At 74.8% G+C, this 55,104-nt stretch carries 56 protein-coding genes and 1 pseudogene (2 of these 57 only partly in view); 29 read left to right on the forward strand and 28 right to left on the reverse strand.

Features of this window, described 5'->3' with window-relative positions:
- On the reverse strand, window positions 1-187 hold the 5' portion of the coding sequence (locus tag ACWDVG_RS15575; protein ID WP_451699688.1) for an MSMEG_6728 family protein. Its footprint begins 281 nt before the window's first position; 187 of the gene's 468 nt are visible here — the first part of the coding sequence; the start codon lies at window positions 185-187; the stop codon falls past the left edge of the window.
- Between the two features lie 106 nt (window positions 188-293).
- On the opposite strand from ACWDVG_RS15575, the gene ACWDVG_RS15580 reads away from it, so the two are divergent.
- The gene (locus tag ACWDVG_RS15580; protein WP_451699689.1) at window positions 294-494 is read left to right on the forward strand and encodes a CsbD family protein; all 201 of its coding nucleotides are present in this window, start codon (window positions 294-296) and stop codon (window positions 492-494) included.
- A gap of 117 nt (window positions 495-611) precedes the next feature.
- On the opposite strand, the gene exaC is transcribed toward ACWDVG_RS15580, so the two are convergent.
- Entirely contained in the window at window positions 612-2,135 is a 1,524-nt protein-coding gene (exaC, locus tag ACWDVG_RS15585) for an acetaldehyde dehydrogenase ExaC (RefSeq protein WP_451699691.1), read from the reverse strand.
- A gap of 42 nt (window positions 2,136-2,177) precedes the next feature.
- Window positions 2,178-3,446: a GAF domain-containing protein gene (locus ACWDVG_RS15590; protein WP_451699692.1), complete on the reverse strand. Its 1,269-nt coding sequence runs from the start codon at window positions 3,444-3,446 to the stop codon at window positions 2,178-2,180.
- Window positions 3,447-3,899: 453 nt separating this feature from the next.
- Between ACWDVG_RS15590 and ACWDVG_RS15595 the strand changes: the two genes are divergently transcribed.
- Window positions 3,900-4,613, forward strand: coding sequence for a hypothetical protein (locus ACWDVG_RS15595; protein ID WP_451699693.1), 714 nt, complete (start codon window positions 3,900-3,902; stop codon window positions 4,611-4,613).
- Here the strand turns inward: ACWDVG_RS15595 and ACWDVG_RS15600 are convergent.
- Together ACWDVG_RS15600 and ACWDVG_RS15605 are read right to left on the reverse strand one after the other, a co-directional pair.
- Window positions 4,594-6,057, reverse strand: a complete 1,464-nt coding sequence (locus ACWDVG_RS15600; RefSeq protein WP_451699694.1) for an SWIM zinc finger family protein — start codon at window positions 6,055-6,057, stop codon at window positions 4,594-4,596. The genes ACWDVG_RS15595 and ACWDVG_RS15600 overlap by 20 nt on opposite strands.
- Entirely contained in the window at window positions 6,054-9,167 is a 3,114-nt protein-coding gene (locus tag ACWDVG_RS15605) for an SNF2-related protein (protein ID WP_451699695.1), read from the reverse strand. Before ACWDVG_RS15605 ends, ACWDVG_RS15600 begins: the two co-directional genes overlap by 4 nt.
- Window positions 9,168-9,472: 305 nt before the next feature.
- Here ACWDVG_RS15605 and ACWDVG_RS15610 point away from each other — a divergent pair, with 305 nt between their 5' ends.
- Window positions 9,473-10,609, forward strand: coding sequence for an acyl-CoA desaturase (locus tag ACWDVG_RS15610; RefSeq protein ID WP_451699696.1), 1,137 nt, complete (start codon window positions 9,473-9,475; stop codon window positions 10,607-10,609).
- Between the two features lie 104 nt (window positions 10,610-10,713).
- Window positions 10,714-11,262, forward strand: coding sequence for an MOSC domain-containing protein (locus ACWDVG_RS15615; protein ID WP_451699697.1), 549 nt, complete (start codon window positions 10,714-10,716; stop codon window positions 11,260-11,262).
- Between the two features lie 22 nt (window positions 11,263-11,284).
- On the opposite strand, the gene ACWDVG_RS15620 is transcribed toward ACWDVG_RS15615, so the two are convergent.
- From ACWDVG_RS15620 to ACWDVG_RS15630, 3 genes are all read right to left on the reverse strand, one after another.
- Entirely contained in the window at window positions 11,285-12,175 is an 891-nt protein-coding gene (locus ACWDVG_RS15620) for a hypothetical protein (protein WP_451699747.1), read from the reverse strand.
- A 336-nt stretch (window positions 12,176-12,511) separates the two neighbouring features.
- Window positions 12,512-12,853 (reverse strand): hypothetical protein, encoded by a 342-nt coding sequence (locus ACWDVG_RS15625; RefSeq protein WP_451699698.1) that lies wholly within the window; start codon window positions 12,851-12,853, stop codon window positions 12,512-12,514.
- An 82-nt stretch (window positions 12,854-12,935) separates the two neighbouring features.
- Complete coding sequence (locus ACWDVG_RS15630) at window positions 12,936-13,568, reverse strand: class I SAM-dependent methyltransferase (RefSeq protein ID WP_451699699.1); 633 nt, start codon at window positions 13,566-13,568, stop codon at window positions 12,936-12,938.
- A 161-nt stretch (window positions 13,569-13,729) separates the two neighbouring features.
- Between ACWDVG_RS15630 and ACWDVG_RS15635 the strand changes: the two genes are divergently transcribed.
- From ACWDVG_RS15635 to ACWDVG_RS15690, 12 genes are all read left to right on the forward strand, one after another.
- A complete protein-coding gene (locus ACWDVG_RS15635) occupies window positions 13,730-14,593 on the forward strand; it encodes an MHYT domain-containing protein (RefSeq protein ID WP_451699700.1) in 864 nt (287 codons plus the stop codon).
- Window positions 14,594-14,659: 66 nt separating this feature from the next.
- Window positions 14,660-17,830: a nitrate- and nitrite sensing domain-containing protein gene (locus ACWDVG_RS15640; RefSeq protein WP_451699701.1), complete on the forward strand. Its 3,171-nt coding sequence runs from the start codon at window positions 14,660-14,662 to the stop codon at window positions 17,828-17,830.
- The gene (locus tag ACWDVG_RS15645) at window positions 17,827-18,261 is read left to right on the forward strand and encodes a roadblock/LC7 domain-containing protein (protein ID WP_451699702.1); all 435 of its coding nucleotides are present in this window, start codon (window positions 17,827-17,829) and stop codon (window positions 18,259-18,261) included. Before ACWDVG_RS15640 ends, ACWDVG_RS15645 begins: the two co-directional genes overlap by 4 nt.
- Before the next feature lie 20 nt (window positions 18,262-18,281).
- The gene (locus ACWDVG_RS15650) at window positions 18,282-18,698 is read left to right on the forward strand and encodes a DUF742 domain-containing protein (protein WP_451699703.1); all 417 of its coding nucleotides are present in this window, start codon (window positions 18,282-18,284) and stop codon (window positions 18,696-18,698) included.
- On the forward strand, window positions 18,679-19,296 hold the full coding sequence (locus tag ACWDVG_RS15655) for a GTP-binding protein (protein ID WP_451699704.1): 618 nt from the start codon (window positions 18,679-18,681) through the stop codon (window positions 19,294-19,296). Before ACWDVG_RS15650 ends, ACWDVG_RS15655 begins: the two co-directional genes overlap by 20 nt.
- A 236-nt stretch (window positions 19,297-19,532) precedes the next feature.
- The gene (locus tag ACWDVG_RS15660) at window positions 19,533-19,949 is read left to right on the forward strand and encodes a roadblock/LC7 domain-containing protein (RefSeq protein ID WP_451699705.1); all 417 of its coding nucleotides are present in this window, start codon (window positions 19,533-19,535) and stop codon (window positions 19,947-19,949) included.
- A gap of 179 nt (window positions 19,950-20,128) precedes the next feature.
- Window positions 20,129-21,388, forward strand: coding sequence for a DUF6397 family protein (locus ACWDVG_RS15665; RefSeq protein WP_451699706.1), 1,260 nt, complete (start codon window positions 20,129-20,131; stop codon window positions 21,386-21,388).
- 127 nt (window positions 21,389-21,515) lie between these two features.
- Complete coding sequence (locus ACWDVG_RS15670; protein WP_451699707.1) at window positions 21,516-23,063, forward strand: ATP-dependent DNA ligase; 1,548 nt, start codon at window positions 21,516-21,518, stop codon at window positions 23,061-23,063.
- Window positions 23,064-23,225: 162 nt separating this feature from the next.
- Window positions 23,226-23,600 (forward strand): hypothetical protein, encoded by a 375-nt coding sequence (locus tag ACWDVG_RS15675; protein WP_451699708.1) that lies wholly within the window; start codon window positions 23,226-23,228, stop codon window positions 23,598-23,600.
- A gap of 281 nt (window positions 23,601-23,881) precedes the next feature.
- On the forward strand, window positions 23,882-24,688 hold the full coding sequence (locus tag ACWDVG_RS15680) for a polysaccharide deacetylase family protein (RefSeq protein ID WP_451699709.1): 807 nt from the start codon (window positions 23,882-23,884) through the stop codon (window positions 24,686-24,688).
- A 433-nt stretch (window positions 24,689-25,121) separates the two neighbouring features.
- Complete coding sequence (locus ACWDVG_RS15685; RefSeq protein WP_451699710.1) at window positions 25,122-25,826, forward strand: hypothetical protein; 705 nt, start codon at window positions 25,122-25,124, stop codon at window positions 25,824-25,826.
- A complete protein-coding gene (locus ACWDVG_RS15690) occupies window positions 25,823-26,194 on the forward strand; it encodes a peptidase inhibitor family I36 protein (RefSeq protein ID WP_451699711.1) in 372 nt (123 codons plus the stop codon). The genes ACWDVG_RS15685 and ACWDVG_RS15690 overlap by 4 nt, the downstream gene beginning before the upstream one ends.
- Before the next feature lie 76 nt (window positions 26,195-26,270).
- Here ACWDVG_RS15690 and ACWDVG_RS15695 read toward each other — a convergent pair whose 3' ends face one another.
- From ACWDVG_RS15695 to ACWDVG_RS15720, 6 genes and pseudogenes are all read right to left on the reverse strand, one after another.
- Window positions 26,271-27,035, reverse strand: coding sequence for a rod shape-determining protein (locus ACWDVG_RS15695; protein ID WP_451699712.1), 765 nt, complete (start codon window positions 27,033-27,035; stop codon window positions 26,271-26,273).
- Window positions 27,036-27,160: 125 nt separating this feature from the next.
- On the reverse strand, window positions 27,161-28,345 hold the full coding sequence (locus ACWDVG_RS15700) for a globin domain-containing protein (RefSeq protein WP_451699713.1): 1,185 nt from the start codon (window positions 28,343-28,345) through the stop codon (window positions 27,161-27,163).
- Window positions 28,346-28,416: 71 nt separating this feature from the next.
- Window positions 28,417-28,860 (reverse strand): RrF2 family transcriptional regulator, encoded by a 444-nt coding sequence (locus tag ACWDVG_RS15705; RefSeq protein ID WP_451699714.1) that lies wholly within the window; start codon window positions 28,858-28,860, stop codon window positions 28,417-28,419.
- 111 nt (window positions 28,861-28,971) lie between these two features.
- A complete protein-coding gene (locus tag ACWDVG_RS15710) occupies window positions 28,972-29,397 on the reverse strand; it encodes an SHOCT domain-containing protein (RefSeq protein WP_451699715.1) in 426 nt (141 codons plus the stop codon).
- Between the two features lie 114 nt (window positions 29,398-29,511).
- Complete coding sequence (locus ACWDVG_RS15715) at window positions 29,512-29,961, reverse strand: peroxiredoxin (protein WP_451699716.1); 450 nt, start codon at window positions 29,959-29,961, stop codon at window positions 29,512-29,514.
- A 181-nt stretch (window positions 29,962-30,142) separates the two neighbouring features.
- Window positions 30,143-30,703: pseudogene (locus ACWDVG_RS15720) on the reverse strand (PadR family transcriptional regulator); the annotation flags it as partial.
- 214 nt (window positions 30,704-30,917) lie between these two features.
- Between ACWDVG_RS15720 and ACWDVG_RS15725 the strand changes: the two are divergent.
- The 3 genes from ACWDVG_RS15725 (at window position 30,918) to ACWDVG_RS15735 (ending at window position 33,331) form a co-directional block, all read left to right on the forward strand.
- A complete protein-coding gene (locus ACWDVG_RS15725) occupies window positions 30,918-31,403 on the forward strand; it encodes an SRPBCC family protein (protein WP_451699717.1) in 486 nt (161 codons plus the stop codon).
- Between the two features lie 134 nt (window positions 31,404-31,537).
- Window positions 31,538-32,863, forward strand: coding sequence for an Ig-like domain-containing protein (locus ACWDVG_RS15730; protein ID WP_451699718.1), 1,326 nt, complete (start codon window positions 31,538-31,540; stop codon window positions 32,861-32,863).
- 132 nt (window positions 32,864-32,995) lie between these two features.
- Window positions 32,996-33,331, forward strand: coding sequence for a CU044_2847 family protein (locus ACWDVG_RS15735; RefSeq protein ID WP_451699719.1), 336 nt, complete (start codon window positions 32,996-32,998; stop codon window positions 33,329-33,331).
- Between the two features lie 62 nt (window positions 33,332-33,393).
- Here the strand turns inward: ACWDVG_RS15735 and ACWDVG_RS15740 are convergent, their stop codons facing one another.
- From ACWDVG_RS15740 to ACWDVG_RS15755, 4 genes are all read right to left on the reverse strand, one after another.
- Entirely contained in the window at window positions 33,394-33,711 is a 318-nt protein-coding gene (locus ACWDVG_RS15740) for a cupin (protein ID WP_451699748.1), read from the reverse strand.
- 423 nt (window positions 33,712-34,134) lie between these two features.
- Window positions 34,135-35,805, reverse strand: coding sequence for an acyl-CoA dehydrogenase family protein (locus ACWDVG_RS15745; RefSeq protein WP_451699720.1), 1,671 nt, complete (start codon window positions 35,803-35,805; stop codon window positions 34,135-34,137).
- Complete coding sequence (locus tag ACWDVG_RS15750; RefSeq protein ID WP_451699721.1) at window positions 35,789-36,406, reverse strand: TetR/AcrR family transcriptional regulator; 618 nt, start codon at window positions 36,404-36,406, stop codon at window positions 35,789-35,791. The genes ACWDVG_RS15745 and ACWDVG_RS15750 overlap by 17 nt, the downstream gene beginning before the upstream one ends.
- Window positions 36,407-36,536: 130 nt before the next feature.
- Window positions 36,537-37,121 (reverse strand): TMEM165/GDT1 family protein, encoded by a 585-nt coding sequence (locus ACWDVG_RS15755; RefSeq protein WP_451699722.1) that lies wholly within the window; start codon window positions 37,119-37,121, stop codon window positions 36,537-36,539.
- Window positions 37,122-37,449: 328 nt separating this feature from the next.
- Here ACWDVG_RS15755 and ACWDVG_RS15760 point away from each other — a divergent pair, with 328 nt between their 5' ends.
- Window positions 37,450-38,607, forward strand: a complete 1,158-nt coding sequence (locus ACWDVG_RS15760) for a PP2C family protein-serine/threonine phosphatase (protein ID WP_451699723.1) — start codon at window positions 37,450-37,452, stop codon at window positions 38,605-38,607.
- A 377-nt stretch (window positions 38,608-38,984) separates the two neighbouring features.
- Window positions 38,985-40,181: an alpha/beta hydrolase family protein gene (locus ACWDVG_RS15765; RefSeq protein WP_451699724.1), complete on the forward strand. Its 1,197-nt coding sequence runs from the start codon at window positions 38,985-38,987 to the stop codon at window positions 40,179-40,181.
- A gap of 48 nt (window positions 40,182-40,229) precedes the next feature.
- Here ACWDVG_RS15765 and ACWDVG_RS15770 read toward each other — a convergent pair whose 3' ends face one another.
- From ACWDVG_RS15770 to ACWDVG_RS15785, 4 genes are all read right to left on the reverse strand, one after another.
- Window positions 40,230-40,814, reverse strand: coding sequence for a nucleosidase (locus ACWDVG_RS15770; protein WP_451699725.1), 585 nt, complete (start codon window positions 40,812-40,814; stop codon window positions 40,230-40,232).
- Window positions 40,815-40,824: 10 nt separating this feature from the next.
- Window positions 40,825-41,073: a DNA-binding protein gene (locus tag ACWDVG_RS15775; RefSeq protein WP_451699727.1), complete on the reverse strand. Its 249-nt coding sequence runs from the start codon at window positions 41,071-41,073 to the stop codon at window positions 40,825-40,827.
- Window positions 41,074-41,487: 414 nt separating this feature from the next.
- Window positions 41,488-42,840: a VWA domain-containing protein gene (locus ACWDVG_RS15780; protein WP_451699749.1), complete on the reverse strand. Its 1,353-nt coding sequence runs from the start codon at window positions 42,838-42,840 to the stop codon at window positions 41,488-41,490.
- 122 nt (window positions 42,841-42,962) lie between these two features.
- Entirely contained in the window at window positions 42,963-43,904 is a 942-nt protein-coding gene (locus ACWDVG_RS15785; protein ID WP_451699728.1) for an AAA family ATPase, read from the reverse strand.
- Between the two features lie 224 nt (window positions 43,905-44,128).
- Between ACWDVG_RS15785 and ACWDVG_RS15790 the strand changes: the two genes are divergently transcribed.
- The 3 genes from ACWDVG_RS15790 (at window position 44,129) to ACWDVG_RS15800 (ending at window position 46,609) form a co-directional block, all read left to right on the forward strand.
- Window positions 44,129-45,292: a PP2C family protein-serine/threonine phosphatase gene (locus ACWDVG_RS15790; protein WP_451699729.1), complete on the forward strand. Its 1,164-nt coding sequence runs from the start codon at window positions 44,129-44,131 to the stop codon at window positions 45,290-45,292.
- 235 nt (window positions 45,293-45,527) lie between these two features.
- Complete coding sequence (locus ACWDVG_RS15795; RefSeq protein WP_451699731.1) at window positions 45,528-45,878, forward strand: luciferase domain-containing protein; 351 nt, start codon at window positions 45,528-45,530, stop codon at window positions 45,876-45,878.
- Between the two features lie 254 nt (window positions 45,879-46,132).
- Window positions 46,133-46,609, forward strand: a complete 477-nt coding sequence (locus tag ACWDVG_RS15800; RefSeq protein WP_451699732.1) for a hypothetical protein — start codon at window positions 46,133-46,135, stop codon at window positions 46,607-46,609.
- Between the two features lie 29 nt (window positions 46,610-46,638).
- Here the strand turns inward: ACWDVG_RS15800 and ACWDVG_RS15805 are convergent, their stop codons facing one another.
- Entirely contained in the window at window positions 46,639-47,142 is a 504-nt protein-coding gene (locus ACWDVG_RS15805; protein ID WP_451699734.1) for a PaaI family thioesterase, read from the reverse strand.
- Window positions 47,143-47,282: 140 nt separating this feature from the next.
- Here ACWDVG_RS15805 and ACWDVG_RS15810 point away from each other — a divergent pair, with 140 nt between their 5' ends.
- Window positions 47,283-48,143 (forward strand): YhjD/YihY/BrkB family envelope integrity protein, encoded by an 861-nt coding sequence (locus ACWDVG_RS15810; protein ID WP_451699735.1) that lies wholly within the window; start codon window positions 47,283-47,285, stop codon window positions 48,141-48,143.
- An 80-nt stretch (window positions 48,144-48,223) separates the two neighbouring features.
- Here ACWDVG_RS15810 and ACWDVG_RS15815 read toward each other — a convergent pair whose 3' ends face one another.
- Window positions 48,224-48,388 (reverse strand): hypothetical protein, encoded by a 165-nt coding sequence (locus tag ACWDVG_RS15815; RefSeq protein ID WP_451699736.1) that lies wholly within the window; start codon window positions 48,386-48,388, stop codon window positions 48,224-48,226.
- 94 nt (window positions 48,389-48,482) lie between these two features.
- On the opposite strand from ACWDVG_RS15815, the gene ACWDVG_RS15820 reads away from it, so the two are divergent.
- Window positions 48,483-48,986 (forward strand): NUDIX domain-containing protein, encoded by a 504-nt coding sequence (locus tag ACWDVG_RS15820; RefSeq protein WP_451699737.1) that lies wholly within the window; start codon window positions 48,483-48,485, stop codon window positions 48,984-48,986.
- A gap of 62 nt (window positions 48,987-49,048) precedes the next feature.
- Here ACWDVG_RS15820 and ACWDVG_RS15825 read toward each other — a convergent pair whose 3' ends face one another.
- Complete coding sequence (locus ACWDVG_RS15825) at window positions 49,049-49,585, reverse strand: AMIN-like domain-containing (lipo)protein (protein ID WP_451699738.1); 537 nt, start codon at window positions 49,583-49,585, stop codon at window positions 49,049-49,051.
- Window positions 49,586-49,768: 183 nt separating this feature from the next.
- On the opposite strand from ACWDVG_RS15825, the gene ACWDVG_RS15830 reads away from it, so the two are divergent.
- Together ACWDVG_RS15830 and ACWDVG_RS15835 are read left to right on the forward strand one after the other, a co-directional pair.
- The gene (locus ACWDVG_RS15830) at window positions 49,769-49,984 is read left to right on the forward strand and encodes a hypothetical protein (protein ID WP_451699739.1); all 216 of its coding nucleotides are present in this window, start codon (window positions 49,769-49,771) and stop codon (window positions 49,982-49,984) included.
- A 191-nt stretch (window positions 49,985-50,175) separates the two neighbouring features.
- Complete coding sequence (locus ACWDVG_RS15835; RefSeq protein ID WP_451699740.1) at window positions 50,176-50,673, forward strand: peptidylprolyl isomerase; 498 nt, start codon at window positions 50,176-50,178, stop codon at window positions 50,671-50,673.
- 95 nt (window positions 50,674-50,768) lie between these two features.
- Here ACWDVG_RS15835 and ACWDVG_RS15840 read toward each other — a convergent pair whose 3' ends face one another.
- From ACWDVG_RS15840 to ACWDVG_RS15850, 3 genes are all read right to left on the reverse strand, one after another.
- A complete protein-coding gene (locus tag ACWDVG_RS15840; protein ID WP_451699741.1) occupies window positions 50,769-51,605 on the reverse strand; it encodes an NAD(P)H-binding protein in 837 nt (278 codons plus the stop codon).
- Window positions 51,606-51,779: 174 nt separating this feature from the next.
- The gene (locus ACWDVG_RS15845; RefSeq protein ID WP_451699742.1) at window positions 51,780-52,034 is read right to left on the reverse strand and encodes a type B 50S ribosomal protein L31; all 255 of its coding nucleotides are present in this window, start codon (window positions 52,032-52,034) and stop codon (window positions 51,780-51,782) included.
- A 167-nt stretch (window positions 52,035-52,201) separates the two neighbouring features.
- A complete protein-coding gene (locus ACWDVG_RS15850; RefSeq protein WP_451699743.1) occupies window positions 52,202-54,895 on the reverse strand; it encodes a SpoIIE family protein phosphatase in 2,694 nt (897 codons plus the stop codon).
- A gap of 200 nt (window positions 54,896-55,095) precedes the next feature.
- Between ACWDVG_RS15850 and ACWDVG_RS15855 the strand changes: the two genes are divergently transcribed.
- A protein-coding gene (locus tag ACWDVG_RS15855; RefSeq protein WP_451699744.1) for an alpha/beta fold hydrolase crosses the window boundary here: on the forward strand, window positions 55,096-55,104 show its 5' end (the start). 756 nt of this gene lie beyond the right edge of the window; the window shows 9 of its 765 coding nt (coding positions 1-9); it begins with the start codon at window positions 55,096-55,098; its stop codon lies beyond the right edge, outside the window.

Below are 55,104 nucleotides of genomic sequence, written 5' to 3' on the forward strand. Positions count from 1 at the left end.
CGTACCGCACCAGCGCCTCCTCGTACCCGGCCCACATCCGCACCGCGGGGTGCCGCCGCCATCCGTAGTCCTCCACGGTCAGCCCCCGGAACACCTGGAGCGCCTCGACGCGCTGCTTCCCCAGCCGCTTCGGGTCCAGCACGGCGGCGGAGGCGGAAGAACTCTCGTACGGAAGAAAGGTCTGCATGCACACCTGCTCCCCACCCCGGCCCCGCCCCCTCGACTCGGTGAGCGGGAACCACACATCTGCCCTAATTTATGGGTGAATGTCCCTCTCGGAAAGGAGTCGTCCCATGGCGGACAAGGCCAAGGGCAAGATGGAGCAGGCCAAGGGCAAGGCCAAGGAGGCCGTCGGCAAGGCGACCGGCAACGAGCGGATGCGGGCCGAGGGCAAGACCGACCAGGCCAAGGGCAAGACGCGGGAGGCCGCGGGCAAGGCCGAGGAGCGGGCCAAGGGCGTCAAGGACTCCCTCCGAGGCCGCCAGAACCCCTGAAGGTCCCCTATCGGCGGCTGACGGGGCCCGCACGATCCGCAGGATGCGGGAGACGAGGACGGGAGCCTTCTCCGGCCCTCGTCCCCGTGCCCCAGATCCACCCAGATCCACCTGGATCTAGAAGAAGCCGAGCTTCCTGGGCGAGTAGCTCTGCAGGATGTTCTTCGTCTGCTGGTAGTGGTCCAGCATCATCCGGTGCGTCTCCCGGCCGATGCCCGACTGCTTGTAGCCGCCGAAGGCCGCGTGCGCCGGGTAGGCGTGGTAGCAGTTCGTCCAGACGCGTCCCGCCTGGATCGCGCGGCCCGCGCGGTAGGCCGTGTTCGTGTCACGGGTCCAGACGCCCGCGCCCAGGCCGTACAGGGTGTCGTTGGCCGTGGTGATCGCGTCGTCGAAGTCGGTGAACGACGTGACGGCGACGACCGGGCCGAAGATCTCCTCCTGGAAGATCCGCATGCGGTTGTCGCCCTCGAAGATCGTGGGCTGCACGTAGTAGCCGCCCGCCAGGTCGCCGCCGTGCTCGACACGCTGACCGCCCGTCAGGACCTTCGCGCCCTCCTGCCGGCCGATCTCCAGGTAGGAGAGGATCTTGGCGAGCTGGTCGGCGGAGGCCTGGGCGCCGATCATGGTCGCCGTGTCCAGGGGGTGGCCGGGGGCGATGAGTTCCGTGCGGGCGATCGCCGCCTCCAGGAACTCGTGGTAGCGGCCGCGTTGCACCAGGGCCCGCGACGGGCAGGTGCACACCTCGCCCTGGTTGAGGGCGAACATCGTGAAGCCTTCGAGGGCCTTGTCGCGGAAGTCGTCGTCCGCCGCCCACACGTCGTCGAAGAAGATGTTCGGCGACTTGCCGCCCAGCTCCAGGGTGACCGGCTTCAGGTGCTCCGTGGCGTACCCCATGATCAGGCGGCCCGTCGACGTCTCACCGGTGAAGGCGATCTTCGCCACCCTGGGGGAGGAGGCCAGCGGCTTCCCGGCTTCCTCGCCGAAGCCGTTGACGACGTTCAGGACGCCCGCGGGCAGCAGGTCCGCCACCAGGCCGAGCCAGAAGTGCACGGACGCCGGGGTCTGTTCGGCGGGCTTGAGGACGACGGCGTTGCCGGCCGCCAGCGCCGGGGCCAGCTTCCAGACCGCCATCAGGATCGGGAAGTTCCACGGGATGATCTGCGCGACCACGCCCAGCGGCTCGTGGAAGTGGTACGCGACGGTGTCGTCGTCGAGCTGGCTCAGCGAACCCTCCTGGGCCCGCAGCGCCCCCGCGAAGTAGCGGAAGTGGTCGACGGCGAGCGGAATGTCGGCTGCCAGCGTCTCCCGGACGGGCTTGCCGTTGTCCCAGGTCTCGGCGACCGCGAGCGCCTCCAGGTTCGCCTCCATCCGGTCGGCGATCCGCAGCAGGACGGCCGCCCGCTCGGCCGGGGACGTCCGCCCCCACGCCGGAGCCGCCGCGTGCGCGGCGTCGAGCGCCCGCTCCACGTCCTCGGCCGTGCCGCGCGCGATCTCGGTGAACGGCCTGCCGTCGACCGGGCTCGGGTTCTCGAAGTACCGGCCACGGGCCGGAGGCACGTACGCGCCCCCGATCCAGTGGTCGTAGCGGGGCTCGTACGACATGAGCGCGCCCTCGGTACCGGGTGCGGCGTAACGGGTCATGGCAGGCCTCCCTCGGACGCGCCGGCCGTCCCTGGCCGGCGCTCACCGCCGAGTCTGGGGTCCCGGACGTTGCAAGCCCGTTGCACCGGAGGAGAGTTCGGCCTCCAGCGCCGTCAGCCGCGCCCGGATTGGTGCGAGTTGGGGACCCGGCACCGCCGCGCACAAGGCCCGCCAGACCTCCACGTCGTCCTCGCCCCACGCGCTGTACGCCCAGTCCGCGAGCAGCCGCGGATCGCCCCGCTCGACGAGCGCGGCGCGCAGCCGGTCCGCGAGCCGCTCCCGCAGCCGTACGACGCCGGGCGCGGCCGACCCCGGAAGGAGCGGGCCCGGGTAGTCACCGGCGGCGGCCGCCACCGCGCCCGAGGCGAGCCGCCGGTCCACCGCCGCGAAGTCCGCCTCGACCGCACCCGCGAGGCGGTACGGCCGCGACCGCAGCAGGTCGCCGCCGAGCAGCGCCCGCAGCCGGGACAGCTCCGCGCGCAGCGTCACCGGGGTGACCGACTCGTCCTCGTACAGCAGCGTCAGGAGTTCCTCGCCACCGATGCCCTCGGGGCGGTGCGCGAGCAGCACCACGATCTCGCTGTGCCGGCGGCTCAGCCGCAGTCTCCGCCCTCCGGCCGACAGCACCGCCTCGTCCCGGCCGAGCGCCGAGAGCCGGATCGCGGCCCGCTCCGGGCGCGGGCCGACGAGGGCGAGGTGGGCCTCGGCGGCGCGGGCCACGGCCTGGACGAAACCGAGGCTGTGCGGGTGCGCGAGCCGGTCGCCGCCCGTGATGTCGACGGCGCCGAGGAGCCGCCCGCTGAGCGGATCGTGGACCGGGGCGGCCGCGCAGGTCCACGACCGCACCGGCCGCCGGAAGTGCTCGGACGCGACGACCTGGACGGGACGGTCGAGGGCGAGGGCGGTGCCGGGCGCGTTCGTGCCGACGGCCGCCTCGGACCAGCGGGCCCCCGCCACGAAGTTCATCCCCCGCGCCTTGCGCAGCGTGTCGCGGTGCCCGTCGACCCACAGGATCCGGCCGCCCGCGTCGCACACCGCGACCAGGTGCTCGCCGTCCCGGGCGTCCGCCGCCATCAGTTCCCGGATCACCGGCATGGCCGCCGCCAGGGGGTGCCCGTCGCGGTACGGGACGAGTTCCGTCTCGTCCAGTTCCACCGGCGCGGCGCCGTCCCTGCTCACCCTCGCCCGCGCCGAGCGCCGCCACGACTCCGCGACCACCGGCCGAACGGGGCCCCGTGGGGCGACGAGCGCCGCACGCCGGTCCCCGCCGTCCTCCGGTTGGCGTCGTTCCGCCGCGCCCGTACCGCTCAACTCGGCCTCCCCGTCGAGGTCGTACCGCGTCCGTCGCGCTCATCGTCGTACGCGCCCGAGCCGCCCACAAGCGCCCGGAACCCCCGGCGTTCCCGCCCTGGCCGCAAGCCGGCCTTCGTCCAGGGCGAAGACCGCCGTGCGCCTCGCGCGGACGGTGGACGCGGCCGAGCGCCGGCTGGGACCGGCGTAAGGGGTCGGTGCGGATCGGTGAGGGACGGTCGGCGATTGTCACGATTCAGTGAGAAGGTGCCATCAACGACCCCGGATCGCTCGCCACATGGCCGAGAACAGTCCAGGGTGGACCTTGTGCCGCATCCGCCGATCGATCCCCCGCAGTCCGCCCATCGGCCCGGCGTGTCGGTCCCATCCGATTCACCCCGTTCGGTCCCCCCGGCCTCGTCCCACCCGTCCGGCGATGGCGCCCGCTGGACGCGCCGCGTGGGAGTTCCCCTCGTGCCCCTGCTCGTGGCGACGGTCGTCGTGACGGTGTTCACGACGGTCGGGGGCACGGCAGACGACCCCGCGGGCGCGTCGGGCGCCGTGGGCGACACCTACCGGAGCGGAGCGCCGGAGGCCGACGCGCGGACGGACGACGGCGCCTCGGGAGACGCGGCGGAGGGGGCGTCCGACGGCGCACCGGACGGCGTCCCGCACGAACGCCACGCCGATCCCCACGAGCAGAGCACCTCGCCGCTCGCTTCTCCGACGCCGCGGGCCCCGGGCGACGCCGCCGCCACGCCGTCGCGGCCGACCGCCTCCCGTACGCCCGCGTCCCCCGCGCCCACGACGTCGGCCACCGGCGGGTCCGGCTCCGGACCCGCCGTCTCGTACGACGTGCTGCGCGTCGGCGACTGCTTCGACATGGACCGCGACGCGCCCGGCACCGTCGTGCGCCGCCCCTGCGACGCGCCGCACGACGCCGAGGTCGTCGCCCGGCCCCGGCTGCCCGGCCCGTACGCCGACGACCCGGCCGTACGCGAGGCGGCGACGCAGCTGTGCCGACTGCCGCTCCGGCTCAAGGCGGAGCGCCAGCCTGCGGGGACCCGCTGGACGACCTTCGTCCAGTACCCCTACCGCACCAGCTACCTGCTCGGCTCCGACACGGCGGCCTGCAGCCTCGCCGCCCCGTCCGGCGACGGAACCGGACTCACCCGGCCCCTCCTGTAGCCTCCGCGCCGGTGTCGGCGGCTGCGGCGGTTTCGCCGGCTTCGGCGGCGGCGAGCGCGGCCGCGGGATCGCGGTCCGCGGGGCCGGCCGGAGCCCACCGTGCCCCCGCCCTGCGGTACGGCCACCACCTCCCGTCGGCGCCGAGCCGCAGCTGCGCGTCCGCGCCCACCACCGTCCAGCGGGCGCCGCCCGACCGCCGCAGCGCGGGCCGGTCCCCCTCCTCCCAGGCCTCCGCGAGCCGCGCCGCAGCGCGGGTCAGCGCCTCGGCGTCCGGCGTCCACTCCTCCTCCAGTACGGCGAGGGCGGCGGCGCCCCCGTACCGCCACGCGCGCGTGGACAGGTCCAGCTCCGCACGCGTCCGCCCCGACCCCGTGGCCAGCCGCGCCGCGATCCAGGGCGCGGGCTTCCCCGCGGCGAGCCGTACCGCGTCCTGGCGGGCCGTCAGCGGAGCGGGCGCTTCGGAACCACGGCCCACACCGGCCTCCGTACCGCCCGGATCCCCGCCTCCGGTGCCGGCGCCTCCCGCTCCGCCCTCGGCGCGGTCCTTCGCGGTGCCGCCCCGCGGCCCCAGAAGCGCGACGAGCAGGTGGTGCGCCCGGGTCGCCGCGTCCGCCGCGAGGAACTCCAGCGCCGCCGGATCGACCCCGGGCTCCGGCCCTGTCTCCGTGTCCAGGGACGGCGGCTCGCCCGGCGCCGAGGCGGCCACGGGCGGCGCGGCCAGCGGCGGCAGGATGTCCCGCGCCGCGAACGCCTCCGCCGCGGAGACGCCGGGCATCCCGCCCGCCCCGGGCGCCGGACCCCCGGAGCCGTCGGTGCCGCCGGAGCCGTCGGGGCCGGAGGCCGCGCCCCGCTCCTCGGCGGCCCGGTGCGCGCTGCGCTCCTGGAGCTGGTCCAGCACCGCGCGCTCGGCCCGCCCCCGCATCAGGAGCAGCACGAACGGGTCCTCGTCGAGGAGCCGCGCCACCTGGTAGCAGAGGGCCGAGGTGTGCGGGCAGTGGTCCCACGCCTCGCAGCCGCACTCCGGATCGAGGTCCCCGATGCCGGGCAGCAGGTCGAGGCCGGCCGCCGCCGCGTCCTCCACGAGGTGCGGCGGCATCTCCCGGTCGAGCAGCGCCGCGATGTGTCCCGCGCTGTCGGCGGCGAGGTCCAGGAGCCGCTCCCACTCCTCGTCCGACAGCTCCCGCACCAGGACGTCGCTGCGGTGTGCCGTCCCGTCGCGGTCCTTGACCACGGCCGTGATCCGGCCGGGCCGCACCGATACCGCGCCCACCGCTCCCGCACGGGCGTGTCGCCGCCCGGCCTTGAGCTGCTGGCCGTCGAGCGCCGTGTCCTCCAGCGCCTTCAGCCAGGCCCGGCCCCACCAGGTGCGGGCGAACGCCGCGCCCCGAGCGGGAGGCAGCGCCGCGAACGTCCGCTCGTCGCCCTCGTTCCCGTACGCGCTCATCGTCCGTCCCCTCGCAGTCGCACCAGCTCGGCCAGTTCGGCATCGGTCAGTTCGGTCAGCTCCGGGGGCGTGTCGCCGCCCGTGCCGAGGACGGAGTCGGCGAGCGCGCGCTTCCGGTCGAGCATGGTCGCGATCCGGTCCTCGATCGTGCCCTCGGCGATCAGCCGGTGCACCTGCACCGGCCTGTTCTGACCGATCCGGTAGGCGCGGTCCGTGGCCTGCGCCTCGACGGCCGGGTTCCACCAGCGGTCGTAGTGCACGACGTGCTCGGCGCGGGTGAGGTTCAGACCCGTGCCCGCGGCCTTCAGGGAGAGCAGGAAGACCGGCACGTCACCGCTCTGGAAGCGGGCCACCATCGCCTCCCGCTCGGCGACCGGCGTGCCGCCGTGCAGGAACTGCGTCCGCACCCCGCGGGCGGCGAGGTGGCTCTCCAGGAGCCGCGCCATCGCCACGTACTGGGTGAAGACCAGCGTGCTCGCGCCCTCGGCGAGGATCGTGTCGAGGAGTTCGTCGAGCAGCTCCAGCTTGCCCGAGCGCCCCTCGATCCTCGGCCGGTCCTCCTTCAGGTACTGGGCGGGGTGGTTGCAGATCTGCTTGAGCCCGGTGAGCAGCTTCACCACCAGGCCGCGGCGCTCCATGCCCTCCGCCTCGGCGATCGCCACCAGGTTCTCCCGCACCACCGCCTCGTAGAGGCCCGCCTGTTCGGGTGTCAGGGAGACGGTCCGGTCGGTCTCCGTCTTCGGCGGAAGCTCGGGCGCGATGCCCGGGTCGGACTTGCGCCGCCGCAGCAGGAAGGGGCGGACCAGCGCACCGAGCCGCTCGGCCGCGGCGGGGTCCGCGCCGCCCTCGACGACGGACGCGTAACGGGTGCGGAACGCCCCGAGGCTCCCGAGGAGCCCCGGCGTCGTCCAGTCCAGGATCGCCCACAGCTCGGAGAGGTTGTTCTCCACGGGCGTGCCGGACAGGGCGACACGCGCGCGTGCCCCGATCGTGCGGAGCTGCCGGGCCGTCGCCGAGTACGGGTTCTTGACGTGCTGCGCCTCGTCCGCGACGACGAGGCCCCAGCCCTGCTCCGCGAGCCGCTCGGCGTCGAGCCGCATGGTGCCGTACGTGGTGAGGACGAAGCCGCCGTCGACGAGGTCGTCCAGGTCGCGCGCGGCGCCGTGGAAGCGCCGGACCGGCGTGCCGGGCGCGAACTTCTCGATCTCCCGCTGCCAGTTGCCCATCAGGGAGGTCGGGCAGACCACGAGCGTCGGACCGGCCGCGGCGGGATCGGTCTGCCGGTGCAGATGGAGGGCGATGACCGTGATCGTCTTGCCGAGGCCCATGTCGTCGGCGAGGCAGCCGCCGAGTCCGAGCGAGGTCATGCGGTGCAGCCAGTTGAGCCCGCGCAGCTGGTAGTCGCGCAGGTGCGCCGCGAGCGCGGCGGGCTGCGGGATCTCCTGGGCGCCACCCTCGGGGTCGGCGAGCCGCTCCCGCAGTCGTTCCAGCCAGCCGCTCGCCGCCACCGGGACCGGCCGTCCGTCGACCTCGGTCGTCCCGGTCAGTACGGCCGCGAGGGCGTCCACCGGGGTGACCTTGCGGTCCTGCTGGGCACGGGCGCGCCGGACCTCCGCGGGGTCGACGAGGACCCAGCGGTCGCGGAGCCGGACGAGCGGGCGGCCGGCCTCGGCGAGGCGGTCGAGTTCGGCCCGGGTGAGAGCGTGGTCGCCCACGGCGAAGCGCCAGTTGAAGGCGAGCAGGGCGTCGGCGGAGAGGAAGGAGGGAAGACCGCCGGACGTCCGGCCGGGCTCGCCGGCGTCGTCGCCGTGGAGGGCGGGAGCGAGGCCATCGGCGGTGACGGACGCGCCGTCCCTGCCCGCCGCGCCGCCCGGGACGCCCGTGCCGTCCGCGCCGCCCGTGATGCCTGTGCCGTCTCCGTCTCCGTCGGGCGAAGCGTCCGCGTCCGGCGGGCCGATCACCGCGTGGGCGGTCAGCCGGTCCGCGAGGTCGCGCGGCCAGTGGACCTGCACGCCCGTCGCCGCGAGGGCGCGGGCCGCCGGGCCGAGGAGTTCGGTGATCTCCTCGTCCGCCAGGTCGACGGCGTCGGGCACGGCGGCGGAGAGCAGCGGCGAGAGCGGCGCCCAGGCGCGGGCGGCCCTGCGCAGCGCGAGCAGCGCGTCCATCCGGGCCCGCGGCCCGAACCCGGCACCGGCGCGCTCCGAACCCGCCCACACCTCGGCCGCGTCGGCGACGAGGGCCGGATCGGCCACGCCGTGGAGCTGGAGGACGGCCCGGAACACCGGTGACTCCTGTGCCTCCTGCGCCTCCGCGGTGAAACCGGGCAGCTCGATGCGGAGCGACAGCCGGACCCCCGCGTCGTGACCGGCCGCCACATCGGCGGCCCAGGACCGCTGTTCGGGGATCTGCTGGGCCTCCTCGGCCGCGAACGCCGGTCCGCCCGCCGCGAGCGGTGCGGCGGCGGTACGGGGCAGGGCGTCGGCGACCGCGTCGACGAAGGCGCGCAGCAGCGCCTCGGGCTCGGGAAGCAGCAGGGGCTCGTCGGCCGACAGGGGTACGGCATGGGCGGTCGGCGGCATCGCGGCGGCGAGCGTGCGGAGTTCGCCCAGCTCGCGGGGGCCGAGGGGCCCGGCCCGCCAGGCGTCGTACCCCTCGGGGCTCACGCCGGGCAGCAGCAGGCCGCGGGCGATCAAGTCGAGGGCGAGGAGCGCTCCGGCGCCCCAGAACGCGGTCGCCGCCGGGGCGCCGCCGGAGAGCCGGGCGCGGGCGAGGAGCGTGAGGGCGTCCCGTACGGGGAGGAGCAGCGCGGGCGCGGACACGGCCCGCGGCGCCTGGAGGTCGGCACCGTCGACGACGGTGATCTCGCCCTCGACGGCCGTGCCGGACGCACCGGTCGGCGGGGTCGGCAGTGGGTCGCCCTCGGGCGACCAGAAGGCGACCCGGCCCGCGCGCGGCGGGTCGGCGGGGAGGAAGACGGCGGAGTGGAGGGCGAGTTCCGGGAAGGCGCCGGAGGTGGATCCGGCGGAGACAGGGGCGGATTCGGGGGTTGTGGGAGCGGTTCGTGGGGCGACTGCGCGGGCGGGTTCTGCGGGACCGTGCGACAGCGACAACGCATTCCTCAAATTTGACTACTGGGAGGCCGAGCCGCCGACCCTACCTCATGGGACGTCGATTCGGAGCGCTCGAACCTGTGATCCACATCACGGGTCCGCTGGAGGGTGTGGGGGTGGGGAGAGCCCCACCCCCACACCCCCGGCGACCCCCTGCCCCGGACGGGTGGTGACGCCATGGTCCCGCCGTGTCACCGATCCGTACGTTCGAGGAGGTCGACGCGGCGCGGCCCGGACCGCCGCCCCGACCCGGCCCAGCACACCCGGCACGCCCCACCCGCCTCCACAGAACCCGGAGCCCGCCCATGCCCCAGGCCATCGCGACCCCACCGGTCGCCCCCGCTCCGACGGACCCGGGAGCACGGGCCGACGTCCCCGCGCGCCCCTCCCGCGGCGGCGGCAGCGAGTTCACGCCGCTCCTGCGGACCATCAGGTCGCAGGGACTCCTCGACCACCGCCCCGGCTGGTACGCCCGCGGCATCGCCGCCAACCTCCTCGGCCTCGCCGCCGTGGTCGTCGCGCTCGCCCTCCTCGGCCCCTCCTGGTGGACCCTGCCCCTCGCCGTCCCCCTCGCGCTCCTCACCGCCCGGGTCGCCTTCGTCGCCCACGACGCCGGCCACGCCCAGATCACCGCCGACCGCAGGGCGAGCCGGCTGATCCAGCTTCTCCACGCCAACCTCCTCCTCGGCATGAGCCGCGAGTGGTGGAACGACAAGCACAACCGCCACCACGCCCACCCCAACCACCTCGACAAGGACCCCGACGTCGCGGCCGACGTCCTCGTCTTCGCCCAGCACCAGGCGGCCGACCGCCGCACCCGGCTGCGCCGCTTCCTCACCCGCCACCAGGCGTGGCTCTTCTTCCCGCTCACGACCCTGGAGGGCATCGCGCTCAAGGTCTACGGCGTCCAGGCCCTCTTCGCGAAGAACGGTCCGTACCGCACCCGGCGCGAGCGCCTCGTCGAAGGCGCCCTGCTCCTCGCCCACCTCGTCGGCTACACGACGCTGCTGCTCACCCTCCTCACGCCCGCCCAGGCCCTCGTCTTCGCCCTGCTCCACCAGATGCTCCTCGGCCTCCACCTCGGCATGGCCTTCGCGCCCAACCACAAGGGCATGGAGCGCCCCGACGAGCACGCGGACGGCGACGACTGGGGCCATCTGCGCCGACAGGTCCTGACCTCGCGCAACATCCGGGGCGGCGCCCTCACCGACTGGTTCCTCGGCGGGCTCAACTACCAGGTCGAGCACCACCTCTTCCCGAGCATGCCGCGCCCCCACCTGCGCCTCGCCCAGCCCGCCGTACGCGCCCACTGCCGGGACCTCGGCGTCCCGTACACGGAGACCGGCTTCGTCGAGTCGTACCGCCAGGCCCTCGCCCATCTGCACGAGGTGGGCGCCCCGCTCCGCACGGAGCGCGAGGAGCGCGCCCGGGCGGGGGAGTAGGGTTCAGGACGATCACAGGCGATGTGATCATCGTCCCGGGGCGGTGGGGGAGAGCGTGTCCGCCGTCCGGGTGCGAGACGGAACGGAGAAGGGGACTCCCGAGCATGACCAGCACCGCCACCGTCCAGACGGTCAGCAGCAACGGCACGTACTCGTTCACCAAGCCCAACCGCGAGGGCATCACCCTTCTCGCCGGCCTCGGGGTCGAGGGCGACGTGCACGCGGGCGTGACGGTCAAGCACCGTTCGCGGATCGCCCAGGACCCGACCCAGCCCAACCTCCGTCAGGTGCACCTCATCCACGCGGAGCTGTTCGACGAGGTCGCCGAGGCCGGATTCGAGGTCGCGCCCGGAGACCTCGGCGAGAACGTCACCACCCGCGGCATCGACCTCCTGTCCCTGCCCGTCGGCACCCGGCTGCACCTCGGCGAGGAGGCCGTCGTCGAGGTCACCGGCCTGCGCAACCCGTGCGTCCAGATCGACGACTTCCGGCACGGCCTGCTCAAGCAGGTGCTCGGCCGCGACGAGAACGGCGACCTCGTGCGCAAGGCGGGCATCATGAGCATCGTGCTCGTCGGCGGCGAGGTGCGGCCCGGCGACCCGATCCGGGTGGAACTGCCGGCGGAGCCGCACCGCCCCCTCGACCGGGTCTGAGCCGAACGACCCCGTCGGGCGGTCAGAAGGGGCGCACCGCCATCGCGTCGAGCGCCTCCAGGAGGGCGGGAAGCTGCGGGCCGCGGGCGACCGGCAGCACCTCGCGCGGCACGTCGTCCAGGAGGACGAAGGCCATGTCGTCGGTCCGCGCCACCAGCGACCAGCCCGGCCCGTCCGCCCGGAGGATCCGCGCGTCCTCCCCGAGGAACGTCGACCGGACCCGGCCCACCGGGGGCGGCTCCTCCAGGTAGCCGCGCAGCTCGCGCAGCGCCCTGCGCACGCCGTCGTACGGATCGGGGGCACCGCCCCGGTCCGCGTCGGCGTCCGTCTCCGCCGTGTCGCCCCGGCCCGAGGCCGCGGCCGTGTCGCCCCGACCCGCGTCGGCCGCGGTGGTGCCGGCAGCGGCCGTGCCGACAGCGGCCGACGCCGTGCCGCCCTCCGTACGAGGGGAGGCGCCGGCGGTGCCGTCCTCGTCCACCTGGGCCCGCCACGCCGCCCAGTGGAGCGCCACCTCGTCGGCGCCGAGCCGGCGCTGGGCAGGTCCCCAGACGTCGCCCGACGGCGGGGTCAACGGGGCCGGATCGCCCTCCTCCGGCTCGGGGTCGTGCGGCGCCGGCACGCCCGGCGCGACGCTCACCACCTCGAGGGGCCACCCCGGGAGCCCGGCCACCATCGCGTTCTCGTCCGGCGAGAGGTCGTAGGCCATGCCGCAGTCCCAGGAGGCGATGGCCGCCGCGACCAGGGACACGTCGTCCACGACGACCGTCCACCGCGCGCCGAGCCCGTCCTGCCCGAAGATCAGGCCGTACCCCTCCTCGTACGGCGTCAGACCCAGCGCCGCGCAGGCCTCGGGGAAGTCGTCGCCGAGCACGCTCGGAAAGCGCGCGGGCGTCAGCAGCGCGGCGGTGAGCACGAAGAGCGCGTCGGCGTCGGCCTCGGAGGCCTCGGTGCTCCCCCCGCCCGCGGGCGCGGGGGCGTCCGGGCCCCGGCCGGTCGCGGCGCCCGCGTCGGCGGCAGTACGGTCCGTCCCACCCACGGTGGCCTCCCATCTGGTCGTCGGCGCACCTTAACCAGTGAGTAACCTGCGCGTCGAGAGGTCAGTGCGCGCGCCCGTTGCCCCGACGAGCGGAAACCGACCGAGCCGGACTCCGCCCCCGCCGGGCCGCCCGCCCGAGCCCGCGCTCGGCTCCGCGCCCGCCCGCCCTCCCGCGTGGCAGGTCCTGCCCCTGTCCTGCCCCTGACGGTTCCCTCAGCCCTCCCGCACGCCGAGCAACGACCGGGCGACGGTGCCCGGCGACTCGTTCCGTTCCCTGGCGAGCGCGATGAGCGCCCGGCAGGCGAGTTCATTGACGCCGAAGGAGAGGGCGCCGGGGGAGACCCAGCCCGCCGCCTCCTCCGCCCGCTCCTGGTCGTCCTCGGCGCACGCCGCCACGTACACCGCGGCCGCCTCGAAGAGGTTGTGCCCCTGGCGCGGGGGCGGCGAGGCGGCGGCCCGCCCGGCGGCGGTCCCGTCGGCCCCGGCGGCCTGCCGGGCGGAGGGGAGGAGCCTGCGCAGTCGTTCGGGGAGAAGTCGTTCCGGTATCCGTGTCACGGCCTGCCGCCTTTCCCCGGGCGCGGTCGCCCGGCCCTTCCACCGTAGACAGCGAAGTGCCGGGACAGAAGGGGGTGTTGGATCAGCGACCACCCATCCCGGCCGGCGTCCCGCCGCGCACGGCCAGGGCCAGGTAGCGGGTGTCCTCGTCCACGTACGTGACCAGCTCCCAGCCCGCCTCGGCGAGCACGGGGCGCAGGCGCGGTTCCGCGCGCAGGTCGTCCGGGGTGATCTGCCGGCCGTGGCGTGCCGCCAGGGCCGCTCGGCCGATCGGGTGGAAGAGGGCGAGCCGGCCGCCGGGACGGACGACGCGGGCGAGCTCGCGCAGACCGGTGACGGGGTCCGCCAGGTGGGAGACGAGCCCCGCCCCGAAGACGGCGTCGAGCGTTCCGTCGCGCAGCGGCAGCCGGCCGACGTCGCCGAGCAGGAGCGCGGTCGCCCCGTCCGGGCCGACGCGCCCCGCCCGTACGGCCTGTTCGAGCATCTCCGGGGTGAGGTCCACACCGATCACCGTGCCCGCGGGGCCGACGGCGGAGCGCAGCGCGGGCAGCGCGCGACCGGTCCCGCAGCCCGCGTCCAGGACGGCGTCGCCGAGCCGCAGCCCCATGTCGGCCACCGCGGCCGCGTACGCGGGACCGTCGTCGGGGAACCGGCTGTCCCAGTCGGCGGCGCGGGCGCCGAAGAACTCTCGGACACGTGTGGGGTCATCGCTCATGGGACTCATGACGGTCATGATGGCTTACCCGTGAGGGTGAACGATCTGTGCGCACGTTCGAGCGTGGCGTGATCGTTCCGGTACATCTCTCTGTCATATTCCATCAGCTTTCGAAATGCGCCCCGGATGCGCCCCCTCGTGCGCACTAGCGTCCCTGAGCCATGGGACACCTGGACCACGCCACCTTCGGCTGGCTTACACCTCTGCTGTCGTACGCGATGGCCTGCATCGGCGCCGCCCTCGGGCTGCGCTGCACCGTGCGCGCGCTCGACGCGACCGGTCGCTCCCGGCGGAACTGGCTGCTGACCGCCGCCTCCGCGCTCGGCACCGGCATCTGGACGATGCACTTCGTCGCGATGCTGGGCTTCGGCGTGACGGGCACCGACATCCGCTACGACGTGCCGCTCACTCTCCTCAGCCTGGTCATCGCCATGGCCGTCGTCGGGGTCGGCGTCTTCGCCGTCGGCTACGGACGCGACCGGGTGCGCTCGCTCCTGATCGGAGGCCTGACCACGGGCGTCGGCGTCGCGAGCATGCACTACATGGGCATGGCGGCGCTCCGGCTGCACGGCGGCGTCACGTACGACCCGCTGCTCGTCGCCCTCTCGGTCGTGATCGCGGTCGTCGCCGCCACGGCGGCGCTCTGGGCGGCCCTCCACATCCACGCGCCCGTGGCCGTGGTCGTCGCCTCCCTGGTGATGGGAGCGGCCGTCAGCAGCATGCACTACACCGGGATGTTCGCGGTCCGGGTCGACGTCGTGCCCTCCGCCACGGCCCTCCCCGGCGCCACCGTCATGCAGTTCATCTTCCCGCTCGCCGTCGGCCTGGGCTCGTACCTCTTCATCACCTCGGCCTTCGTGGCGCTCTCCCCGACCGCCAAGGAACGGGCCGCGTACGCCTCCGCCGAGCGCCTCACGGAACCCGACGAGCGCGCCGTGGACGTGGCACCCCCCGGCTTCCGCGCCGCACCCGCCGCCCCGGCCGCGCCCGTCGGCCCCGAACCGGCGCGGACGCGCGCCACCTGACCAGCCCCGCACCCCCCCCCGCGCCCCAGAGGCGCGCGCACCAGACGCAGCCGGAACGAGGAGGCCATGCGAACTCCCCGCAAGACCCAGGACACCGCGGCGACACCGCCGTCGGTGGCCGCGCGCGGGCGGCGCGCGCACGCCGGGCCGCCCGCGGACGAACCCCGCACCGAGGCCTCCGCGACGGGCCCCTCCCCGGCCCCCTCCCCGGAGCTCTCGCCGGACCTCTTTTCGGACCCGTACGCGGCCCTGCCCTCCGGTGGACGGGGCGCGCGCCCCCGGCGCCTCGGTCTGCGCCCCCGTACCGTCCGGGCCAAGATCGTCTCGCTGCTCATGGTCCCGGTGGTCTCGCTCCTCGCGCTCTGGGGCTTCGCCACCGTCACCACGGCCCAGGACGTCGAGCGCCTCCGCCACATGCAGCGGGTCGACGCCGAGATCCGTGAGCCCGTGACCGCAGTCCTCGCGGCGCTCCAGGCCGAACGGCTCGCCGCCGTACGCCAGGTCGCCGCCCCCGGCAGCACCCGCTCCGCCGAACTCACGGACCGCATCCGGCGCACGGACGAGGCCGTCGGGCGGCTGCGCCTGGACGACGAGCACACCGTCGGTGACACGGGCGACCTCCCCGACGACGTCGCCGAGCGGGTCGGCGCCCTCGTCGCCAAGGTCGAGGGCCTCGCCCGGCTCCGTACCGCCGCCGCCGACGGACGAGCCGACGGCCACCAGGTGTACGAGGAGTACACCGCCGCCGTTTCCGCCGCCTTCGCGGTCGGCGGCGCCCTCACCGGCATCCAGGACACCCGGCAGGGCTCCGAGGCGCGCGTGCTCCTGGAGTTCGGGCGCGCCACCGAGATGCTGGCCCGCGAGGACGCCCTGCTCGGCGTCGCGCACCTCACCGGGCGGTTCACCGCGCGGGACCTCCGCGCCTTCGCCGGCGCCGTCGAGACCCGACGCACCCTCACCGCCGCCGCCACCGCGGACCTCCCGCCCGAGGCACGCGCCGCCTGGGCACGGCTGGTGGCAGGACCCGAGACGACCCGGCTCGACCGGGCCGAGGACCGCGTCCTCGCGGCCGCCCCGGGCCGCCCGGCCGCGCAGGCGGTCACCTCCGCGGACTGGGCCGCGGCCGCCACCGCCGTACGGGAGGGGCTCACCGCCGTCGAGACCGACGCCCGCACCGCCGCGGCCGACCGCGCCGACCCCTTCGGCGGCGGTGCGCTCAACGCGGGCGGGGCCGCGGTCGTCCTCGGCCTCGCCGCCGTCGTCGCCTCACTCGTCATCTCGGTCCGCATCGGCCGCGGACTCGTCGTCGAACTCGTCAGCCTCCGCAACACCGCCCTCGGCATCGCCCGCCGCAAACTCCCCGCCGCCATGCGCAGACTGCGGGTCGGCGAGGAGATCGACGTCGAGGCCGAAGCCCCGGCGGGCCCCGTCTCCCAGGACGAGATCGGACAGGTCGGAGAGGCACTCACCACCGTCCACCGCGCCGCCCTCTCGGCCGCCGTCGAACGCGCCGAACTCGCCAGCGGCATCTCCGGCGTCTTCGTCAACCTCGCCCGCCGCAGCCAGGTCCTCGTCCACCGCCAGCTCAACCTCCTCGACAGCATGGAGCGGCGCGTCGACGACCCCAACGAACTCGGCGACCTCTTCCGCCTCGACCACCTCACCACCCGCATGCGCCGCCACGCCGAGAGCCTGATCATCCTCTCGGGCGCCGCGCCCGGCCGCGCCTGGCGCATGCCCGTACCCCTGACCAACGTCGTCCGCGCCGCCGTCTCCGAGATCGAGGACTACGCGCGCGTGGAGGTGCGCCGACTGCCCGAGACCGCCGTCGTCGGCGGCGCCGTCGCCGACCTCACCCACCTCCTCGCCGAACTCATCGAGAACGCAGCCCAGTTCTCCCCGCCCCACACCAAGGTCCGGGTCAGCGGCGAACCCGTCGGCAACGGCTACGCGCTCGAGATCGAGGACCGCGGACTCGGCATGGGCAAGGAGACCCTCGCCGAGGCCAACGCCCGCATCGCCCAGTCCGAGGCGCTCGACCTCTTCGACAGCGACCGGCTCGGCCTCTTCGTCGTCAGCCGGCTCTCCTCCCGGCACGACATCAAGGTCCATCTGCGCACCTCCCCCTACGGAGGCACGACCGCCGTCGTCCTGCTCCCGACCGACCTGCTCCAGGGCGCGCTGCCGCCCGGCCGGACCGCCCCGGCCCCCTCCGTCGGCTCAGACTCCGACGCCGGCGCCGCCGTCCGTCCCGCGACGCACCCCGCGCCCGCGAGCGAGCGGACGGGCGCCGCAACGGCCGCCGGGGGCCGTGGGAGTGCGGACGAGCGGCGCGCCGCGCGGGAGCGCGAGGAGGCGCACCGCGCGGAGGCCCGCCGCTTCGGGCGCCCCGCGGGCCCCCGTCCCTCCGTCGGCGCGGGACCGTCGGGCCCGGGCCCCGCCGCCGCACCCGGGGCCTTGCCCCAGAGCGGCCGGGCGTCCGACGGTCGGGCGCTCGACGGTCAGACGGCCCGCGGCCAGGTGGCCCGGGGTCAAGTCGACCCCGGTAACGGCGACCCCGGCCAGACGCCTCCGGCCGTGGGTGAGGGCGCGTCGTACCCGTTCTCCGTGTCGAGCGGGGCCTCGGCGTCCGCCCCGCCGCCCCCGACTCCGCCGCCGACACCCGACCGGGCGCGTCCGCAGCCGTTGTCGCGGCCCGCACCCGTACCGGCGCTCGCGGCCCGACCCGAGGACGGTCCACCGCCGGCCGGGGTCACCGCCCTGCGCCACCGGGGGCCCTCCGTACCCGCTCCGCCGACGCCTCCCGTCCCGCCGCCCGGACCCGACGCCGACGGCGAACTGCCCCGGCGCGTACGGCAGGCACACCTCGTCCCGCAGCTCAGGGAGGCGCCCGCTCCGGCGCCGCCGTCCGGCCGCTTCACCGCGGACGAGGGCGCCCGCACCCCGGAACAGGTCAGGGACCGGATGGCCGCCTACCGCGACGGCTGGCAGCGCGGCGGCGGCGCGGGTCCCGGCACCCGCCGCCCCCTCGGTGCCGGCTTCACCGAGCCCCGTACGGCGCCCGAGTCGCGTACGCCGCCCGAGCCCCGTACAGGAGCCGAGCCGGGCACGGCGCGTACGGCCTCCGTGTTCGACCCCTTCCCCGCCACGCCTGCCACGCCCACCGCATCCACCGCCCCCTCCACCCCCTCCACCCCCTCCGTCCATGACCCGCGATCCGAAGGAGACGACGCATGATCGACCACGAGAGGATCTCCCACCACCGCTCCGGTGAGCTCGACTGGCTCCTCGACGACCTCGTCATGCGCGTCCGCGAGGTCCGCCACACGGTGGTGCTCTCCAACGACGGACTCGCCGTCGGCGCCTCCAGCGGACTCAGCAGGGAGGACGCGGAGCACCTGGCGGCCATCGCCTCCGGCTTCCACAGCCTCGCCAAGGGCGCGGGACGGCACTTCCACACGGGCGGCGTGCGCCAGACCATGGTCGAGATGGACGACGGCTTCCTCTTCGTCGCGGCGGCCGGGGACGGCTCCTGCCTCGCGGTCCTCAGCTCCGCGAGCGCCGACATCGGCCTGATCGCCTACGAGATGGCCCGGCTCGTCAAGCGCGTCGGCGAACACCTGCACACCCCGCCCCGGCTCACGGTGACCCCGCCGGCCGCGGGCTGACCGGCCGACCGGAGAACCCCATGAACGAGGACAGCACCGGCGGGTACCCGGCCGTGCCCGGCAGTCACTGGTACGACGCCGACGCGGGGCCGCTCGTCCGCCCCTACGCGATGACCGGCGGGCGCACCAAGCCGGGGCCGAGCAACGTACGGTTCGACCTCATCGCCCTCGTCGTCGTCGACGACGATCCGCCCGGACCCGCCGACGAGGCCCTCCTCGGCCCCGAGCACCGGTCCCTGCTCGCGCTCTGCCGGGCCGAGACCCAGTCGGTGGCCGAACTCGCCGCCGATGCCGACCTGCCCGTCGGCGTCGTCCGCGTCCTCCTCGGCGACCTCCTCGAATCGGGCTTCGTACGGGTCAGCAGACCCGTACCGCCCGCGCAGCTCCCTGACGAACGAATCCTGAGGGAAGTAATCGATGGCCTACGAGCGCTCTGAGAGCACCGCCGAGGGCGGTGGCGCGGACACGACCGCGCTCGCCCTGAAGATCCTGGTCGCCGGCGGGTTCGGCGTGGGCAAGACGACCCTCGTGGGCGCGGTCAGCGAGATCCGCCCGCTGCGCACCGAGGAACGGCTCAGCCGCGCCGGTGAACTCGTCGACGACACCGGGGGAGTGGCCCAGAAGACCACCACGACCGTGGCCATGGACTTCGGCCGCATCACCATCCGCTCCGGCCTGTCCCTGTACCTCTTCGGCACGCCGGGCCAGGACCGCTTCTGGTTCCTGTGGGACGAGCTGTCCCAAGGCGCGCTGGGGGCCGTGGTCCTCGCCGACACACGGCGCCTGGAGGACTGTTTCCCGGCGGTCGACTACTTCGAGCACCGCAAGATTCCGTTCGTCGTGGCCGTCAACTGCTTCGCGGGCGCCCGGACGTACGGGGCGCACGACGTCTCGCGCGCGCTCGACCTGGACCGGGGGACGCCGGTGGTCCTGTGCGACGCGCGCGACCGGGACTCGGGGAAGGAGGTGCTCATCCGGCTCGTCGAGCACGCCGGGCGGGTGCACACCGCGCGTCTCCTCGACTCCGTCGGCTGAGCGCTCCGCGTCGTGGCGGGCGGCGGCACGCGCGGGTACCGCCGGATGCTTGCCCTGTCCACGACAGTGCGTAAGGCTTGCCGCGACACGCGGACCACGACGGCGGGGCCGTGCGACGACGGGACCACGCGGCGCGGACACGGCGCACGCTCGGCGTCCGCACGGACCACGCAGGGGGAGTACGGGGCTCCGGCCGACGGCCGACGGGGACGCACGACTGTGGGGGAGGACCACGCATGGCGCTGGACAAGGGGCTTGACTGGCTCCTCGACGACCTGACGCAGAGGGTCGGGTACATACGGCACGCCCTGGTGCTGTCGAACGACGGCCTGGTGACGGGCGCGAGCAGCGGACTGGCGCGGGAGGACGCGGAGCACCTGGCCGCCGTCTCGTCGGGCCTTCACAGCCTCGCCCGCGGTTCCGGCCGTCATTTCAAGGCCGGACGCGCACGCCAGACGATGGTGGAGTTCGACGAGGCGCTGCTCTTCGTGACGGCGGCCGGAGACGGCAGCTGCCTGTGCGTGCTGAGCGCCGCGGAGGCCGATGTCGGCCAGGTCGCGTACGAGATGACGCTCCTGGTCAACCGTGTCGGCGAGCACCTCGGCGTGGCGGCGCGCCAGCCCGGGGCACGGGGCGGGGACGCCGCCCTCTGACCCCGAGCTTGCTCGCGGGGCGGTGCCGCGCCGCTGTCCACGGTCTGTTTATCCACCGCCCGTTGTCCACGATCCGTTTGTTCAGGGCGGTTGTCCACAGGTCATGCGAGTGTCGTCACGCTGCGTTACGTTCTCGGTGAGGGATTCGAAAGCACACGAACGCACGGGGGGACCGGGACATGAGCGTGGACGAGCGCGTGGGCGCGGGATCGGTGGCGCTGGGTCAGGCGGCGGAGCGACTGGAACTGAGGCGCGACGAGTGCCGGCTTGCCGTGCAGCTGGGTCTGGTGCGCACGGTGCCGGGCGAAGGACGGCGGCCGAGGGTCGATCGGCATGAGCTGGAGCGGCTGACCGGCGCGCCCGACTTTCCCGAAGGGCTGCGGGCGCGGGTCAGGGCGGTGGGCACGCGTGAGGCCGCCACGCTGCTCGCGGTGACCCCGGAGCGGTTCACCAAGCTGGCCAGGACCGGGCATCTCAATCCGGTGCGGTTCTATCTGAACCGCTACCGGGCCGTGGTGTGGCTCTACCTGGCGGGCGACGTCGGCGAACTCGCCCGCGACCGGCCCGACCTCCTGACGGGGCCGCTGCCGCCGCCGCTCCGGGAACGGCTGGCGGCGTCCGAGGACCTCCGGCCGAGGAACTGGCGGGCTCGACGGCTCGCCCTGCTGCTCCGGTCCGCCGAAGACTCCTGGGAGCGGGCGGCGGCGATCGCCTCGCTCCTCGATCCGACGCACCTCGCCGAGGTCGTCACCGATCCCTACGAGCGCGCCCGTCTGGACCGCCTGCGCCCGCCGCCCCCACCGGGGCGACCCACCTCGGCGGCGGCCCGGGAGATCACCGAACGGCTGACGCGGGCGTGCGACCCCGACGAGATCCAGTGGCACCGGGACAACCTCGCCGACGCCCTGGCGGAGGCCAGCGCCGCAGAGCCGGCCCCGCATACGAGCCCGCCCGTCCCGACGGGGTCCTTGGCCGCCCCGGCCCAGGCTTCGAGTTCAGGTTCAGGGTCCTGTGTGCCTGGGCCCTCGGGCCGCGCGGCGCGCCTGTCGCGATCTCAGGCCCTGGCCTCGGCCTTGCGCTCGGGTTCACCGTCGACTCCGGCTTCGGCCGTTCGCCAGGGCGCCGATCCCGCGCTGGCGGCGGCGTCGGCCGCCGCGCTGGTCCTCGCCACGGCCCGCGCCCGCGTGGCCGGCCCGCCGCCGCCCCCGTCCGAGGAGACGGTTGCCGCCTTGACCTCGACCTCAGGTGCAACCTCGGCCACCGGCGCTGGGGCGGCCGGGGGCGTGGCGTCCCGGGGCCCCGCTTCGGGCGTGGCGGGGGACCGGCCTCCCGTGCGGCGGGACAAGGGGCGGAGGCGACTGCTCGACCGGCTTCGGAGGCGACAACCGTCCGCGGGGCGCGGCGACCGGGGGTGGGGGTGGCCCGCGGCCTGGCCCTGACGGGGGGGGGCGTCGCTGCCGACACCGCGCCGGACACCGCGCTCGGCACCGCGGCTGTCCCGCGCCCCTCGCCTTCCGTCGGCGCGGCGGGCGTGCGGCGCGGTCGGGGTGCGGGGACGATGGGCCCATGCTGCTCGCCCGTGTCGCGGAGGTCTCCCGCCAGGTCGCCGCCGTCTCCGCGCGCTCGCGCAAGATCGCTCTCCTGGCGGAACTGTTCTCCGAAGCCGTCCCCGAGGAGAGCCCACTCGTCATCGCCTACCTCTCCGGACGCCTCCCGCAAGGGCGGATCGGTGTCGGGTGGAGCACCCTCAAGCAGGTCGCCCCGCCGGCCGTGCCGCCCGTCGAGCGGCCGGAACTCACCCTGGACACCGTCGACGGAGTGATGACCGAACTGGCGGCCGTCTCGGGAGCGGGTGCCCAGGCCGAGCGGACCCGCCGCCTCCACGCCCTCTTCGCCGCTGCCACCGGCGAGGAGCAGGAGCTCCTCCTCCGGCTGCTCTCCGGAGAGGTGCGGCAGGGGGCGCTGGACGCCATCGCCCTGGAGGGGGTGGCGCGGGCCGCCGCGGTGCCCGCGGCGGACCTCCGGCGCGCCGTGATGGTCGCCGGATCCCTGCCGCCGGTCGCCCAGGCGGTCCTGGCGGAAGGACGCGTCGCGCTCGACCGGTTCACCCTCCGCGTCGGCAGCCCGGTGCAGCCCATGCTCGCGCACACCGCCGCCTCCGTGACCGAGGCGATCGGAGCGCTCGGGCCCTGCGTGGTGGAGGAGAAGCTCGACGGCATCCGGATCCAGGTCCACCGGAGCGGAGAGGAGGTGCGGGTCCACACCCGCTCGCTCGACGACATCACGGAGCGGCTCCCCGAGGTGGTGGCCGTGGCCCGTTCGGTCCCCGCCGACGCGTACATCCTCGACGGGGAGGTGCTCGCCCTCGACCCGGTCACCGGGCGACCGCTCGCCTTCCAGGCGACGGCGGGGCGGGTCGGGTCGCGCAGCGACGTGGACACAGCGAGTGCCGCGCTCCCGCTGACGCCTGTCTTCTTCGACGTTCTCGCCGCCGACGGCGAGAACCTGCTCGACCACCCGGGACGGGAGCGGCACGCCGTCCTCGCCCGCCTGCTGCCCGAGAACCGGCGCGTCCGGCGCCTGCTCGTGACCGACCCGGCGGACCCCGCCCAGGTCGAGGCCGCCGAGCGGTTCTTCGCGGAGACGCTGGCGCTCGGTCACGAAGGAGTGCTGGTCAAGGCGCTGGACGCGCCCTACGTGGCCGGGCGGCGGGGCCGCACCTGGCTGAAGGTGAAGCCCGTCCACACCGTCGACCTCGTCGTCCTCGCCGTCGAGCGCGGTCACGGACGCCGGACGGGACTGCTCTCCAACCTGCACCTCGGCGCACGGACGGCCGAGGGCGGGTTCGTGATGCTCGGCAAGACGTTCAAGGGGCTCACCGACGAGATGCTGCGCTGGCAGACGGAGCGGCTCGGCGCGCTCGCCGAGTCGGACGACGGCTTCACCGTACGGGTGCGGCCCGAACTCGTCGTCGAGATCGCCTACGACGGCCTCCAGCGCTCGACGCGCTACCCGGCCGGGATCACCCTGCGCTTCGCGCGCGTCCTCCGCTTCCGGCCCGACAAGAGCCCGGCGGAGGCGGACACCGTGGAGCGGATCGCCGGTACCGGCTGACGCGCGGGTCTCGGAGCGTCCGCGTCCCGCCGAGCGTCCCCCGCGAAGCCGCGCGGCCGCCGGAGCCTCGCGGGACGGGACGCCAGGAGGGATGCTGGAAACCTGCCAGATGCCACGAGGGCCGCGAGCCCGGCACGACGGGACGCCTCGGGCCGCGAGGAGATGAGCGACGTGTACGACTTGCACATCGACACCGACGTCACCGTGCAGCTCGACTGCTGCCGCGAGGACGCCCAGGCCGTCTTCGACGTCCTCGACCACGTCTACCAGCTGGAGGACATCTCGACGCCCGGGCCGCAGGAGGCCGCCGGGCCCGCTCCCACCGTCTGGACGGCCACGTTCGACACCGCCGGCGGCCGACGCGAAGAGGTGCGCCCGCCCCAGCTGACGGCCAAGGTCGGTGCCGTGCTCACCGGCGGGTATCAGGCGGTCGCCGAGGTCGAGAAGGTGCTCGCCACCGGCTTCGCGATCGAGTCGCTGCAGTCCGTTTCCGGAGACCAGGAGACCGAGGCCCGACTGCTGCTCGCCGCCCGCTGAGCGGAGGGGGCGAAAGCCCCCCGAAGACGGACCCGGGGCGCGGCGGGCGAGCGGCGCCCGGGGCTGACGTCTGTGCGCTCGAACGCGCGCGCTCGGACGCGCGTCGGTCGCCCTCACCCGTACACCCGCGTGCCCCGGCCTTACCCCCGCCTGCCCGTTCCAGGAGCCCCGCCGCCACCCCCGGTATACACCGTGTGTAGAGTGCTCGGCGGCCGATGATCCCGCCCTGACCAGGCGGTGACGGTCGCACGAGTCACCCACCGGGGAAAGCGGGTTCCATCATGTTCCGATCCAGGTCGCGCCGATTCAGGGGGACGGCCGTGCTTCTCGCCGCCGCGTCGCTGGCGTTCGCGCTCGGCGGTTGCGGGGTCGACACCGTGACACCGGGCGAGGCCCGCAAGGACGCCCCCGCCGACGACGGCAAGGCGGCCGGAACGGGGGAGTCGGGTGCCGCGACGGCCCGCCGCGTCGACTGCGCCGAGGTGAAGTGCATCGCCCTCACCTTCGACGCGGGCCCGGGCAAGGACACCCCTCAGCTCCTCGACATCCTCAAGGAGAAGCGTGTATCCGCCACGTTCTTCCTGCTCGGCAGCAAGCACGTCGACCGTTATCCGCAGGTCGTCAAGCGCATCGCGGACGAGGGCCACGAGGTCGCCAACCACACCTGGACCCACCGCGTCCTCACCGACCTCGACGCCTCCGAGGTGCGGGACGAACTGGAGCGCACCCAGGTCGCCATCGAGCGGCTCACCGGCCGCAGGCCCACCCTCATGCGTCCCCCGCAGGGCCGCACCGACGACAAGGTCTCCGACGTCAGCCGCGACCTCGGGCTCGCCCAGGTCCTGTGGAGCATCACGGCCAAGGACTACTCCACGACCGACACCGCGCTCATACGCCAGCGCGTCCTCGACCAGGCCCACGGCGACGGCATCATCCTGCTCCACGACATATACGACGGGACCGTCCCGGCCGTCCCCGGGATCATCGACGAACTCACCCGGCGCGGATTCACCTTCGTGACCGTCCCCGAACTCCTCGCGCCCGGCACGGCGGAGCCCGGCACCGTCTACCGCCCCGAGAAGGACTGACGCCGAGGACCCCGGGCCCGAAAAGGGGTGAGCCGCCTCACACGGGACACCGGGGAACGCACGGAACATTCGGGAAAGCCGCACCGTTGGTACGAGTGTGACGGCGAAGGGGCCCGGTCCCCAGGCCCCCCCCAGAGGCGACCGCTCTTCGCCCGTCACGGCGATCGGCCCCGGTTGGAACCCCCCGTCCACCCGGGGCCCCGTCGTTTCCGGGTGCCCTGCCCCGCCCGGCCCCCCGCCCCCTTGCCCCCCCGCCGCGGAGTGCCCCGCCGAGCGGAGGTGCGCACGGCGCCCGTCCGGCGCACACCACGGCGCGTTGGACTCGTCCGAGTGACTCCCGGCATGCTCCCCCGGCCTCCGGGCAGTCATCCTCCGGGACCGCCGACGATCATCATGCGGCCCCTCCCACCAGGGACGATCCACAGGGGGACCCATGATCCACCGGGCACCGGCAGTGCGCCGCGCACTCCTGACCGCAGCCTCCGCGCTCCTCCTCGCCGGGTGCACGTCCGTCACCCCGCCGACCCCCGGCCGCCCCGCCGACCCGGCCGATCAGCAGCGCCTCCTCGCGTCGGCCGAGCACCGTCTCGTCGTCGACTGCCTGGCCGAGCGCGGCCTCACCCTCACCTCCCGCCCCCGCGCCCCGGCCGAGGACCGCGACCTCCAGGCCGCCCTCTTCGGCTCGGGCCCCCGCGAACTCTCCGTCACCCTCGCCACCGGGGCGACCGTCACCGCGCACACCGACGGCTGTGTCGCCGCCGCCCGTGAGCGGCTCTACGGGGACCAGCGCCGCTGGTTCCGCGCCCAGGTCACCGTCGACAACCTCCGCGCCGAGGCGCAGGCCCGGCTGCGGACCGACCCCGCCCACGTCGCGGCCCTCGCCCGCTGGACCGCATGCGCGACACCGTCCGACGGACCGCGGCCCGAGCGCCCCGACCCCGGCGTCGCCGCCCACTGCGCCCGCGAGACCGGTCTCGACGCCGTCCGGGCCCGGCTGGAGGGCGCCGAGCTCCTCGTGGTGCGCACCCTGCACCGCGACGAGCTCACCACCTACCGGCAGTTGCGCGACCGCGCGCTGCTGCGGGCAGCCCGACTGCCCGCCTCCACCCCACCGAAGAAAGGCCACGACCTTCCGTGAAGCGCATCCTGGCGACCGCCACCGCCGCACTCCTCGCCGCCACCGCCGGTCTCGCCCTCTCCCCCTCCGCCGGTGCCGCAGAGTGTCCCAGCGGCGAGTTCTGCGTCTGGCAGAACGCGAACTTCGGCGGCCAGCGAGCCAACTGGAGCGGTGACGACGGCTGGTGGGAGAGCTGGATCTCCGACACCGACTCCTCCTGGGCCAACCACGGCATCTCCGGCCCAGGAATCAAGGATCACGTCCGCGTCTACGAGAGCGCCTGGCAGGGCGGCAGCATGACCATCTGCCTCGCCCCCGGCCAGGAGGTCGGATACAACGGCGCCGCCAACGACCGCGGCGACTCCCACACCTGGGCCACCCGCTGCTGACACCCGCTCACCCCACCCGGCCGTCCCCGGGGCGAGCGCTCGCCCCGGGGACGATCGGTTCGACCCGCCGCCCGCGTCAGCCGGCGCGGTGCGTCGTCGGGTGGCGGAGGGCGGAGGTGAGCATCAGACCCGCGCCGCGGACGACACTGGTCGCGGGATCGTTGGCCAGACGGACCCGGGCCCTGAGGATGTGGGCGAGGCGGCTGGTGACATCGAGCCGGAGCGCGCCCCCGCCGGTGACCAGGATGCCCCTGCGCAGCGCGCCGCGGACGTCCCCCGTCCTGTCCTGCCGCCAGAGGTCGCTCACCAGGTCGGCCGCGGTGCCGGCGATCCGGTCGGGGACGTCGCCCGCCTCCGCCAGGTCGTCGAGGCCGACCTCGGCGAGCCGGGCGTCCGCGACGAGCCCGTCGACGACGAGCGTGACCTCGGTGAGCCCGGCCCCCAGGTCGACCACGAGCAGCGGACCGCCGCCGGGCGGGGCCGCGTACGCCGCGGCCGCGCGGGCACTGTCCACGGCGATGACCCGGACCGGGTTGAGCCCGGCGACCATCCGGCGCGCGGCCTCCCGCTCCGCCGGGGTGGCGAGGACGGGATGCGTGAGCATCACGACCGTCTCCTGCCCCTCGTCGCCCGGCGCCGCCGCGGCCAGCCGCCGCAGCAGTGCCGTCTGGGTCGGGGTGTCGGCCGACCGGCCGCGCCCCGGGAGCGCGCTCGGCACGTCCGCGAAGACGCCCGCCCCGGGAGCCCACGCACGGGTCCGGGAGCTGCCGATGTCGAGGGCGATCGCCCGCACCGGTCGCCGCGTGCCCCGGCCTCCGCCGGTTGCTCCCCAGGAGTCCATCGCTTCCGTCCATCGTCCGCCGACCCGCGGATTGCGAGGCCGATGCGCGCCCTTACTATGCAGTATTCGGACCCGGAACGCCACGGTGCTTGGGGATCGAAGGCGCCCGCCGGACAAGAGACCCCCTAGGCCTCCGCGCCGAGCCAGAGGTCCGGGCCGAACACCTCGTAGTGGATGTCGGCCGGAGCCGCGCCGACGGCCAGCAGGTCACCGCGGACCGTACGCATGAAGGGCAGGGGGCCGCAGAGGTACGCGGTCGTGCCCCGCGGCAGGTCGAGGGCCGTCACGTCGGCGCGCCCGGCCGGGGCCCCGGAGTCGCCCGGCTCCTCGTACCAGAGGTGCAGGGACCCCTGCGGCAGGGCGGCCACGAGACGGCGCAGCTCGTCCGCGTGCGCGTGGGACTCGGGGGAGCGGTCCGCGTGGGCGACCACGACCGTGCGCCGGGAACCGGTGGCCACCAGATGGTCGAGCATCGCCAGCATCGGGGTGCACCCGATGCCGGCCGAGGCGAGCAGCAGCGGGCCGTCGCCCTCGGGCAGCACGAGGTCGCCGAAGGGGGCGGACACCTCCAGCGTGTCGCCCGCGCGCGCCTGCGCGTGCAGCCACGAGGAGACCTCGCCCGCCGGGTCGCCCGCGACACGCTTCACCGTGATGCGCCACTCCGGACGCCCGGGAGCGGAGGAGAGGCTGTACTGGCGGATCTGCCGGGCGCCGTCCGGGAGCGCCACGCGCACGCCGACGTACTGCCCGGGCCGGAAGGAGCCGGTCGACCCGTCCTCGGCGCGGAGCGCGAACGAGACCGTGTCGGCGGTCTCCTCGCGGCGCTCGACGATCCGCACGGGCCGCCAGACCGCGCCCTCGACGACCCCGGCCTCCTGGTAGAGACGGGTCTCCACCGCGATCAGCGCGTGGGCCATCAGCCAGTACACCTCGTCCCAGGCGCGGGCGACCTCGGGGGTGACCGCATCGCCGAGCACCTCGACGATCGCGGCGAAGAGGTGCTCGTGCACGGTCCTGTACTGCTCGGACGTGACGCCGAGCGAGGCGTGCTTGTGCGCGATCCGCGCCAGCATCGCGTCGGGACGGGCCTCGGGGTGGTCGAGCAGGGCGACGGCGAACGCGGCTATGGAACCGGCGAGCGCCTTCCGCTGCTCGCCGTTGGCCTGGTTGCCCCGGTTGAAGAGGTCGCGCAGCAGCTCGGGACGGGCGGCGAACAGCCGCGCGTAGAAGCGCTCCGTGATCTCGTCGAGGGCACCGCCGACGGCGGGCAGAGTGGCGCGGACGACCGGAACGGCCTGCTCGGACAGCATCGGAACCTCAATCTGGTAGATGATCTACGTATTTAAAGTCGGAGCGATCGACCGACCGGCGAGCGGGGCGGTCAGGGGGCCGGGCGTGGGGAGAGCGAGAGCAGCAGCGGGCCCGTGGGCGAGCCCACCAGCTCCGTCACCGTCAGCGGATCGAGGCTGCGGTAGAACGCCTCCTGCGCCTGTCGCAGCGCCCCCCGCAGCCGGCAGCCCGTGCGCAGGGGGCAGGGCGAGTCGCCGTCGCAGGCGGCGACCTCCTCCTCGCCTTCCAGGGAGCGGATCAGCCAGCCGATCGAGGAGCGCCGGCCCGTCTCGGTGAGGGCCAGGCCGCCACCGCGCCCGCGCCGCGCCTCGACGACGCCGAGGTGCTGGAGCCGGGTCACCACCTTCGCCATGTGGGTGTAGGGGACGGCCATCTCCTCCGCCACCGCGCGCGTGGTGACGGGCTCGTCGTCCGTCGCGACCGCCAGGCGCATCACGGCACGCAGCGCCAGGTCGGTGAACTTGGTCAGCCTCACGCGGCCGACCGTATCAAACCGGTATTCCGGAGTCGTATTAAGGGGGAGGGGGCAACGGGAAGCGGGCCCGCACCGGCGACCGGTGCGGGCCCGCTCCAGCGGTCCGGCGCGTCAGGCCAGGACCTTGGCCTTCGCCCTCTCGAACTCCTCGTCCGTGATGGCGCCCTTGTCCCTGAGGTCGGCGAGCCGGGAGAGCTCGTCGATCGAACTGGCGCCCGCGCCGGCTCGGCCGCCGGTTCCCTGCGCGCCCGACGAGCCGGCCGTCTTGCGGATGTAGTCCTGGAACGCGGCCTCCGCGTCCTTCGCCTGCTTGGCGTCGCGCTCACCCATGCTCCTGCCCCGGGCGATCACGTACACGAGCACGCCGAGGTAGGGGAGCAGGATGCAGAAGACGAGCCAGCCGGCCTTCGCCCAGCCGTTCAGGGAGTGGTCCCGGAAGATGTCGCTGATCACCTTGAACAGCAGGAACAACCACATGACCCAGAGGAAGAACCACAGCATGGTCCAGAACACGTTCAGGAGGGGGTAGTCGTCCATTCCCGCGTACTCCAATCCTCGCCCCGGCCGCGGAGACCGGGCATACGAGTGAGTCTCGCCCAGGACCGGTCACCCCGCACCTCGGGTCGCCCCCGGACGCCTACGCCTCCGGAGTCAGGCGCGGCGCAACGCCGCCAGCGCGCGGTCGGCGTGGGCGCTCATCCGCAGTTCGCTGCGGACGACCTCCCGCACCCGGGCGTCCTGACCGATGACGAACGTGACGCGCTTCGTCGGCGCCAGCGAGAAGCCGCGCTTCACCCCGAACCGCTCGCGCACGGCGCCGTCCGCGTCGGAGAGCAGCGGATAGCCGAGGGAGTGCCGCTCGGCGAACTCCTGCTGCCGCTCCACGTCGTCGACGCTGATGCCGACCGGAAGCGCCCCCGCGGCGCGGAACTCGGCCGCCAGGTCCCGGAAATGGCACGCCTCCGCGGTGCAGCCCGGCGTCATCGCGGCGGGGTAGAAGAAGAGGACGACCGGCCCGTCCGCGAGCAGCCCACTGAGGGAGCGCGGTGTCCCGGTCTCGTCCGGAAGGGTGAAGTCCTCGACGTGGTCACCGACGTTCATGAAGGTCCGTCCCCGATCCGTGCCCTGGTACGCCACCGGCGCCTCCGATGGCCGGCCGGTGACGTTACCTCAGAGTAGGCTCCGCCGTCACCCGATCGGACGCGCCCCCGGACTCCGAGCCCGCGCCGGACTCCGTGCCCGCGCCGGACTCCGTGCCCGCGCCGGACGCCCTGCCCGCGCCGGGCGTCGTACCCGCGCGGGACTCCAGCACGGCGAGGACCCTCTCGCCCCACCGGAGGTTCTCCTCCTCCAGCATCCGGCCCCGCATGAGCGTGAGGTACGGGCCGACGCGGTCCGCCTCGCGCAGGTACGCCTCCTCGTCCCGGTCGCCGAGCAGCCAGTCCCGGAGGCGGTCGTAGCGGGCCAGCTTGTCGCGCGCCGTCTCCATCCGCCGGACCACGAACCCCCGAACGGCCTCCGTGTCCCCCTCGTCGCAGGCCTGCACCTGCACCATCAGCTCGTCCCGGATCGCGGTCGGGCGCGGCGCGGTCGAGGTGTACGCGTACAGGTCCTGCCGCCCGGTCTCCGTGAGGCGGAACATCCGCTTGTTGGGGCGGCGTTCCTGCTCGACGACCCTGGCCGTGATGAGGCCCGCCTCGGAGAGCCGGTCCAGCTCGCGGTAGAGCTGCTGCGGGGTGGCGGCCCAGAAGTTGGCGACGGCCACGTCGAAGATCTTGGCGAGGTCGTATCCGGATGCCTCGCCCTCCAGGAGAGCGGCGAGGACGGCGTGCTTGAGGGACATCCGGACACGCTAGCAGCCCGTTGAATAGTTTCCTCCACACCTATTCAACGCTGACAAAAGCCGCTCGCCGGGCCTCCGCCGAACCGTATCGGACCGTGCCGGTCCGCCCACCGGAGACCGCGGCGGCCGCGCTTCGCTGGCAGGCCGCCCCACGGCCTGCCTACTGTGGAGGAGGGAGGACCGCGCGGGGGCCAGACCCGAGAGGGACAGGACGATGGACAGCGAGGCGTTCGTCTACACCACCTACATCCGGACCACGCCGGACGACCTCTGGAAGGCGCTCACGGACCCCGAGCTGACCCGCCGCTACTGGGGCGTGGCCTTCGAGACGGACTGGACGCCGGGCGCTCCCATGGTCTGGGACGAGGGCGGCCACCGGACCGTCGACCCCGAGCAGATGGTCCTGAAGGCGGACCCCGGACGTCTCCTCTCGTACACCTGGCACACCTTCACCCCCGACTGGGCGCGGGCCGCCGGCGTCGACGACGACGCGTACGCGCGGTTGGCGGCGGAGCGGCGCTCCAAGGTGACGTACGACGTCGAACCGTCGGGTGACATGGTCAAGCTCACCGTCACCCACGACGACCTGGAGCCGGGCGGCACGATGCGGGGCCTCATCGCCGAGGGCTGGCCCGCCCTGATCTCCAGCCTCAAGTCCCTTCTGGAGACCGGCGAGGAGCTCCCGGAACCCGCCCGCTGATCCGGCACCCCCGGCCTGGCGTTGCGCCCCTGGGGCCCCAGGGGCCGTGGGACTTGGGCCGTTCGAGTCGTCTCGTCGGCGGCCTCGCGCCACGCCCGGTCACTTGATCATCTTTTCGCCTCATATCCGTTTTGATGGTCGCCGCGGGGGCCGTCCTCGTGGCCACCACGGCGGCCCAGTCGCCGGGCCACCTGCCCGGCGAGCCCCCGGCCGCCGCGGCCGGACTCTCCTCCGCGACGGTCGTGTCCTTGGGGAACTGCCCCGCGACCGGCGGCCTCTGCTCCGCGCCTCTGCGCACGGTCGCCCTCGGCGGCGGCCCCGTCCACACCGGCCGCGCGATCGATCTGGAGGCGGGCGCCACCGGGCCCGTCGAACTCGCCCTGCGCACGCCGGGCCTGCTCGCCGACGTCACCGTCACGGACCGCCGCGGCCGCCGGGTGGCGGGGTCCGTCGCGGCGGACGGGTCCCGCTGGACCAGCGAGGGGCCGCTGCCCACCGGAGGCGCCTACACCGCCCGGCTCGCCGTGGAGCGCTCCGCGGCACGTTCCGGCGGATCCCGCCGGCAGCACGCGCGCCTCGACTTCCGCACGCCCGCCGCTCCGGCCGGTGAGCGGCTCACCCTCACCCTCGGGCCGGGCGGGGGAGGCGTGTACGGCGTCGGACAGCCGCTCACGGCCGAACTCAGCCACCCCGTGCCCGCGCGGGCGACCGCCGCACGGCGCCTCGTCGAGCGCGCCCTCGACGTCCGCAGCGAGCCCCGTGCCGACGGCTCCTGGTACTGGGTCGACGCCTCCACCCTCCACTACCGGCCGCGCCACCACTGGCCCGCGGGCGCGCGGATCCACGTCCGCCCGGCCCTCGACCGGCTGCACGTCATGGACGGTCTCAACGGCGGCCCGTCGAAACCCCTCGCACTCACCATCGGCGACCACCTCGAAGCCGTCACCGACGTCTCCGCCCACGTGATGACCGTGTACCGCAACGGCACCCTCGTCCGCACCATCCCCGTCACCACCGGCAAGGCCGGATACCGCACCCGCGGCGGCGTCAAGGTCGTCCTCGCCAAGGAGCCCCTCGTCCGGATGCGCGGCGACTCCATCGGCATCGCCCGGGGCAGCCGCGACTTCTACGACCTGAAGGTCCGCTGGGCCACCCGGGTGACGTGGAGCGGCGAGTACCTGCACGCGGCGCCCTGGTCCCTGGACGCTCAGGGCACCGCGGACGTCAGCCACGGCTGCACCGGCATGAGCACCGAGGACGCGGCCTGGTTCTTCCGCACCGTCCGCGAGGGCGACCTCGTCCGGGTCGTCCACGGGTACGGGGAGCCGATGCCCGCCTTCGGCAACGGCTTCGGCGACTGGAACCTCAGCTGGCCGCAGTGGCGACGCGGCAGCGCCCTCGACCCGGGCGAGACCCGCACCGCCCCCGCCGCGGCCGGCGCCCTGCGCCCCGCCCTCTGAGTCCGGCAACCGGCCCCGCGCGCCGCGCACCGACGCCACGCCGGAGTCCGGTCGCGCGCCGCCTCCTCCGTACCCCTCGGCGATACTGACGTTCTGTCAGCCGACCGCCCCGAGTGCCCCAGGAGCCCTGCCATGACCGACGTCACCGCGGTCCGCGTCGGGGACGCGACCCTGTACGTCGAGGCGCGACGCCTCGTGCCCGCGTCCGGCCACCCCGAAGACGACCTCGGGGACGGCCTGGAGGGGCTGGGGAACCGGCTGCCGGACCTCTCCGCCGTCACCGAGTCCCTCGCCGCCTTCGCGGGCCGCATCGGCGAGGCCCTCGACCGTGCCGCCCCCGACCGGGCGACCGTCGAGTTCGGCTGCCAGCTGGGCCTCGACGCGGGCAGGCTCACCGCGCTCGTCGTCCAGGGCAGCGCCAACGCGAGTCTCCGCGTCACCCTGGAATGGGACCGCGGCACCCGCTGACCCCGGCACCCGCTGACCCCGGCACTCGCTGACGCCGGCCTTCGACGACCGGCGCGGCGGCTTCAGTCGTTGACCGCCGTGAGCAGGACCACCGAGTCCTCCAGGGCCGTCAGTCCGTGCCGCTCCTTCGGGATCATCCGCAGCCCGTGCGCGCCCAGGTCGTCGGACCAGCCCGCCGCCGTCAGGCGCACGCGGCCGCGCAGCACCTGAAGGCTCGCGGCGGGGGGCGCGTTGTGTTCGTCGAGCGAGGTGCCGGAGGTGAGCGCGATGACGGTCTGCCGGAGCACCCCGTCGTGCACCACGAGGTGTGCGCTGCGGCCGTGCGGGTCGGTGCGGGCCGCGGACATGTGCTCGTCGGCGAGGGCGTCCAGGTCCAGGATCATGTCTCTCCCTACGGGACTGCGGGACTGCGGGCTGCGGGATTGCGGGCGGGTTCGCTGCTGCGAGGTGCGCGGGCGGCTCCTCCCAGCCTCCCGCGTGCCGTCCCGGACGCAACTCGGATGTGTCGCCGGGGGACCCGACCGGTCCGCGCGGCTACCGCGACCCTGTGCGGCGCGCCACCGGCCGGACCGCCCTCGCCACGCTCGCGGCCGCCGCCGTCCTGACCGGCGGGAACGCGGTCGGCGTCGGTGCGGCAACCGCGAGCTCGACCCCCTGGGGGCCCGGCCGTCCGGGTGGTGGGGCGCGCGACCACATCCGCCCCCGACGGGGGTCCGGCCGCCCCGCGGCGTCACCGCACGGCGCGTCGGACCGGCCGCCACCCCGGCGAGCGTCGGGGTGGCGCGGCGACGGCCGGGGCCGGCTCAGCCCGTGGCCGACGAGGGCCCGATCGCCGCGTCCGGCACACTCCGCGCGATGATCGCCGCCGCGTCCACGCCCGTCGGCAGGGTCCCGAAGGCCAGCCCCCGGTCGGCGTCGAGCCGCGACGCGCAGAACGCGTCGGCCACCGCCGGATGCCCGTGCCTCACCAGCAGCGAGCCCTGGAACACCAGCGCCATCCGCTCGACCAGCCGCCGCGCCCCGAACTCCACGGACGCCGGGTCCCCCAGCCCGGCCAGCTCCTTGCGGAGCCCGGCGACCGCCGCGTCCAGGCGCCGGTCCCCGCCCGCGCCCCGGTCGACCTCCGCGAAGTACGCCTCCACCGCCTGCGGCTGACGCCCCATCGCCCGCAGCACGTCGAGGGCGGCGACGTTCCCCGAGCCCTCCCAGATCGACGGCAGCGGCGACTCCCGGTACAGCCGCGGCAGCCCCGAGTCCTCGACGTAGCCGTTCCCGCCCAGGCACTCCAGGGCCTCCGCCGCGTGCGCGGGGGCCCGCTTGCACACCCAGTACTTGGTGACCGCGAGGCCGAGCCGCCGCAGCTGCTCCTCCTCCGCGTCGCCGCGCGTCGCCCGGTCCACCGCGCCGGCCAGCCGGAGGGCGGCCACCGTGGCGGCCTCCGCCTCGACTGCCAGGTCGGCGAGGACGTTCCGCATCAGCGGCTGGTCGACGAGCCGGGCCCCGAAGGCGCTGCGGTGCGTGGCGTGGTGCGCCGCGTGCACCAGACCGAGCCGCATCCCGGCGGCCGAGCTGACGGCGCAGTCGAGCCGGGTCATGTTGACCATGCGGATGATGGTGGCGACCCCGCGGCCCTCCTCGCCGACGAGCCGGCCGAGGGCGCCCTCGTACTCGATCTCCGAGGAGGCGTTCGAACGGTTGCCCAGCTTGTCCTTGAGCCGCTGGAGGCGGATCGCGTTGCGGCTGCCGTCCGGCAGGACGCGCGGCACCAGGAAGCAGGAGAGCCCGCCGGGGGCCTGCGCCAGCGTGAGGAAGACGTCCGACATCGGGGCCGACGTGAACCACTTGTGCCCCGTCAGCGCGTAGAGACCGGGCTCGCCCGCTGGGACGGCACGCGTCGCGTTGGCCCGGACGTCCGAACCGCCCTGCTTCTCCGTCATGGACATCCCGGCGATGATGCCGCGCTTCTCCGTCGGCACACGCAGCCCGAAGTCGTACGAGGAGGAGGCGAGCAGCGGCTCGTACACCTCGGCGAGGTCCGGCTGGGCCCGCAGCGCGGGCACGGCCGCGTACGTCATCGAGACCGGGCACAGGTGACCCGCGTCGGCCTGCCCCCAGACGAACACCTTGGCGGCGCGCGCCACGTGCGCGCCCGGCCGCCCGTCCCGCCAGGGCGCGCCGTGCAGCCCGTGCCGCACGGCGACGTCCATCAGCTCGTGCCAGTACGGGTGGAACTCGACCTCGTCGATCCGGTGGCCGTACCGGTCGTGGGTGTGCAGCACGGGGGAGTGCCGTTCGGCGAGGCGCCCCCACTCCTGGGCCTGCGCGCCGCCCGCCCGCGCCCCCAGCTCGCGTACCTCGGCCTCGGCCCAGCCGGCGCCCTCCCGGCGCAGCGCCTCGACGAGCGCGGGGTCGGCGGAGACGTCGTAACCGGTCAGGGGCGGGACCTGGTTGGTGACCTCATGCGTGGTCGGCATCGGGAGCTCCCAGTGCTCGCAGGGTGAAGGTGACGAGGGCGGGTACGGTGTCGGGCCCAACGGACCCCTCCGCCAGCGGGCCGACGAGCGCCTCGGCGCCCGCGCCGACGAGCGCGGAGGCGGTCAGGAGCGGGTTCTGCGGAGGCAGCTCGCCGGAGCGCACGCCGTCCGCGACGTGCGTGGCGAAGACGTCCCGGAACGCGCGCCGGAAGACGAGCCGCTCGGCGTCGACCGCGGGGTCGACCGGCTCCGCGAGCAGCGCGTAGGCCAGCCGCGGCGACTTCAGGGCGCGCTGGGCGAAGGTCTCGATGGCGGCGACGACCCGGTCGGCCGCCCGGCCGTGTCCGGGGTGCCCCGCCGCCTCGGTGACGGCCTTGACCTCCCGGCTCACCACGGTCCTGAAGAGTTCGACGGAGAGTTCCGACTTGCTGCCGAAGTGGCGGTACACGCTGCCCGTGGCGATGCCGGCGCGTCCCGCGACGGCGGCCATCGTGCAGCCGGCGTAGCCCTCCTCAGCGAGCAGCCCGAGCGCCGCCTCGACGAGAGCGGCGCGCTGGGCGTCGAGCCGGGCCTGGACGGCGGGCGTGCGGCGGTAGGGCATGGAAGGAGTGAAGCAGTGATTCACTCCTTCATCAAGGAACGTGGTCGCGCGGGAGCGGGGCGCGGACAAGGCGCCCCCCGGGGCGGGAGGCGCCTTGTCCTGCGGTGGCGGCGGTGCGGCGAGCCGCGTATCAGCCCGTGAACACCTCGATCAGGGACCAGATCGCGAGGCCCGCCATGCAGACGCCGCCGATCCGCTGCACGGTCGTGAGCGGCACGCGCTTGGCGATGAACCGGCCGGCGACGAGCGCGAGGGCCGAGACGCTCGTCAGGGCGGCGAAGGAGCCGATCGCCGTGGACCAGGTGCCGTTGGTGGCGGCGAGGTTCGCGGTGGTGATCTGCGTGAGGTCACCCCACTCGCTGATGAAGACGGCCATGAAGGCGGTCGAGAAGACCGGCCAGAAACCGGTGACCGTCCGGCCGCCCGTGTCGTCCTCCTCGTCGTCGCCCCCGCCGCGCAGCAGCATGAACGCGCCGAAGCCGAACAGCAGGGCCGAGACGAGCTTCACGATCCAGCCGGGCAGCAGGCCCAGCAGGCTGCCGGCCCCGACGGCGATGGCGACGTGCGCGAGGAAGGCGGTCGAGGTGCCGAACCACACGTACAGCGGACGCATCCGCGTGCCCATGGCGAGGGACGCGAACATCGTCTTGTCGGGAAGCTCGGCGAGGAAGATCAGCCCGAAGGCGGTGAGGATCGCCAAGGGGTCGAGGTGCATACCGGGGCTCTCTGCTCGGTCCGGGCCCCGTGGCTCCGCACGACACCTCGGTGGGCGACGGGAGGACCACTCGGCCCGGCATGACGGACCACGCCCACGGAAACGCGGACGCGGTTGTTGCCTGGCCGAAGGTCTCGCCCGTCCGCCCGCCCTCGCACTCCGTGCGCGGACCGCGGACCCGGTCACCGGGAACCCGGGGGCTCCAGTGTGTCGACGACCGGTTCGCAGGGCTACTCCCCTTCGCTGTCAGCCAGTGTAGACGACGGCGTGACACGCCCGGTGGCGCGGGTCTCCGGGGCCGCACGGCGGCCGTGCGTACGATCATGCAATGCCCGCAGACCGTCACCGGCTCCCGCCCGGCACGGCGGCCCGCACGCAGGTCAACCTCGGCCGCGCGCTGCCCTTCCTGGTCCTGGCCCTGACGGTCCTGGCCGATCTGATCACCCCCGACCGGGAGCGCTTCGACCGCCTCCTGGTCGCCGCTCCCGCGCTCGCCGCCGTCACCTGGAGCGTGCGCGGGACGATCGGCATCGGCCTGGTCACCATGGGCGTCCGCGCCCTGCTGAGCCTCGGCCGGGGCGAGGGCGTCGCCCCGGAACTCGTCGCCAGCGAGGCCGCCATCCTGGGGGTGACCGCCGCGGCCGCGTGGGTCAGCCGGGTCCGCATCCGCTACGAACAGGACTTCGCCGAGCTCACGGCCGTCGCCGAGGTCGTCCAGCGGGTCGTCCTGCGTCCGCTGCCGCCCCGTCTCGGCCGGGTCGAACTCCACCTGCTGTACCTCGCCGCGGCCGCGAAGGCCCGGATCGGCGGTGACTTCTACGAGGCCGTGCGGGTCCCCGGAGCCGTGCGGATCATGCTCGGGGACGTCCAGGGCAAGGGGCTCGGCGCGGTCGAGACGGCGTCCGTGCTGCTCGGGGCCTTCCGCTCGGCCGTCAGCGACGCCCCCGACCTCCCCGCGCTCGCCGACCGGCTCGACGAGGGGCTCGCCCGGTACGGCGCCTGGGACCCGGACTCCGACGCCGCCGAACGCTTCGCGACCGTCCTCCTCGTGGAACTGCCGGACGGGCAGGACGTCGCCCGGCTGCTCTCCTGCGGGCACCCGGCGCCGATGCTCCAGCACGGCGCCACCGTCTCGCCGGTCGCCTTCGCCGACCCCTCGCTGCCCGTCAACCTCGCGGGGCTCGCCGACAGCGACCACCACGTCGAGGAGGTGCCCTTCGGCCCCGGCGACCGGCTGCTGCTCTACACCGACGGCGTGAGCGAGACCCGGGACGGCACCGGCACCTTCTACCCCCTGGAGACCCGGCTGCGCGGCTGGGTCCGCTCGCCCGCCGCGCAGGTCCCGGCGCTCCTCCACCGTGACCTCGCCGCGTACGGTGCCGAGCACGGCCTCGACGACGACGTGGCGGCTCTGCTGGTGGTCCGGCTCCCGGACGAGGACCCCGACCCGAAGGCGCCGGCGCAGGAGAGGACGGCGGGCCAGTAGAGGACGGCGGCCGACAGCGGCAGGGTCGGGGTCCGGAGCCTCGGTGCCGCCGCTCGGCCGGGCCCGGTCGCCGGTGACCGGGCCCGGACGTCCTCGGGTCTCAGCTCACCTGGATCTGCCGGCTGGTGGCGCCGTCACATCCGCTGGACGGCGACCGCCCCGGTCGCCGGTGAACCGCCGCTCGGATGGAAGCACTTGGCGCTGTGTCGGGCCGTCAGGGTGTCACCATGGCGTCCGAGCCGCGACGTACCGCGACCTACCGCGAGGCACCTGGTGGGGAGGCGCGTGGCGGTACCCGCCGCATACGCCTGCGGGCTGACGACACGTGAGCCCGCAGGCGGACGTCGTCGCCGCACCCCGCGCCGTAGCGTTCCCCCGTGACCCGCATCCCCAGGGCGGCCGCCGCCGCCGTTCTCGCCTGCTCGCTCGCCTTACCCCTCGGTGCCACCACCGCGTCCGCCGGCACGGTGTCCGTCGGCACCGCCCCGGCCGCCTCAGCTTCGACCGACGCCGGGGTGAGCCGGCCCCCGGCACTTCCCGAGCCCACCGGGCCGTACGGTGTCGGCAGCACCGTCCTGCCGATGACCGACCGTTCCCGGAAGGACCCGTGGGTGCCCGCCGCCGACGGGCGGCAGTTGATGGTCACCGTCACCTACCCGGCCGCCGCACCCCGCCGGGGCGGGCGCCCCGCCCCGTACGCGACCCGCGAGGAGGCACGCCGGCTCGCCGAACAGCTCGGGCAGGACGTCTCCGGAGACGTCCTCGCGAGGACGCGCACGCACGGCGCGACCGATGCCCGCCCCGCGCCCGGACGCCGTCCGCTGGTGCTGCTCTCACCCGGCTTCGGCGTCTCCCGCTGGACCCTGACCCACCTCGCCGAGGACCTCGCCTCGCGCGGCTACGTCGTCGCCTCCGTGGACCACGCCTACGAGTCGTCCGGGATCTCCCTCCCCGACGGCACGACCCTGACCTGCGTCGCCTGTGACGCCCTCGACCGGGGCGGGGTGCACCCCGGCGTCGTCACCTCGACGCGCGCCGCCGACGTGCGGTACGTCCTGGACCGGCTCACCGGACCCCGGCCCGCCTGGCGGCACGCCGGGATCATCGACGCCCGCCGCATCGGCATGGCGGGCCACTCCATCGGCGGGGCGAGCGCCGCGACCGCGATGGTGGCCGATCCGCGCGTCGACGCCGGGATCAACATGGACGGCGCCTTCTGGGAGCCGTTGCCCGCCGAGGGCCTGCGGGGCCGGCCGTTCCTGATGCTGGGCACGCATGACGACACGCACCTGCCCGGCGGCCGCGACGCCAGCTGGGACCGGACGTGGCCCACGCTCGACGGCTGGAAGCGCTGGATCACGGTGGCCGGGTCGGAGCACTTCACCTTCTCCGACGCCCCGGTGATCCAGCGTCACTTCGGGCTCCCGGAGCCGGAGCTGCCGGCCGACCGGGCCGTCGAGGTCACCCGCACGTACGTGGCGGCCTTCTTCGACCGTCACCTGCGCGGACTGCCCCGCCCCGTCCTCGACGGGCCGACCCCCGCACAGCCGGAGGCGTACTTCCACCACCGCTGACACCGGTGGCCCCCGAGGGGCACGGCGCGCGCCGTGCCCCTCGGGGGCTCAGGAGCGGTACGGGGTGTTCGCGGCGGCCCAGTCCGCGAGTGCCCGCGCGCACCCGGCGACCGACTCCCGCCAGCTGCGCGCGGCGCCCTCACCGGCCTCGTCACTGACGTGCTTCACGATGCGCAGCGGCACCCCCGCGAGCTCCGCGGCCGCCGCCAGGGCGTAGCCCTCCATGTCGACGAGCGGCGCCCGCTCGGCGAGCCGGGCGCGGGCGGCCTCGTCGGAGACGAACGTGTCCCCGCTGGCCAGGACCACGTCACCGCCGTCCGGGAGCGCCAGCGGCGCCCCGTACGTCTCGCCGGTCAGCGTCGCGAGCAGTTCGCCGTCCAGGTCGTGCTGGACCACGGTCCCGACGACGTGCGTGCCGCTCCAGCCGGAGCGCAGCGCGCCCGCCGTCCCGAGGTTCACGATCCCGCTCGGCCGCGGCCCGCGGGCCAGCACCGTCGCGAGCGAGGTCGCCGCGTTCACCTTGCCCATGCCGGTCAGCAGCACCGGCAGGTCCGTCTCGAGGAACTGCGCCTCCTCCTTGACGGCGAGGACGAGCAGGGGGCGGCCGGCCGTGATCTCTCCCATGAGTTCCATGGGGGTCACGCTAGTTCTCCGGTACGCCGTTCGTACAACCGGTCGGTCGTCCGTCCGCGACGAGACCCCGCTCGGCGAGGGCCTCGCGCAGCACGCGCAGGGCCTTCGGGCCCACCCCGTGGAGCGCCGCCAGCTCCTCGGCGGGGACGTCCGCGAGCTGGTCGAGCCGGGTGTACCCGGCGGCGACGAGCGCCCGCGTCGCGGGCGCGCCGATGCCGCGCGGCAGGTCGGGGGCGGGGGAGTCGCTCGTGGGGACCATGGGGCGATCGTCCCACGGGGCCCGGCCCCCGCGCGTCCTCGCGGGACAAATCCGGCAGGCGGAGGTGAGGGTGCGGGCGCGGGTGCGGCAGCGAGGCCGGGTCTTCCGAGGTCCCGCGACGGCGACCGCGCCCAGCGTCCGCGACCGCGCCCCGCGTCCGCGCCCCGCGTCCGCTTCCGCGCCCCGCGTCCGCTTCCGCGCCCCGCGTCCGCTTCCGCGCCCCGCGTCCGCTTCCGCGCCCCGCGTCCGCGGCCCGCGTCCGCTTCCGCGGCCCGCTTCCGCTCCCGTGACCCGCTCCCGCGACCGCCGCCTTGCTCGCGCGACGCGACCGCTCCCGCGGCCGCCGCCCCACTCCCGTTCCCGCGCCCGTGTGCCGAGGCGCCCTGTCCGCCGGGCCGTGGGCCGTCGGTCCGTTCAGACCGGCAGCAGGCGTCCGACGAGGGCGCCCAGCTGCCGCGCGTTGCGGCACGGGAGCATCTCGACCACCTCCGCGTACGCCGGTGCCGCCGAGTCCCCGGTGCCCCAGAGCGCGGGCTGCTCGGGGTTGAGCCAGTACACCCGCCGGGCCCGGCCCGCGACCCGTTGGAGCGCCGCCACGTTCGGGTCGGCGCCGTTGGTGCGGGCGTCCCCCAGGACGAAGACCACCGTGCGCGGGCCGACGGCCTCCGCGTACCGCTCGGCGAAGCCGCCGAGGGCCGTGCCGTAGTCGCTCTGCCCGTGCCAGCCGGTGAGCGTCGCCTCCGAGAGGATGCGGTCGCCGAGCCGCGCCGGATCGGCCGAGCCGCGGGCGACGAGGCCGGTCACCTCGTCGACGTCGTTGACGAAGGCGAAGACCCGTACCCGGCTGAACTGGTCGTGCAGGGCCTGCACCAGCAACATCGTGAACTGGGCGAAGCCCGCCACCGACCCCGACACGTCGCAGAGCAGCACCAGCTCGGGCCGCCCGGGTCGGCGACGTCGCAGCACCGGGCGCACCGGTACGCCCCCGGTCGACAGCGAGCGCCTCAGCGTGCGCCGCAGGTCGATCTCGCCGCGCGCCGCCCGCCGTCGCCGGGCCGCGAGCCGGGTCGCCAACGCGCGCGCCAGCGGACGTACCGTACGCCGCAGCTCGTCGAGCTGGGCCCGGCCGGCGAGCAGGAAGTCGACGGAGTCGGCCGTGCCGGGCACGGCCCGCCGAGCGACCCGGTCCGCGCCCTGCCGCTCGGCGACCCGCCGCCGGGCCTCGGTCCGCACCCGCTCGCGGAAGGCCTCGATCCTGCGCCGGATCTCGTCGTCGAGGAGTCGGTCGGCGAAGTCGGGCTCGTCCCCGCCGGGCGTCGCCCGGAGCCGGTCCCGCACGCGGGCGAGCAGCGTTTCCGGGCGCAGCCGGGAGAGCGTCTGGTACGAGGACCAGCCGTCCGACCCGGGCGCCGAGCCGTAGCCGCCGAAGCCGCCCACCGCGTCGGAGGCCAGCCCGGCGAGGGCGGCGCCGTCCCCGGCGGCGAGGGCCTCCACGAGCCGGTCCCGCAGCGCGGCGAGTTCGGCGGGCGTCCCGTCGGCTCCCCGGGGTTCCGCCCCGTCGGGGCCGATGCCGACGCCGAGGGGGAAGTACAGGTCGAAGACCCGGTCGAAGACCGGACGCTGCCGGTCCGCGTGGAGGAGCGTCGCCGCCAGCGCCTCCCGCATCCGCTCCCGGTCCGCGAAGCCGACCGCCTCGAGCGCGCGCCCGGCGTCGACGGTTTCCCCGGTCCCGATGCCGAAGCCGTGCGCGCGCAAGGCCCCCACCAGGCCGGTGAGCCGCTGGGCGGCCCCGGTGGTGACTCCGGCGGTGGTCGTGCCTCCGGGAGTACGCGCGGAGGGGTCGGGCCGCGCGGAGGGGTCGGGCCGCGCGGAGGGGTCGGCCGGGGCGGTCACACCGCGTCCAGGTCGAGCCGGGCGGCGGCCTTCCCGATGTCCTCCTGGTGCTTGAGCAGCACCCCGAGGGTGTCCCGGACGACCTTCTCGTCGAGTCGGTCCGCGCCGAGGGCGAGCAGCGTGCGCGCCCAGTCGACGGTCTCCGACACCGACGGCGCCTTCCGCAGGTCCATGGCGCGCAGCGCCGCGACGACGCGGACCACGGAGGCCGTGAGCGCCGCGTCGAGCCCGGGCACCTTCAGCGTCACGATCCGGCGCTCCAGGTCCTCGTCGGGGAAGCCGATGTGCAGGAAGAGGCAGCGCCGTCGCAGCGCCTCCGACAGCTCGCGGCTCGCGTTCGAGGTGAGGACGGCGAAGGGCCTCCGCTTCGCCGCGATCGTGCCGAGCTCGGGAACGGTCACCTGGAAGTCGCCGAGGACCTCCAGGAGCAGGCCCTCCACCTCGACGTCGGCCTTGTCCGTCTCGTCGATCAGGAGGACCGTCGGCTCCTCGGAGCGGATCGCGGTGAGCAGGGGCCTGGCGAGCAGGAACTCCTCGGCGAAGATGTCCGACCGCGTCTCGTCCCAGGATTCGCCCCGGCCCGCCGTGATCCGCAGCAGCTGTTTGGCGTGGTTCCACTCGTACAGGGCGCGGGCCTCGTCGACGCCCTCGTAGCACTGCAAGCGGACGAGACGGGCCCCGGTGACGCGGCTGACCGCCTTCGCCAGCTCCGTCTTGCCCACGCCGGCCGGGCCCTCGACGAGCAGCGGCTTGCCCAGGCGGTCGGCGAGGAAGACGGTGGTGGCGACGGCGCGCGACGCCAGGTATCCGGTCGCGGCGAGTCGGTCGGCGACGTCGTCGACGGAGGCGAAGAAGCCGCTCGCAGGGGCGCCCGCCCCCTCCTGTGGCGCGTCGTGGGCCGGGTCGGTCGTGGTGTCCGTCCTGGTGCCGGTCGTCATGGCGGTCCCCCCGGGGAGCGAAGAGTCGTACTGGCCGGTAGCCTCAGCAGTACTTGATCAGATGGCGCACCGCCGCACAACCGTCCTGCCGCACGTTCGGATTCCCCAGCCGAACCCGCGTACGTCCCCACCGGCGCCGTGCGCGCCGCGCGCGGGGCGCCGCCCGCTGGTGCAATGGGGTCACCGGGCATGCCGCCCGCGGACCGCGCGGCAGGGGAGGTGGCGTGGCGGAACGAGACGGGGCCAGGAGTCGCCCCCCGAGCGAGCCCCACCCGGGCGCCGCACGCCCGGGCCCCGGCGTGGTGGCCCTCAAGGACCGGCTGCTCGCGCTCGAGCGCGCCGTCGGCGCGATCGGGACGACCCTCGACGGGCCGACGACCTGCCGCGAACTGGCCGACTTCCTCTCCCGGCACCTGGACGGAGCGACGGTGACCGTCGACCTCGTCGCCGAGCCGGACGCGTACGAGCGGGCCGGTGCGGCCGGCCCCGTATCCGCGGCGCCGGGCTCCCACCGCCTCTCCGCGCCGCTCGCCGTCCACGACGAGACCGCCCTCGGAACGGTCACGGCCACGCGCGCCGCGCGGCCCTTCGGCGACCACGAGGCCGCCCTGCTCCGCCAGACCGCGCGGCTCGCCGCCCGCCACCTCCACCACGCCCGCCGTCTGGCCGCCACCGAGGACACCGCGCTCCACCTCCAGCGCGCTCTCGTCGCCGAACCCGGCCGCCCCCACCCCAACCTGGAGGTCGCGGGCGGCTACCTCCCGGCCGGGACGCGCACGCTCGTGGGCGGCGACTGGTTCGAGACCGTACGGCTCCACTTCGGGCGCAGCCTCCTCGTCGTCGGCGACGTCATGGGCCACGGCCTGGACGCCGCCGTCGACATGAACGCCTACCGCTCGGCGCTCCGCGAGGTCGCCGCCACCGACCTGCCGCCGCACCGGGTGCTCCGGCACCTCGACGCGGTCGTCGCCGAGGACGGCGCCCGCCGCCCCGCGACCTGTCTGCTGGTCCGGATCGACCCGGCCCGGGGCGCCGCCACCTTTGCCAGCGCGGGTCACCTGCCGCCGGCGGTCTTCGGCCCCGACGGGTCGGCGGAACTCGTGGACCTCCCGGTCGGCCCGCCGCTCGGCACCGGGGTCGGCGGCTACGAACCCACCACGCGCCCGCTCGCGGAGGACGAGACCCTGCTGCTCTTCACCGACGGCCTGGTCGAGCGGCGCGGCGAGGACATCGACGACTCGCTCGCCCGACTCGCCGGGCTCCGGCTCGCGCCGGGCTCGGGGCCCGACCGGGTCGTCGACGAGGTGCTGCACCGCCTCGGCGCGCACGGAGCCGAGGACGACGTGGCCGTCCTGGCGGCCCGCATCCGCGCCCGCCCGCCCCACTGACGGACCCCCGTTCGACCCGCCGACGCAGGACGCGTCCGCTGCCACTCACCGTCGCTCCGCGCTGACCCACCGCCACATCCGGCCCGCCCCGCATGGTGACGGACCGTCACAACGGCCCTTCCGGCGACGGGATTCACCGGACAACAGGATTCTTTGGCCGGGAAGCTTGTGCACGGAGCGTGCACCCGGCACGCTCCAGGGTATGAACACGGCCAGGCATGCCAGTGAACGTTTGATGAGCTGGCCCTCGCTGACCCCCGGACGCGCCCTCTGCGGAGCCGAAGTGGGTCTGTGCGCGCAAGCGCAGGAGATCGTGCACTTCCACGGCGAGCACGAGGCCGACGTCCACCTGACCCGCGCCATGATCGCCAAACTGCGTCCGGCCCTCCTCGGGTCGAGCGCGGTCCGGCTGCGCGCGGGCTCCGGCTGGGTGACGGTCCGTCTGGACACGGGCTCGGACATCGACCTGCTCGCCACCCTGGTCAGCGCCGCGCTCCAGGCCAACGCCGCCCCCGACACCGCCCCGGACGGCTGCACGCGCACCCTCCCGCTCCCCACCGCCCGCCTGGAACCCAGCGGTTTCTAGGTCCCCACTCCACCCCTGACCAGGTCATTTCTCCGTTGTCCCTTCTTCCCTCCGGTCATTAGACTGAAAGGAAGAAGGTGCGTTTCCGTCCGGGCCCGGCCACTCGGTGGCCGTTCGCCCGACCGTGGCGAGTTCTCCCACTCCGGATGCCGCCACCCTGGATACGACGTGCCGCAGGGCTGCAGTGCCCCGGTCCGCACGCCGCACAGCTGAATTCGGACTTCCCTCGAATTCATTGATCCACGAGGAACGCCATGGGTACCCTCGTTCGCTCTTCTCCGCGTCGCCGGCGGCGTACGACCGCCGCCGTCGCGACGGCTCTCCTCACCTCCGCGATCGGCCTCACCGCTCCCGGTGCGGCATCGGCGCAGGCGGCGCCCGCGGGTGGTCCCACCACGGTCTCCGGCGTCGACTGCGCGCCGACTCCGCCGTGGGTGTCGACGTACGAGTTCAACAAGCAACTGAAGGTGGAGGGCGGCTGCTTCACCATGAACGGCCGGGTCTACGTCACGGTGAAGCTCAACAACGGCACCGTGTACTTCAAGAAGTGGGTCACGGCACGGGACCACCCCTACCTCGCGGGAGGATGGATCAACGTCAACACATTCCTGCGTGCGCCCTGCACCGGCACACCGAACAACGGGTACGTACGCGCGTACGACGCGGTCACGGAGAAGTGGTCGGCCAAATTCCCCGCGAAGATCTGCGTCCTCTTCGACCACAACGACTGACGGGCGGCCCTCACCCGCCCGACACCTCGTCAGGAACCGTCGCCGCCCGGAACCGGGAAGAGCATGCACGTACTGGTCGCGTGGGCGAGCAGCCGGCCGTCCGCGTCGTACAGGCCCGCCTCGGCGAGCGCGGTGCGCCGGCCGCTCGACAGGACCGTGCCGATCGCGCGGATCTTCCCCGTCTCCACGGTGACCGGCCGCAGGAAGCGGGTCGACAGGTCGAGCGACGTGTACGCGGTGCCCCGCGGCAGCGTCGAGTGGACCGCACACCCCGCGGCGGAGTCCAGCAGCGTCGCGTACACCCCGCCGTGGACGCTCCCGATCGGGTTGTAGTGCTCCTCGCCCGGTTCGAGGGAGAACACCGCGCGGCCCGCCTCGACCTCCTCCAGCCTGAAGCCAAGCAGCGCCGCGATCGGCGGCCCGGGAAGCCGCCCCGCCACCATCTCCCGCAGGAAGTCGAGGCCCTCCATCGTCATCGCCGCCCGGGCGGTCGCCCCGGCGTCCTCCCACTCGACCGTGCGCGACCGCCCCATGACCACTCCGCTCCCCGACGAACCGTCAGACCCTGCTCACTGTCTCCACGGCGAAGCTTAGGGGGCCGGGCGCGGTCACCCGCACCCGTTCGGCGGTATCCCGGAGAGGTCCGGCCGCCGCGGCGGGTACCCCACCCTGCATGCCCCCCACCCCCGGTGCGCCGCACGACAACGGCCCGGCCGAGCACGGCCACGTGTTCCAGCGGCTCCACACCCGCCTCCTCGACTCGTCCGCCGGGCTCGCCTGGAACCGGGGCCGCGCCATGGAACTCATGCACCGCGCCATGGGATTCGCGGCGCTCAGCCTCCTCACCCTCGTCCCCCTCCTCATCGTCGTCGCCGCCGCCGACCTGGCCAGCGGCCAGGGCTTCGCCCGCTGGCTCGTCCACGGCCTGGGCGTCTCCGACGTCTCCCAGGAGGAGGTGGAGCAGCTCTTCGGCCAGCCGGGCCAGGCCCTCCAGCGCACCACCGCCTTCGGCCTCGCCGCCCTCGCCGCGTTCGGCGTGACCTTCGGCTCCGCCGTACAGACCGGGTACGAGCGCGTCTGGGACCTCCCCACCGCCCGCTGGCACACCATGTGGCGGCACGTCGTCTGGCTCGCCGTGCTCGTCGCGGCCCTGCTGCTCTTCGTCGCCTTCCCGGCCCCCGAGGACGCCTCGGGCCCCCTCACCACCGTTGTCGCCTTCGGTGACGTCCTCGGCACCTTCCTCTTCTTCTGGTGGTCGCAGCGCTTCCTGCTCTGCGGTCGCATCCGCTGGCGCGCCCTCGCCCCTGGAGCGGCCCTCACCGCGCTCGGTCTCCTCGGGCTCCGGGTCTTCTCCCAGCTGGTGTTCTCCCCGCTCATCGCCTCCAACGCCGTGACGTACGGCCAGTTCGGCACCGTCCTCGTCCTCCAGTCCTGGCTCGTCGGCGTCGGCTTCGTCGTCTACGGAGGCGCACTCGTCGGCCGCCTCGTCCACGAGCACCGGCTCCGCCGCCGACTGCGCCGCGACCTCGCCTGAAGGAGCCCGGGACCGGCCGGGCGTCCCGGCCCGCCCCTCCCGGCCTCCTCACTGGTCACGCCGCCGCACCGCCAGGACTCTCACCGCCGCACCGCCAGGACCCTCACCGCCGACGCGCCGAGCACCCACAGCGCGTACACCAGCCACGCCCCGCCCGTCGTCCACGGATACGCCCGGTCGAACGCCGCCTCCGCCACCGGCCGCCACCGCGGGCTGACCGCCGGGCCCGCGACGGCGTCCCTCACACGATCCGGTGATCCGCCCGCGAGCGGCGGGGCGGGAGCGCCGTGACCGCTTGGATGGGAGGCGTCCCATCGCCGCGTCGAGAGAGAGCCGCCCATGGCGAACACCTGGCTGCCGCCCGTCGAGTACGTCGCGACCCTGCCGAGAGCGACCGCGTACGCCTGCCTCTACTTCACCGACACGGCGGGCCGCCCGTTCCAGCTGCGCGCGACGTACCGCACCGAACTGTGGCAGTGGCCCGGCGGAAACATGGACCCGGGGGAGACGCCCTGGGAGACGGCGGTCCGCGAGTGCCACGAGGAGACCGGTCTCGTCTTCTCCGGCGAACCCCGGCTCCTCGGCACCCACTTCGTGCGGGACCGGGGCGAGGAGTGGCCCGCCAACCACATCGGCTTCGTCTTCGACGGCGGCGTGCTGACCGACGCGCAGCTCGCCGCGGTCGTCCTCGACCCGGAGGAGCACAGCGAGTACCGGGTGCACACCCTCGACGAGTGGGAGCGGGAGATGGAGCCCCACGAGTTCGTCCGCCTGGCCGAGATCGACCGGGCCCGCAGGACCGGCACGACCGTGTACGTGGAGACCGGCCCCGCGCGGGGCTGAGCGAGGGGCCCGTCCGCCGGGACGGGCCCCTCCGGACCGCCGGGCCGGGCCCGGCCGCCCGCTCAGGCGCGGCACCCCACGGGATGGGCGATGTCGACGACGAACCGCTCCGGCGAGTGCAGCCGGAAGGTCTTGTACGCGGGTTTGGTGTCGAAGGCGGCTCCGATGGTGACCACGCCCTCGAAGTCACCGGTCAGGGCGACCCCCTTGAGCGCGGGGAGATGGATCTTCAGCAGCCGGGGGCCCTGGTAGACGGACCGGCCGCCGTCGTCGTGGGCCGCCGCGGGGGAGAGCGCGATCGTGAGGAAGTACTTCCCCGCGAGCGGGACCCTGTTGCCCGAGCCGTCGTACCGCAGCTCCTTGACCTGCTGCACCGTGACGGGGGGAAGGGCGCCCCGTACGTCGATCACCAGCCGGTCGAAGGTGGCGTGCCCGCCCCAGCGGGCGTTGACGACGAGGGCGGTGGACGGGGCGGTGGCGGACGGGGCGGTGGTGCCGTGCGCGGTCGCGCCCGACGCCCCGGCCGGAATCGTGGCCCCGACGCCGGCGCTCAGAAGGATGCCCGCGGCGACGGCCGCGAGGGCTTGACGGTGAAGCATGGCGTCCCCCAATTTCTCCTGCTCCGGGGACAGTGATGTCACTGGCAGAGACACTCATCACAAACCATATGGTTCCCGGAAAAAAAGGAAAATAAGGAGAGGAGATGCGGCGTGAACTCCGGTCCGTAGGATCCGCGGGCGCCGGGCCGTAACCCCACGGCACTCCCGACAGTTGACCAGGGCATGAAGAAGCGCAGCATGCTCGCCATCGCCTCCCTCGCCGCGGGCGTCGTCACCGCCCTCGTCACCCCGCCGCCGCAGGCCGACGCCGCGGAGAGCCCGCTCGGCGGCGCCACCAACCTCCTCCAGGAGGACCAGGGCGTCGAGGGCCTCGTCCACGGCACCGTCGAGACCGCCGGGGACGCGGTCCGCTCCCACCACTCCGGCGGGCTCGTCTGACCGCTCGCCGTACGGCGAGGTGACGGAAACCGTCACCGTCGCGGCGCGGCGGCCGAGCCGCCCTCCGGTCCGCCCGCCCCGCACTTCCCACATGCCCCGCGTCCCCACCGGACGCGGGGCATCGGCATGACATGACCCGCGAGGAGGCGGCCCGTGCGCGCGCCGTGCGGGACTAATGACAGGATGTCCCCATGAGCAACAACGTCTACTTCGACATCACCATCGACGACAAGCCCGCCGGCCGGATCGTCTTCAAGCTGTTCGACGACGTCGTCCCGAAGACGGCGCAGAACTTCCGCGAGCTCGCCACCGGCCAGCACGGCTTCGGCTACGCCGGCTCCCCGTTCCACCGCGTCATCCCCGAGTTCATGCTGCAGGGCGGCGACTTCACCCGCGGCAACGGCACCGGCGGCAAGAGCATCTACGGCGAGAAGTTCGCCGACGAGAATTTCCAGCTCAAGCACGACCGCCCGTTCCTCCTCTCGATGGCGAACGCGGGCCCGAACAGCAACGGCTCCCAGTTCTTCATCACCACGGTCGTCACCAGCTGGCTCGACGGCAAGCACGTCGTCTTCGGCGAGGTCGTCGAGGGCCAGGACCTGGTCAAGGAGATCGAGGCCCTGGGCTCTCGCTCCGGCGCCACCAGCGCCAGCATCAAGGTCGACAAGTCCGGCGTCGTCGAGGCCTGACCTCTCCCACCGGCCGGGGCCCGGCGCCGTCGTCACCGACACGCCGCGCCTGCCCCGGCCGGGGGTCCCGGCCCTGCCCGTCCCCCCGGCCCCGCTCAGGCGAAGGCGAACGCGTTCCGCGCGGCCCACGCCGAGAACGGCAGCGGGGCACGGCCGAGCACCCGCTCCACGTCCGGGCTCACCCGCCGCTCCTCCGCGCTCGGTTCGCCGAGGACCGACAGCATCCCGTCGACCGCGTCCGCCGGCAGGAACCGCACCAGATGCGACCTGGCCTCCTCCGCGCTCTGCTCCACAAACGCGATCGGCGCGCCGACGGCCTCCGCCAGGTCCCGTACCTGAGCCCGCGGCGAGACCGCGACCGGCCCCGTCAACACGTACGTCCGACCCGCGTGCACTCCGTCACGCAGCGCCGCCGCCGCGACCTCGGCGATGTCCAGGGGATCGACGACGGGCAGCGCCACGTCGGCGAACGGGGCAGCGACCGTACGCGCGCCCCTCACCCCCTCCGCCCACAGGAAGGCGTTCGAGGCGAAGCCGGACGGTCGCAGCACCGTCCAGTCGAGCCCCGAGTCCCGCACCGCCGCCTCGAACTCCCGCAGGAACGCGTGCGACACGGAGTCCGCGCGCGTCCCCACCAGTTGCGAGGACTGCAGGACGAGCCGCCGCACCCCCGCCGCCGCGGCCGCCGCCACGATCTCGCGCGGCCGCAGCGTGTCACCGAGCCCGGCGACGAGCACGTACGCGGCGTCGGCGCCCTCGAACAGCTCCTTCAGGCGCGGTACGTCGGCCAGGTCGCCGCGGCGGTGCGTCACCCCGGCCGGCAGGCCCGGCGCGGCGCCCCGGCTCACCGCCGTGACCTCCTCGCCGGCCGCGGCCAGCGCCTCCACCAGCGGACGTCCGACGTTTCCGGTCGCTCCGGTCACCACGATCACAACAGGTTCCTTCCCCGAGGGTCGGGGCGGAGCGGGAGCGCTCCGCCTCTTCACGACCTCATCGTGGAAGACGAACCGGTCATCCTCTGGCCACTTCTGCGGAGAGACGCGGAGAGACGCGGAGAGAACGCGGAGGGATTCCGAGAATCCCGCCCGGCTGCGCCCGAGGAAGGCTCAGTCCTGCTGCTGCTCGCCGTAGCGGCGCTCGAACTTCGCGATCCGGCCCTCCGTGTCGACCGTCCGTGCCTTGCCCGTGTAGAAGGGGTGGCTCTCGGAGGAGATCTCGACGTCGATCACGGGGTACGTGTTGCCGTCGTCCCACTCGATGGTGGTGTCGCTGGTCGCCGTCGAGCGGGTGAGAAAGGCGTACCCGGCCGCGCGGTCCCGGAAGACGACGGGGCCGTATTCGGGCTGCTTGTCCTGCTGCACGGGTCCTCCTCGATCGCGGTGTCCGGCCTGGGCGGCCCTCCCCAGCTTCCCCGGGCCGCCGGTGGCGGACCAGCGTCGCGGGCCCGACCGGGTGACGGACACGGCCGTGCGCGCCCACCGCCCGCACCACAGCGGCGACGGCCGGGGGGGGCGAGCCCGGTGCGGGCTCAGTCCGTGTCGCGCCAGCGTGCCGCCAGGAGCAGGGCGATGTCGTCCGGGCGCGCGACGGCCTGGCGGGCCTCCCGGATGAGACGGTCCGCGGCCTCGGCGAGGGGCAGCGACCCCGTCGAGCCGAGAGCCAGGCGGAGCCGCTCGATGCCCTCGTCGATGTCCCGGCCCGGCCGTTCCACCAGGCCGTCCGTGAACAGGGCGAAGACCTCGCCGGGCGCGAGCCGCAGCTCGGTCACCGGATACGCGGCGGCGGCGTCGACGCCCAGGACCACGTCCCCCGCCAGGTCCACGCGCTCCGCCGTGCCGTCGGGCCGTAGCAGCAGGGGCTGCGGATGCCCGGCCCGCACCGCGCTCATCTCACCGGTCGCCGGATCCAGGACCGCGTAGCAACAGCTCGCGAACTGACCGGGGTCCAGGTCGATCAGCAGCCGGTTGGTGCCCCGCAGGACGTCCCGCGGGGAGTGGCCGCCCAGGGCGAAGGCCCGTACCGCGCTCCGCAGCTGACCCATCGTCGCCGCGGCCGCCACCCCGTGCCCCTGCACGTCGCCGATCACCAGGGCGAGCCGCCCGTCGTCCGTCTCGATCACGTCGTACCAGTCGCCGCCCACCTCCATGCCCTGTGTGCCCGGCAGATAGCGGCCGACCGTCTCCACCCCCTCGCGCACCGGAAGCCGGTGCGGAAGCAGTGCGTCCTGGAGCCCCCGGGCCACCGCCGCCTCGGAGTCGTACCGCTGGGCCCGTTCGAGTGCCTGGGCGATCAGCCCGGTGAGCGCGGTGAGGACGGTCCGTTCCTCCGGGCTGAAGGTACGGGGCCGGTCGAAGCCGAGGATGCAGGAGCCGACCGGCCGGCCCGAGGCGATCAGCGGCAGAAAGGCCCGCGCGCCCCACTGCGCGTCCAGCGGGATCCCCGGGAAGGCCCTGCCGAGCTGCTCCATGGACTCGAAGAACAGAGGCCGTCCCGTCGTCAGCACCTCCACGCCCGGCAGGTGGACGTCGAGCCCCACCCCGTCGAAGGGTTCGAGGAAGCCCGGCGGGAACCCCGTCTCCCAGGCGAGGCGCAGCCGACGGTCGCTCAGCAGGTAGATCGCCAGCTGACGGCCGCCGAAGGCGGGGAGCAGCTCCTCGGTGACGACCGCCGACACCTGGCGAGCCGTCACCGCCTCGGAGAGCGCGATCGCGAGCGCGACCGGCCGGTACATCGCCGCCATCCGGTCACCGGGCGCGCCGAGACCGTCGCTGGTGTCCCTCGTCCTCGTCCTCGTCCTGGCCGTCGTCGTCGCCCCGCTTCCGGTGCTTCCCCGGCCCGCAGCATCCCCCTCGCCCCCGCCCGCAGCCTCCCCGCCCGCAGCCTCCCCCTCGTCCCCGTCCGCGGCCTCCCCCTCGCCCTCGGCCGGGGTGCGGGGTGCGGGGTCCTCCTCCGGCACGAGGACCATCGTCACGCCGTCCCGCCCCGGATACAGCGAGACCGACAGCCACCGCGCGCGCTCCGGCCGGGCCAGGAAGTGCACCGGGTCGCCGGAGACCAGCGCCCCGCGCAGCTGTTCCTCGTGGAACGGCAGCGACAGCCAGCCCAGCGCCTCCCACACCGGCCGGCCCGCCAGTGCGCCGCGCGGGCTGCCGAGCAGCCGCTCGGTGAGCTCGTTGACGTACGTGATCCGGCCCAGCCGGTCGATGGCGAGGATCGCGCGCGGCAGCCGGTCCGTGGCGTCCGAACCGACCAGGCCCGTACCGAGGTCGACGAGCGTGCCGGAGAGCCGGCCGCCCGCGCCGCCGACCCGGCCGTCACCCTCGACCTCACCCTGTACGTCAGCTTCACGGTCGCCGTCGCCCGCCCGCGCCGACACTTCGAGGAGGTGGAGCCCGCCGTCGGGGCCGCGCAGCCGGAGCCGTCGCACCGACGGCCGTCCTCCGACCCCGCTCGCCTGCCGGGCCGTCGCCCACAGCGCGTAGGCGTCCTCCGGGTCCAGCCGCGAGGTCAGGACCTCGATCGAACAGGGCGAGGGCACCCCTGCCCCGAGGATCTCCCGCATCCCCGCGTCCATCGTCACCGTGCCGCTCGCCAGGTCCCACGCGAACGAGCCGAACCGCACCGGCGGAGCACTGCCCGACGGCAGCTGGACGCCCACCGGATCGCCCGGCCACTCCACCGTCGTGCCCCCGGCGGCGAGCTCCGCCAGCGCCTCGCCCAGCCGGTGCGCCCCGCGCGTCATCCGCTCCCGGTCCCGCGCGCCCACCGGCGCCCCGGGGGTCGGCGGGCGCAGCGCCACGAGCACGCCGTACGTCACACGGCCGCCGACGACGGGCGCGTACAGCGAGGAGAAGGGGAACGGGAGGCTCGCGACCAGCTGCGGGAACCGCCGCATCGCCTCCTCGACGTCGCCGAGGTGGACGGGCTGACCGGAGCGGTACGCCTCCGCCACCGGGAACGGGCGGTTCGCGTGCATCCGCCACCACGGCCGGAACAGCGGCCCCGGCAGCCCCGCGAGCACCGAGAGCCTCAGCAACCCGGGCGCACCGGAGCGCAGGTACACCCCGCCCGAGTGCCCCCCGACCGCCTCGACCGTCTCAAGGACCGCCTCCGCCAGGGCCCGGGTCAGCGCACCGGAAGGGGGTCCGTGGACGGTTCCGGGCCCGGACGGACGCCCGGTACCGCCCGTCGGGCCGGGGCCGGACGCGCCGTGCGAGGTCACACAGCCAGCATGCCCCCCTCGGGAAACCGGCCGCATCCCGGGCGCCGGCGACCGGCCCGGCCGGCGCGGGGCCGCTCCCTTCGCGAGGAGCCGCGCCGCCCGCCGTGTTGACCTGCAGCGTCCGCCCCGTCACACTCGGTGGTCGTCCGGCCGCGCCCGCCGTGCGCACGCGGCCCACCACCTCGCCACCAGGGGGCACGATGACCGCC

This window comes from Streptomyces sp. NPDC003327, assembly GCF_053589515.1.

Excerpts from the sequence above, each read along its gene's own strand:
- ACWDVG_RS15580 (WP_451699689.1), top strand. The coding sequence starts at position 294 with ATGGCGGACAAGGCCAAGGGCAAGATGGAGCAGGCCAAGGGCAAGGCC.
- exaC (WP_451699691.1), bottom strand. The coding sequence starts at position 2,135 with ATGACCCGTTACGCCGCACCCGGTACCGAGGGCGCGCTCATGTCGTAC.
- ACWDVG_RS15600 (WP_451699694.1), bottom strand. The coding sequence starts at position 6,057 with ATGAGCGCGTACGGGAACGAGGGCGACGAGCGGACGTTCGCGGCGCTG.
- ACWDVG_RS15610 (WP_451699696.1), top strand. The coding sequence starts at position 9,473 with ATGCCCCAGGCCATCGCGACCCCACCGGTCGCCCCCGCTCCGACGGAC.
- ACWDVG_RS15615 (WP_451699697.1), top strand. The coding sequence starts at position 10,714 with ATGACCAGCACCGCCACCGTCCAGACGGTCAGCAGCAACGGCACGTAC.
- ACWDVG_RS15630 (WP_451699699.1), bottom strand. The coding sequence starts at position 13,568 with ATGAGCGATGACCCCACACGTGTCCGAGAGTTCTTCGGCGCCCGCGCC.
- ACWDVG_RS15635 (WP_451699700.1), top strand. The coding sequence starts at position 13,730 with ATGGGACACCTGGACCACGCCACCTTCGGCTGGCTTACACCTCTGCTG.
- ACWDVG_RS15640 (WP_451699701.1), top strand. The coding sequence starts at position 14,660 with ATGCGAACTCCCCGCAAGACCCAGGACACCGCGGCGACACCGCCGTCG.
- ACWDVG_RS15645 (WP_451699702.1), top strand. The coding sequence starts at position 17,827 with ATGATCGACCACGAGAGGATCTCCCACCACCGCTCCGGTGAGCTCGAC.
- ACWDVG_RS15650 (WP_451699703.1), top strand. The coding sequence starts at position 18,282 with ATGAACGAGGACAGCACCGGCGGGTACCCGGCCGTGCCCGGCAGTCAC.
- ACWDVG_RS15655 (WP_451699704.1), top strand. The coding sequence starts at position 18,679 with ATGGCCTACGAGCGCTCTGAGAGCACCGCCGAGGGCGGTGGCGCGGAC.
- ACWDVG_RS15660 (WP_451699705.1), top strand. The coding sequence starts at position 19,533 with ATGGCGCTGGACAAGGGGCTTGACTGGCTCCTCGACGACCTGACGCAG.
- ACWDVG_RS15665 (WP_451699706.1), top strand. The coding sequence starts at position 20,129 with ATGAGCGTGGACGAGCGCGTGGGCGCGGGATCGGTGGCGCTGGGTCAG.
- ACWDVG_RS15670 (WP_451699707.1), top strand. The coding sequence starts at position 21,516 with ATGCTGCTCGCCCGTGTCGCGGAGGTCTCCCGCCAGGTCGCCGCCGTC.
- ACWDVG_RS15675 (WP_451699708.1), top strand. The coding sequence starts at position 23,226 with ATGAGCGACGTGTACGACTTGCACATCGACACCGACGTCACCGTGCAG.
- ACWDVG_RS15680 (WP_451699709.1), top strand. The coding sequence starts at position 23,882 with ATGTTCCGATCCAGGTCGCGCCGATTCAGGGGGACGGCCGTGCTTCTC.
- ACWDVG_RS15685 (WP_451699710.1), top strand. The coding sequence starts at position 25,122 with ATGATCCACCGGGCACCGGCAGTGCGCCGCGCACTCCTGACCGCAGCC.
- ACWDVG_RS15695 (WP_451699712.1), bottom strand. The coding sequence starts at position 27,035 with ATGGACTCCTGGGGAGCAACCGGCGGAGGCCGGGGCACGCGGCGACCG.
- ACWDVG_RS15700 (WP_451699713.1), bottom strand. The coding sequence starts at position 28,345 with ATGCTGTCCGAGCAGGCCGTTCCGGTCGTCCGCGCCACTCTGCCCGCC.
- ACWDVG_RS15710 (WP_451699715.1), bottom strand. The coding sequence starts at position 29,397 with ATGGACGACTACCCCCTCCTGAACGTGTTCTGGACCATGCTGTGGTTC.
- ACWDVG_RS15715 (WP_451699716.1), bottom strand. The coding sequence starts at position 29,961 with ATGAACGTCGGTGACCACGTCGAGGACTTCACCCTTCCGGACGAGACC.
- ACWDVG_RS15725 (WP_451699717.1), top strand. The coding sequence starts at position 30,918 with ATGGACAGCGAGGCGTTCGTCTACACCACCTACATCCGGACCACGCCG.
- ACWDVG_RS15730 (WP_451699718.1), top strand. The coding sequence starts at position 31,538 with ATGGTCGCCGCGGGGGCCGTCCTCGTGGCCACCACGGCGGCCCAGTCG.
- ACWDVG_RS15735 (WP_451699719.1), top strand. The coding sequence starts at position 32,996 with ATGACCGACGTCACCGCGGTCCGCGTCGGGGACGCGACCCTGTACGTC.
- ACWDVG_RS15745 (WP_451699720.1), bottom strand. The coding sequence starts at position 35,805 with ATGCCGACCACGCATGAGGTCACCAACCAGGTCCCGCCCCTGACCGGT.
- ACWDVG_RS15750 (WP_451699721.1), bottom strand. The coding sequence starts at position 36,406 with ATGCCCTACCGCCGCACGCCCGCCGTCCAGGCCCGGCTCGACGCCCAG.
- ACWDVG_RS15755 (WP_451699722.1), bottom strand. The coding sequence starts at position 37,121 with ATGCACCTCGACCCCTTGGCGATCCTCACCGCCTTCGGGCTGATCTTC.
- ACWDVG_RS15760 (WP_451699723.1), top strand. The coding sequence starts at position 37,450 with ATGCCCGCAGACCGTCACCGGCTCCCGCCCGGCACGGCGGCCCGCACG.
- ACWDVG_RS15770 (WP_451699725.1), bottom strand. The coding sequence starts at position 40,814 with ATGGAACTCATGGGAGAGATCACGGCCGGCCGCCCCCTGCTCGTCCTC.
- ACWDVG_RS15775 (WP_451699727.1), bottom strand. The coding sequence starts at position 41,073 with ATGGTCCCCACGAGCGACTCCCCCGCCCCCGACCTGCCGCGCGGCATC.
- ACWDVG_RS15785 (WP_451699728.1), bottom strand. The coding sequence starts at position 43,904 with ATGACGACCGGCACCAGGACGGACACCACGACCGACCCGGCCCACGAC.
- ACWDVG_RS15795 (WP_451699731.1), top strand. The coding sequence starts at position 45,528 with ATGAGCTGGCCCTCGCTGACCCCCGGACGCGCCCTCTGCGGAGCCGAA.
- ACWDVG_RS15800 (WP_451699732.1), top strand. The coding sequence starts at position 46,133 with ATGGGTACCCTCGTTCGCTCTTCTCCGCGTCGCCGGCGGCGTACGACC.
- ACWDVG_RS15805 (WP_451699734.1), bottom strand. The coding sequence starts at position 47,142 with ATGGGGCGGTCGCGCACGGTCGAGTGGGAGGACGCCGGGGCGACCGCC.
- ACWDVG_RS15810 (WP_451699735.1), top strand. The coding sequence starts at position 47,283 with ATGCCCCCCACCCCCGGTGCGCCGCACGACAACGGCCCGGCCGAGCAC.
- ACWDVG_RS15820 (WP_451699737.1), top strand. The coding sequence starts at position 48,483 with ATGGCGAACACCTGGCTGCCGCCCGTCGAGTACGTCGCGACCCTGCCG.
- ACWDVG_RS15825 (WP_451699738.1), bottom strand. The coding sequence starts at position 49,585 with ATGCTTCACCGTCAAGCCCTCGCGGCCGTCGCCGCGGGCATCCTTCTG.
- ACWDVG_RS15830 (WP_451699739.1), top strand. The coding sequence starts at position 49,769 with ATGAAGAAGCGCAGCATGCTCGCCATCGCCTCCCTCGCCGCGGGCGTC.
- ACWDVG_RS15835 (WP_451699740.1), top strand. The coding sequence starts at position 50,176 with ATGAGCAACAACGTCTACTTCGACATCACCATCGACGACAAGCCCGCC.